Origin of the sequence: Actinomadura kijaniata, assembly GCF_014138665.1 — a bacterium.
Lineage (GTDB): Bacteria > Actinomycetota > Actinomycetes > Streptosporangiales > Streptosporangiaceae > Spirillospora > Spirillospora kijaniata.
The window spans coordinates 1-56,665 of record NZ_JACJIA010000015.1 but is presented as its reverse complement, the minus strand read 5'-3'; the positions used below and the strand labels follow the sequence as shown (position 1 = coordinate 56,665).

Sequence of the window (56,665 nt, the reverse complement as noted above, 5' to 3'; positions counted from 1 at the left end):
CCTGCGCGGCCTGGAGCTGTCGCTGACCGAGCAGGCCGAACGCCGCGCCCGCCCGATCTCCGACGCGATCCTGCTGCGCGTGGTGCTGGCCGGGGCGCTCGGCCTGCTGGCGGTGGTCGCGACCGTCGCGCTGGCGGTGTGGGTGGCCCGCTCGGTCATCCGCGACCTGGCCGGGCTGCGCCGCGAGGCCCAGGACCTGGCCGACCGCCGCCTGCCCGGCGTGATCTCCCGGCTGCGCCGCGGCGAGCAGGTGGACGTGGCCGCCGAGGCCCCGCCGCTGTCGTTCCCCACCGGCGAGATCGACGAGGTCGGGCAGGCGTTCAACGCCGCCCGCCGCACCGCCATCCAGGGCGCGGTCGAGGAGGCGGCGCTGCGCCGCGGCATCAGCGAGGTGTTCGTCAACCTGGCCCGCCGCAGCCAGACGCTGCTGCACCGGCAGCTCAAGCTGCTGGACTCCATGGAACGCCGCATCTCCGACCCCGACGACCTGGAGGACCTGTTCCGCGTCGACCACCTGGCCACCCGCATGCGGCGGCACGCCGAGGGCCTGATCATCCTGTCCGGGCAGCCGCCCGGCCGGGGATGGCGCAACCCGGTGAAGGTGATCGACGTGACCCGCGCCGCCGCCTCGGAGGTGGAGGACTACACGCGGGTGTCGGTCGCGCCGATGCCCGAGGCCGCGATCGCCGGGGTGGCGGTCACCGACGTGGTGCACCTGCTGGCCGAGCTGGTCGAGAACGCCACCGCGTTCTCCCCGCCGCACACCACCGTGCAGGTCACCGGGGAGCTGGTCGGCCACGGGTTCAGCATCGAGATCGAGGACCGGGGCCTTGGCATGGACGAGGCGGCGCTGGCCGCCGCCAACGCCCGGCTCGCCGCGCCGCCGGAGTTCGACCTGTCCGACAGCGCCCAGCTCGGCCTGTTCGTGGTCGGGCGGCTGGCGCAGCGCCACAACATCCGGGTGACGCTGCGGACCTCGCCGTTCGGCGGGACCACCGCGATCGTGCTGCTGCCGGACGAGCTGGTCGTGCTGTCGGAGCGGCCCGGCGCGGACCGCACGCCGTTCGCGCTGACCCGGCGCGGCGCCGACGCCCTGATCCCCGCCGGGGTGGTGCGCGGGCGCCGGCACGCGCCCGAGCTGCCCGCCGCGCCCCCGGAGCGGTACGTCACCGCGTTCTCCGAGCCCGCCGGACTCCCCGAACCGGCCGGACTCCCCGAACCGGCCGCGTATCCCGAGAGCACCGGATACCCCGAACCGCCCGGGTACCGCGAACCGGCCGGACACCCCGAGCCCGCCGCGTACCACGAGCCCGCCGCGTACCCCGAGAACACCGGGTTCTCCGGACCCGGGGAGACCCCCGGTCAGCCCGAGCGCTCCGAGCCGCACGAGCCGCCCGAGATCTCCACACCGTCCCGGCCCACCCGCCGCAACCGGCCCCCGGCCGTCACCCGGCGCGACGACGCCCCCCGTCCCGACCTGCCCCGGCGCGTCCGGCGCGCCAGCATGGCGCCGCAGCTGCGCCGGGAGGCCGAACCACCGCCCGCCCCCGACCGGCCGCAGCCCCCGCGGGTCCAGCGGTCGCCCGAGGAACTGCGGTCCATGATGTCGGCGATCCAGCGCGGCACCCGGCGGGGCCGCGCCGAGTCCGTGGAGTCCCCGGGATCCCCGGGGGTCCCGGGAACCCCGGGGTTCGCCGAGCACGCCGGACCCGACGAGGAGACGTGATCGGCCATGACCGGTCCGGGCAGCGAATGGCTCGACGAGGAGGCGGGACCCCTGGTGCGCGCGTACGCGCTGACCGGGGGCCGCGCCCGGCCCGCCACCCGCGGCGAGGACCTCGAAATGATCACTGTGGTGGTGACCGTGGGACGGCCCGCCCCCAGCCCCGAGATCGGCCCCGAGCACCTGGCGATCCTCGACCTGTGCCGGACCGCGCAGTCGGTCGCCGAGATCTCGGCGCGGCTCGGGCTGCCGCTGGTCGTGGTGCGGGTGCTGCTGGGCGACCTGCTCACCCGGGGCCACATCGCCGTGCGACGGCCCGAGGAACGCGCCCCGGACGTCACCCAGAAGCTGCTGAGGGAGGTGCTCCATGGACTCGAAAGGCTCTGACCCGGGCTCCGACGCCACGCTGATGCCGCTGGCCGTCAAGATCCTGGTGGCGGGCGGGTTCGGGGTCGGCAAGACCACGTTCGTCGGCGCGGTGAGCGAGATCCGCCCGCTGCGCACCGAGGAGGTGCTGACCGAACGCGGCGTCGGCGTGGACGACACCTCCGGCGTGGACCGCAAGACCACCACCACCGTCGCGATGGACTTCGGCCGCATCACCATCCGCGAGGGCCTGGTCCTGTACCTGTTCGGCACCCCCGGCCAGGACCGGTTCTGGTTCATGTGGGACGAGCTGGCGCACGGCGCGCTCGGGGCGGTCGTGCTGGCCGACACCCGGCGGCTGACCGACTGCTTCCCGGCGGTGGACTACTTCGAGAGCCGCGAGGTGCCGTTCCTGGTCGCGGTCAACCGCTTCGACGACGGCTACGACTACACCGAGCGGGAGGTCGCCGAGGCGCTGGACCTGGGCCCGCAGACGCCGGTGCTGATGTGCGACGCGCGCGACCGCGACTCGGCCAAACGCGTGCTGACCGCCCTGGTCCGGCATCTGATCGCGCTCGGCGAGCGCCAGCCGGTGTGACCCGGCCGGAACGCGAGAGGGCCGGTCCCCCCGGAGGGGACCGGCCCTTTTCCGCGTCACGCGCCCGGGATCACGCCCCGGCGGCGTCCTCCTCCGGGACGAAGTCCACCCCGGCCTCCGCGCGCTGCTGCTCGGTGATCGGCGTCGGCGCGGCGGTCAGCGGGTCGTAGCCGGACGCGGCCTTCGGGAAGGCGATCACGTCGCGGATCGACTCGCCGCCCGCCAGCAGCATGGCGGTCCGGTCCCAGCCGAACGCGATGCCGCCGTGCGGCGGCGGGCCGTACTTGAACGCCTCCAGCAGGAAACCGAACTTGGACTCGGCCTCCTGCTTGCTCAGTCCCAGCACGTCGAACACGCGCTGCTGCATCTCGGCGCGGTGGATACGGATCGAGCCGCCGCCGATCTCGTTGCCGTTGCAGACGATGTCGTAGGCGTTGGCCAACGCCGAGCCCGGGTCGTTCACGAACGTGTCGGCGAACTCCGGCTTGGGCGCGGTGAACGGGTGGTGCACCGCCGTCCAGCCGATCCGCTCGCCCTTCTCGTCCTCCACCGGCTCGAACACCGGGGCGTCCACGACCCAGCAGAACGCCCAGGCGCTCTCGTCGATCAGGCCGCAGCGGTGGCCGATCTCCAGCCGCGCCGCGCCCAGCAGCTCGCGGGTCGCGTGCGGCCGGCCGGCGCCGAAGAAGATCGCGTCGCCGGGCGCGGCGCCGACCTTCGCGGCCAGGCCGGCCTTCTCCGCGTCCGACAGGTTCTTGGCGACCGGGCCGCCCAGCGAGCCGTCCTCCTGCACCAGCACGTAGGCCAGGCCGCGAGCGCCGCGCGCCTTGGCCCAGTCCTGCCAGCCGTCCAGCTCCTTGCGGGTCTGCGACGCGCCGCCCGGCATGACCACCGCGCCCACGTAGGGGGCCTGGAACACCCGGAACGAGGTGTCGGCGAAGTACCCGGTCATGTCGGTCAGCTCGTTGCCGAACCGCAGGTCCGGCTTGTCCGAGCCGTACCGCGCCAGGGCGTCGGCGTAGGTGATGTGCGGGATCTCCCCGATCTCGTGGCCGAGGATCTCCTTCCACAGCGCCCGCACGATGTCCTCGCCGACCCTGATGACGTCGTCCTGCTCGGCGAACGACATCTCGATGTCGATCTGGGTGAACTCCGGCTGCCGGTCGGCGCGGAAGTCCTCGTCGCGGTAGCAGCGGGCGATCTGGTAGTACCGCTCCAGCCCGCCGACCATCAGCAGCTGCTTGAACAGCTGCGGCGACTGCGGCAGCGCGTACCAGTGGCCCGGCTTCAGCCGCACCGGTACCAGGAAGTCGCGCGCGCCCTCGGGGGTGGAGCGGGTCAGGGTAGGGGTCTCGACGTTGACGAAGCCCTGCTCGCCCAGTACCCGGTTGACGATCTGCGCGCCCTGGGAGCGGATGCGCAGCGCCCGGGAGACCTGCTCGCGGCGCATGTCGAGGTACCGGTACTTGAGCCGGACCTCCTCGTTGACGTTGGCGTCGCCCTCGATCGGGAACGGCAGCGGCGCGGCCTCCGACAGCACCTCGATCTCGGCGGCGGCGACCTCGATCTCCCCGGTGGGGATCTCGGGGTTCTCGTTGCCCGCGGGCCGGACCCGCACCTCGCCGGTGATCTTCACGCAGAACTCCGCGCGCAGGTCGTGGGCGGTGTCCTCCTCGCGGAAGACGACCTGGGCGACCCCGGAGGCGTCGCGCAGGTCGATGAAGGTGACACCCCCGTGGTCACGGCGGCGCGCCACCCAGCCGGCCAGCGTCACCTGCTGCCCGGCGTGCTCCCTGCGGAGGGTCCCCGCCTCGTGCGAGCGGATCATCGTGAAAGCCTTTCCTTCAAGACCGATGCGACATTGTTCAGAGACACGGCGCTCTGCTCGCCGCTGCCCAGCTCCTTGACCTGGGCGACGCCGTCGGCGAGGTCCCGCTCGCCCAGGATGATCGCGAACCGGGCCCCCGACCGGTCGGCGTCCTTCATCGCGCCCTTGAGCTTCTTCCCGCCGAACGCCATGTCCGCCGCGACCCCGGCCCGGCGCAGCTCGGCGACCAGACCGAACAGCCGGCGCTCGGCGGTCTCGCCGAGCGCGACCCCGAACACCTCGCAGCGAGGCTTGGGCGCGAACTCCGCGCCCTCGGCCTCCAGCGCCAGGATGGTGCGGTCGAGGCCCAGCCCGAAGCCGATGCCCGGCAGCGCGGGGCCGCCGATGTCCTCCGACAGGCCGTCGTAGCGCCCGCCGCCGCCGATGCCGGACTGCGCGCCCAGCAGCGGGTGGTCGAACTCGTAGGTGGTGCGGGTGTAGTAGTCCAGGCCCCGCACCAGCCGCGGCGTGTCCTCCCACTCGACGCCGAGGTCGGCCAGCAGCTCGCGTACCCGGTCGTGGTGGGCCTTGCAGGCGGCGCACAGGTGGTCGGCCATCAGCGGCGCGTCGGCGAGCTGCTCCTGCACCCGCGGGCGCTTGTCGTCCAGCACCCGCAACGGGTTGATCTCGATGCGGGCGCGGGTGGCCTCGTCCAGGTCCAGGCCGCGCAGGAACTCCTGCAACCGGGCCCGGTAGGCGGGGCGGCACTCCCTGCAGCCCAGCGAGTTCAGCAGCAGCCGCACCCGCGTCAGGCCGAGACTGCGGTACCAGCCGGCGGCGATGGCGATCGTCTCGGCGTCGACCTGCGGGTCCTCGCTGCCGATCGCCTCCAGGTCGAGCTGGTAGAACTGCCGGTAGCGGCCCTTCTGCGGGCGTTCGGCGCGGAACGCCGGGCCGGTCGTCCAGACCTTGACCGGCAGGGCGCCCTCCTTGTGCAGGCCGTTCTCCAGCACCGCGCGCAGCACCGAGGCGGTGAACTCCGGCCGCAGCGTCAGCGACCGGCCGCCGCGGTCCTCGAAGGTGTACATCTCCTTGGACACCACGTCGGTGGACTCGCCGACGCCGCGCCGGAACAGGTTGGTGTCCTCGAAGACCGCCAGCTCCAGATAGCCGTAACCGGCCAGCCGGGCCTGCTCGGCGAACGCCTCGCGGATGGCGTAGAACAGGTCCGCGCGCGGCGGGACGTACTCGCTGACCCCCTTGGGGGCCTGAAAGCTCGAACTCATGATCTCTAGGCTCAGAATCCCTGGTTGGGCCCGTGCTCGGGCGTGAGGTCCGACAGGAACGGGTTGGTCGCGCGTTCCCGCCCGATGGTCGTCTGCTGGCCGTGGCCGGGCAGCACGACGGTCTCGTCCGGCATCGTCAGGCACACCCGCGACAGGCTGCGCAGGATCTCCTCGTACGATCCGCCCGGCAGGTCGGTGCGGCCGATCGACCCGGCGAACAGCAGGTCCCCGGTGAACATCACGTCGGGGACGTCGGCGCTCGGGGGCGTCCGGAAGGTCACCGACCCGGGGGTGTGGCCCGGGGCGTGGTCGACGGTGAAGGACATCCCGGCCAGCTCGACCGCCTGCCCGTCCGACAGCTCCCGCACGTCGTCCGGCTCGCTCAGCGTGATGCCGCCGAACAGCTGCTGCCCCACGTTCAGCGACAGCCCCTTGGCCGGATCGGTGAGCAGGTCGCGGTCGCCGGGATGGATGTAGGCGGGCACGTCCCTGGCGCCGCAGACCGGGGCCACCGACCACACGTGGTCGATATGGCCGTGCGTGAGCAGCACCGCCACCGGCCGCAGCCGGTGCTCGCGCAGCAGCTCCTCGATCCCGGCCTCGGCGTCCTGGCCCGGATCGATGATCACGCACTCCTCACCCGCGGCGGGCGCCACGACATAGCAGTTCGCGGCGAACGATCCGGCGGGGAACCCGGCGACGAGCACGGTCGTCCTTCCTTGTGGCGAGCAGATGGGGACCTCGCGCCCTGGGCCCGGGACCCGGCGCCCCGTCGGGCCCCGTCGCGCCCGGCCGCGCGCGGTGTCCACCGAGCGTACCGGCGCCGCCCTGGCCACCGCGAACGAGATAGGCCGATCGCCGTGTCGACGCCGCCGGCCGGGGCGCCCCGGCCCGCGGCGTCCCCGGATCGGTAACGCGCCGGACCTCGCGGCGCGCGGAACGTCCGGTACCGCTACTATGCGCTGCACGTTCACCTGATCACAGCGGAGGGCAGGCACCGTGGCGGCCAAGGACCGCAAGAAGGAACTCGCACGGCAGCGCTACGAGCGCCAGCAGGCGCGACGGCAGGCCGAGGCCGCGCGCGCCCGCCGGGTGAAGATCGTCGGCGCGGGCGTGGCGGTCGCGGTGATCGCCGTCGGCGGCGGCGTCGCCTACGCGATGACCAGGAGCGACGACAAGAAGGACAAGAAGGACACCACCGCGGCCGCGGGCGCCTGCACCTACACCAGGGCGGAGGAGAAGGGCGCCCCCAAGAACCTCGGCACCCCGCCCGCCAAGCCCGTCCACACCGGACCGGTGCAGGCCACGATCAAGACGGCCCAGGGCGACGTGGGGCTGGAGCTGGACGGGGCCAAGGCGCCGTGCGCGACCAACTCGTTCGCGTTCCTGGCCGAGAAGGGCTTCTGGAAGAACACCTTCTGCCACCGCCTGTCCACCGGCGAGGGGCTGAAGATGCTCCAGTGCGGCGACCCGACCGGCACCGGCCAGGGCGGGCCCGGGTACCAGTTCGGCAACGAGAACACCGAGGGCGCCACCTACAAGAAGGGCACCCTCGCCATGGCCAATGCCGGCCCCGGCACCAACGGCAGCCAGTTCTTCCTCGTGTACGGGGACTCGCAGCTGTCGCCCGACTACACGGTGTTCGGCAAGATCACCAAGGGTATGGACGTACTGGAGAAGGTCGCCGCCGGCGGGATCGACAAGCCCGGCCCGGACGGAACCGGCGCTCCGAAGAAGAAGGTCACGATCCAGGACGTCTCGATCGTCGGGAAATAGGCGAACGGGATACTAAGGTGTGGAGGGTCCGATGGATGTGAGCACGATCTCCAACACGATCGGACCTGCGATACAGGAGGCAAGCGTGTCCAGCGCGACCGATCCCTGGGGCCGGGTGGACGAGGACGGCACCGTCTACGTGAAGACGTCGGACGGCGAGCGCGTCGTGGGGTCCTGGCAGGCCGGCGCTCCGGAGGAGGCCCTGGCCTACTTCAAGCGCAAGTACGACTCGCTGGCCACCGAGATCGGGCTGCTGGAACAGCGGGTCAAGACCACCGACCTCCAGCCCCAGCAGGCCCAGCACAGCATCGACCGGCTGCGCGAGCAGGTCTCCGACGCGCACGCGGTCGGCGACCTGGAGTCCCTGGCCCGGCGGCTGGACGCGCTGACCGCGCTGGTCGACCGCCGCCGCGAGGAGGTGCGGGCCCAGCGCGAGCACGCCCGGCACGAGGCGCGCGAGGTCAAGGAGCGCATCGTCGCCGAGGCCGAGCGCATCGCGGCCGAGGAGACGCACTGGAAGAACGGCGGCGAGCGGCTGCGCCAGCTGGTGGAGGAGTGGAAGGCCGCCGACCGCATCGACCGGCCGACCGAGACCGCGCTGTGGAAGCGGCTGTCGGCCGCGCGCAACGCGTTCACCAAGCGCCGCAAGGCCTACTTCGCCACCCTGGACGACCAGCGCGACCAGGCCCGCAAGGAGAAGGAGCGCCTGGTCGCCGAGGCCGAGGCGATGAGCGGCTCCACCGACTGGGGCGAGACCGCCGCCGCCTACCGCGAGCTGATGCGCCGCTGGAAGACCGCCGGCCGCGCCGCGCGGGACGTGGAGGAGGAGCTGTGGGCCCGGTTCAAGGGCGCGCAGGACACCTTCTTCGCCGCCCGGTCGGCCGCGTTCGCCGAGCGCGACGCCGAGTTCCAGGGCAACGCCGAGGTCAAGGAGCAGCTGCTGGCCGAGGCCGAGAAGCTGCTGCCGGTCACCGACGTGCGCGCCGCCCGCGCCGCGCTGCGCGGCATCCACGAGCGCTGGGAGGCCGCCGGGATGGTGCCGCGCGACCAGCGCGACCGCCTGGAGGGCCGGCTGCGCAAGATCGAGGAGGCCGTGCGCACCGCCGAGGAGAACGAGTGGCGGCGCACCAACCCCGAGGCCCGCGCCCGCGCCGAGGCCACCGTCAACCAGCTGCGCAGCTCCATCGAGCAGCTGGAGAAGCGGCTGGCCAAGGCCCGCGAGGCCGGACGCGACAAGGACGTGCGGGACGCCGAGGAGGCGCTGACCGCCCGTCGTGCCTGGCTGGAGGAGGCCGAGCGCACGCTCGCCGAGTTCTCCTGATCCGCTCTCCCGGGCCCGGCCGCCCGCCCCCTCAGGCGCTCCGCCCGAGGAAGGCGAGCAGCCGGGTCTGCTCGTCGGCGCCGGGCGGCGCGGGCAGCGCCGGACCCAGCCGGCCGGCCGCCCGCAGCGGCGCGGCGACCACGTGCGCGGTCGCGAACGCGTGGTGCACCAGGTCGGGGTCCAGCCGGGTCGGCTGCCCGGTGGCGCGCGCCAGGTCCCAGGCGTGCACCAGCGGCTCCAGGATGTAGGCGCCCAGGTAGTCGCCGAGCGGCAGCTCCCCCAGGGAGCCGACCGGGACGGGCCGGCGCAGCGCCTCGGGCGTCAGCGCCGCCGCGCACTCCTTGCGGGCGGTCCGCCAGGCCATGAGCGCGTCCCCGGCCACATGGCGGCGCGGGTCGTCGGCCGGACCGGGCGGCGGCGCCCCGAGCGCCAGCGCCCTGATCCGGTACTGCCCCGCGATGACGTGCCCCGCCACGTCCAGCGCCGTCCACCCCTCGCAGGGCGAGGGGGCGTCCCAGCCGTCCCGGGGCACGCCGCACACCACCCCTTCGAACAGATCCAGCGCCCTCCGGTAACCGCCTGGTTCCTGACCCATGGCGCCCAGTGACCCGCGACCGGCCCCTCCTGTCAAGCGCAATGGGCAAGCCGGTCACGGGTCACCGAAACCCTCAGGCGCCGTTCACCCCGCGTTCGCGCAGCATCGCGGTCATCAGGTCGATCTCGGAGCGCTGGCCGTCCACCATGCTCCGGGCCAGCCGCCGCACGCGCTCGTGGCCGGTGCGGTCGAGCACGGCGCGCGCCATGTCCACCCCGGCCCGGTGGTGGACGACCATCAGGCGCAGGAAGCGGATCTCGGCGTCCCGGCCGGAGGCCCGCTCCAGCCCGTCGAGCTGCTCGCGGGTGGCCATCCCCGGCATGGCGGCCGGTGCCGCGGCCGGGGCGGCCGGGTGCCCGGAGTGGCCCCGCATCCAGCGCATCGGCCCGGCCGGGTCGGTCTTGGGCAGCCCCCACTCGTCCAGCCAGGCCGTCATCATGCCGATCTGCGCCTGCTGGGTGGTGGCGATGTCGTAGGCCAGGGTCCGCAGACCAGGGTCGCGGGTCTTGTCGCGGACCGTGAACGCCATCCGCACCGCCTGGGCGTGGTGGGCGCTCATGTCGCGCGCGAACCCGGCCTCCGGACCGTCGGCCGCCGGCCCCCCGGATCGCAACGCCGCCATCCCGGCGAACACGGCCGCCGCCACCAGGACGACGACGGCCACGATCACGTTGGCCCGCCGCCTCACGCCGTGCTTCCCGCTCGCCTCCGGAACGCCGGGTGGGCGCCGCCTTCCCTCGTCGCTCCGGTCGCTCGGCTCCCACCCGGCCCGCTGTGCTCGCGGGTCGGTCCGGACGGCGCCGCGTCCCCGCGGCCCGCTCACGCCTGGTCCTTGGCGCCGGTGCAGGCCGCGCCCGGTTCGGGGGTCTGCGGGCCCTTGACGTAGGCCTTCAGGAACGCGTCCACGCGCGGGTCGGCGGCGTCCTGGACCTTGACCTGCCTGCCCCACGCCGACAGCGCGATCGGCGCGTCCAGGCCCGGGTAGGGGCTCATCAGCGTGTAGTCGGTGGTCCGCACCTTCGTGGCCAGCCGCTCGACCTGGTCGGCGGCGAGGCCGGGCCGGTAGGTGATCCACACCGCGCCGTGCTCCAGGGAGTGGACGGCGTTCTCGTTGCGCAGCGGCCGGTCGTAGACGCGGGCGTCGCAGTTCTGCCACATGGGGTCGTGCGCGCCGCCCATCGGCGGGGCGGTGTCGTAGGTGACGGCGTTCTGGGTGTGGTCGCGGCTCAGGTCGCCCTTCTCGACCAGCCCGGCGATCGAGCCGCCGGAGGAGGGCCGCGACTGCAGGAACGCGAAGGTGATCGCCACGGCGGCGACCAGGCCGATCACGGTGAAGAAGGCGATGCCGCCCCAGGGCACGTGCCGCTGGTTCAGGGCGTTCTTGGCCGGGCGGCCGTTGCGGTTGGCCGGGCGCTTGCTCCCGGCCGACCCGGTGTTCTTGGCCGACCCGGTGTTCTTGGACGGCTTGGCGTTCTTGGACGGCTTGTTGTTCTTGGACAGCTTGGCGTTGGACATGGTGATCCCCTCATGGGTGCTCGTTCGGACGGGACGGGGCGCCGTGCGGCGCGGCCCGTCACAGCCGGAGCACCTGGAGGGAACTGAGGGACGGCGGGAGCGGGGCGCCCCGCGCCGGGGGAGCCGCCCGCGGGCCGGCGAGGGCCGGGAGCCGGGACCGGATCCGGCGGGGGAGCGCCGCCATCCCGATCACCATGATCGACAGCAGCACCGCCAGGCACAGGCAGGCGTCCACGGGGTCGGCGGGCACCGGGACCGGCGGCTCGTGCAGCGTCGGGAGACCGGCCGCCGCGACCGCCCCGAGCGCCGGTCCGGCCCCCTCCGCCCGGTGGCCGGAGGGGGCGTCGGCCCCGAACGGGGCGTCCAGCGAGTGCGCGGTGCACCAGCGGATCGTCGGGGCGTGCTCCAGGCCGTAGCTGAAGACCAGCCCGCCCACGACGAACAGCGCCACGAGCAGTCCCGCCAGCCCGTGGCGCCGGCTGTGCCGCAGCCGAGACGCCGGTCCCGTCACGTCCTGTGATCACCTCTGGTCGAAGGGTTCCGCGCGGTTTCAACGCCGCGCCCCGCCGGGAGGTTCCCGGCGATCGGAACGAAGAGGAGATTACCGGCAGTGTCGGTGCGGCGAGATAGTGTCGGACCGTGACCGGCACGCTCTTCGACGACCCGACCGGGGACGGCGACCGGGAGGCGCCGCCCGCCCCGGACGCGCCCTCCGGCCGGCCCGCCCCCGAGCGGCAGCCCCTGGCGGTGCGGATGCGGCCCCGTTCCCTGGACGAGGTCGTCGGCCAGGCGCACCTGCTCGGCCCCGGCACCCCCATCCGCCAGCTGGTGGACCGCGACGCGCCGATGTCGCTGGTGCTGTGGGGCCCGCCCGGCACCGGCAAGACCACCCTGGCGACCGTGGTGAGCCAGGTCACCAGCCGCCGCTTCGTGGAGATCTCCGCCGTCAGCGACGGCGTCAAGCGGGTCCGCGCCGAGATCGACCTGGCCCGCCGCGAGCTGGGCGTGGCCGGGCGGCAGACGGTGCTGTTCGTCGACGAGATCCACCGGTTCAGCAAGGCCCAGCAGGACGCGCTGCTGCCCGCCGTGGAGAACCGCTGGGTCTCCTTCATCGGCGCGACCACCGAGAACCCGTTCTTCTCGGTGATCAGCCCGCTGCTGTCCCGGTCGCTGCTGCTCACCCTGGAGCCGCTGGACGAGGACGACCTGCGCGAGGTGGTCCGCCGCGCGCTGGCCGACGAGCGCGGGCTGAACGGCGCGGCCACCCTCGACCCGGCCGCCGAGGACCACCTGATCCGGCTGGCCGGGGGCGACGCCCGCCGCGCGCTCACCTACCTGGAGGCCGCCGCCCTGGTCGTCCCCGACGGCGGCGTGATCGACGCGGACGTGCTGGAGCGGGCCGTGGACCGGGCCGCCGTCCGCTACGACCGCGAGGGCGACCAGCACTACGACGTCATCAGCGCGTTCATCAAGAGCATCCGGGGCAGCGACGTGGACGCCGCGCTGCACTACCTGGCCCGCATGATCGAGGCGGGGGAGGACCCCCGGTTCATCGCCCGGCGGCTGATCGTGCACGCCAGCGAGGACGTCGGCATGGCCGACCCCACCGCGCTGCAGACCGCCGTGGCCGCCGCCCAGGCCGTGGAGTTCGTCGGGCTGCCCGAGGCCCGCATCAACCTGGCCCAGGCCGTGATCCACCTGGCGCTGGCCCCCAAGTCCAACGCGGTGATCATGGCGGTGGACGGGGCGCTGGGCGACGTCCGCAAGGGCCTGGCCGGGCCCGTGCCGGGCCACCTGCGTGACGCGCATTACAAGGGGGCGGCGCGCGTCGGGCACGGCGAGGGGTACAAGTACCCCCACGACCACCCCGGTGGCGTGGTCCGCCAGCGGTACGCGCCCGACGCGGTGCACGGACGCGAGTACTACCGCCCCACCCGGCACGGCGCGGAGTCCCGTTTCACCGAGGTCCTGGCCCGCATCCGGTCGGTGCTGCGCGGAGCGCGGAGCGCGGAGCCCGGCGGGAAAAAGGGCTGAGCGCGGTCCCGCCATCGGGGACCATGGACCGATAACCTTCCCCACGCCGGTCCGAGCCCGGCACGGTCCCGACCGTCGCCCACGGTAAGGTCGTTCCCCACGGAACGGACCGACCGGACCGGCCCGGCCGGACTCGACACAGCGAACGGAAAAGCCCTGATGCTTACTGGTGGACAACTGGCAGGCCTCATCGTGGCCGTGTTCTGGGCCGTGCTCGTGTCCTTCGTCGCCTACACCCTGCTGCGCCTGGCCCGGCTGCTCGGCGAGGCCAGCGAGGTGGTCCGCGACATCGGCGAGCAGGCCGGGCCGCTGCTGGACGACATGAACCGCACGGTGCGGCGCGCCAACGAGCAGCTCGGCCGCACCGACGTGATCACCAAGCAGGTCGCCGGCGTCACCCAGAACGTCTCGGCCGTCACCACCGTGATGACCTCGGTCGTCGGCGGGCCCCTGGTGAAGGCCGCCGCCTTCTCCTACGGCGTGCGCAGGGCGCTGGGCAACACCAGGGACGGCGGCCACTCGGGCCGTCCCGAGCTCACCGGCCGGCAGAACGGGAAGGGGCGCAGGTGAAGCGGCTGTTCTGGCTGTCGGTCGGCGCCGGCGCCGGCGTCTACGCCACCCACCGCGTGAAGAAGAAGGTGGAACGCGTGGTGGAGGCCTGGTCCCCCGAGGGCGTCGCCGCCCGCGCGGTCACCGCCGGGCAGACGACCGGGCAGCGGTTGAAACTTTTCGCCACGGACGTCCGTACCGAGATGCGGGCGCGGGAACAGGAACTGCGCGAGGCCGTCCAGATGGACCAGGCCCCGCCCGAGCCGCCCGACGGACCCCGGCCGCGCCGGGTCCTGAAGGCGCGATACACGATCATCGACGACGACAAGGATGGCCACTGATCATGGAGTCGGCAGAGGTCGCCCGCCGCTTCCTCAAGTTCTTCGAAGAGAACGGGCACACCGTGATGCCCTCGGCCAGCCTGGTCGCCGAGGACCCGACCCTGCTGCTGGTTCCGGCCGGGATGGTGCCGTTCAAGCCGTACTTCCTGGGCCAGCGCACCCCGCCCGCCCCGCGCATGACCAGCGCGCAGAAGTGCGTGCGGACCCCGGACATCGACGAGGTCGGCAAGACCACGCGGCACGCCACGTTCTTCCAGATGCTGGGGAACTTCTCCATCGGCGACTACTTCAAGGAGGGCGCGATCCCGTTCGCCTGGGAGCTGCTGACGCGGCCCCAGGCCGAGGGCGGGTTCGGCTTCCCCGAGGAGAAGCTGTGGGTCACCGTCCTGCAGGACGGCGACAAGGTCGACGACGAGGCCATCGACATCTGGCACAACAAGGTCGGCGTGCCGCTGGAGCGCATCCAGCGCCGCGGCCTGGCCGACAACTACTGGCACATGGGCGTGCCCGGCCCCGGCGGCCCCTGCTCGGAGATCTACTACGACCGGGGCCCTGAGTTCGGCCGCGAGGGCGGCCCCGAGGCCGACGAGGACCGGTACCTGGAGGTCTGGAACCTGGTCTTCATGCAGGAGATGCTGAGCGAGGTCCGCTCCAAGGTCGACTTCGACGTCGAGGCGCCGCTGCCGGCCAAGAACATCGACACCGGCATGGGCCTGGAGCGCATGGCGGCGATCCTGCAGGGCGTCGACAACATCTACGAGACCGACACCCTGCGCCGCATCCTCGACCGCGCCGCCGAGCTGACCGGCACCCGCTACGGCTCCGACGGGCGCGCCGACGTGTCGCTGCGCGTCATCGCCGACCACGTCCGCGCGGGCACCATGCTGGTCTCCGACGGCGTGCGCCCCGGCAACGAGGGCCGCGGCTACGTGCTGCGCCGCCTGCTGCGCCGCTCGATCCGCAACCTGCGGCTGCTGGGCGGCCAGGACGCCGGGCTGATGCACGAGCTCACCGACGTCGCCATCAAGGCGATGGGCGAGCAGTACACCGACCTGATCCGCACCGCCGCCAACATCCACACCGTCATCGACGCCGAGGAGGAGGCCTTCCTCCAGACGCTGCGCACCGGCACCACGATCTTCGACACGGCCGTCGAGGAGACCCGGCGGACCGGCGGGAAGGTGCTGGCGGGCGACCAGGCGTTCAAGCTGCACGACACCTACGGCTTCCCCATCGACCTGACCCTGGAGATGGCCGCCGAGCAGGGCCTGAAGGTCGACGAGGACGGCTTCCGCCGCCTCATGACCGAGCAGCGGGAACGCGCCAAGAAGGACGCCCGCGAGAAGAAGACCGGCAACCTGGACGTCTCGGTCCTGGACGAGCTGCTCACCTCGGCGGGCGGCAAGGTCGACTTCATCGGCTACAACAGCGTGCACGGCGAGGCCCGCCTGGTCGGCGTGCTGGTCAACGGCGCCAACGTCCCCGCCGCCGGGGAGGGCGCCGACGTCGAGATCGTGCTGGACCGCACCCCGTTCTACGCCGAGGGCGGCGGCCAGCTCGCCGACCACGGCCGGATCCGGTTCGGCAACGGCGCGGTCGTCGACGTCCACGACGTGCAGTCCCCGCTGACCGGGCTGATCGTGCACCGCGGCCGGGTCCGCGTCGGCGAGGTCCAGGTCGGCGACCAGGCCCAGGCCGAGATCGACATCGAGCGCCGGCACGCGATCTCCCGCTCCCACTCGGCGACCCACATGGTGCACGCCGGGTTCCGGCGGGCCCTCGGCGAGTCGGCCGCGCAGGCCGGTTCGGAGAACTCGCCCGGCCGCTTCCGGTTCGACTTCACCGCCTCCGGCGCGGTCCCGGCCAGCGTGCTGCGCGACGTCGAGGACGAGGTCAACGCGGTCCTGATCAACGACCTGGACGTGCGGGCGTTCCACACCTCCATCGACGAGGCCCGCTCGATGGGCGCGCTCGCCCTGTTCGGCGAGAAGTACGGCGACGAGGTCCGCGTCGTGGAGATCGGCGACTACTCGCTGGAGCTGTGCGGCGGCACCCACGTCGCCAAGTCCGGCCAGCTCGGCCTGGTCAAGGTGCTGGGCGAGTCGTCGATCGGCGCGGGCGTGCGCCGGGTCGAGGCGCTGGTCGGCATCGACGCCTTCCGCTTCCTGGCCAAGGAGAACGTGCTGGTCAGCCAGCTGGCCGAGCAGCTGAAGACCCGCAAGGAGGAGCTGCCCGAGCGGGTCAGCGGCCTGGTCACGCGGCTGCGCGACGCCGAGCGGGAGCTGGAGAAGCTGCGCTCCCAGCAGGTCCTGGCCGTCGCCGGGTCCCTGGCCGAGGGCGCCGCGGACGTGAACGGCGTCGCGTTCGTGGGGCACCGCGCCCCCGACGGCACCGGCGCCGACGACCTGCGCAAGCTGGCCGTGGACGTGCGCGGCCGCCTGCGGGGCCGCCCCGCCGTCGTGATGGTGGCGGGCGCGCCCAAGGACCGTCCCGTCGTGGTGATCGCCGTCAGCGAGGGCGCCCGCGAGCGCGGCCTGAAGGCCGGCGCGCTGGTCGGCCTGGCCGCCAAGACCCTCGGCGGCGGCGGTGGCGGCAAGGACGACCTCGCCCAGGGCGGAGGCGCCGACACCGGGAAGATCGGTGAGGCGCTGGCCGCCGTCGAACGAGCCGTAGGGGCCGCGTGAGCGACGGGCCCGCCGAGAGCGGCGCGGGAACGATGAGGCACGGCGCCCGGCTCGGGGTCGATGTGGGCAGCGTCCGGATCGGCGTGGCCCGCAGCGACCCCGGCGGGATCCTCGCCTCCCCCCTGGAGACCGTGAAGAGCGGCCGGGGGGACGTCGACCGCCTGGTGGCGCTCGTCGCCGAGAACGAGGCCATCGAGGTGGTCGTGGGACTGCCGACGTCGCTGTCGGGCCGCGAGGGCCCGGCGGCGGCGTCCGCCCGCAGGTTCGCCCGCATGCTGGCCGACCGCCTTCCCCCGGGGATGGTGCGGCTGTACGACGAAAGACTCACCACCGTCACGGCCGAGAGCGGCCTGCGTGCCGGGGGGGTCCACGGCCAGGCCCGTCGCAGGGTCGTCGATCAGGCCGCCGCGGCGGTCCTGCTCCAGGCGGCGCTGGACGGGGAACGGTTGACGGGACGACCCCCAGGCGAGATCGTCCGGGGGAAGACATGAACGACTTGGACCTTTTCTCAGAGCCCGACCGCAACCGGCAGTGGGCCGACGACGGACAGCAGTGGTCCGACGAGCGGCCCCCGCCCCGCCGCGCCCAGCGGCAGGCGCGCCGCCAGCAGCGCCGCAAGAAGCGCAACAGCCGCGCGGCGCTGCTGTTCTCGCTGGCGTTCCTGGTCGCCGTCGTGGGCACCGGCGGCGTGTTCGGCGTCGCCTGGCTGGACCACCGGATGAACCCGCCCGACTACGAGGGCGAGGGCGCCGGGAGCGTCACGGTCCAGATCAAGGAGGGCGACGGCGGCTCGACGATCGCGGCGACGCTGCAACGCCACGACGTCGTCAAGAGCGTGCGCGGCTTCCTGAAGGTCTACGCGGAGGAGAAGAGGGCCGGGGCCATCCAGCCCGGCTACTACGCGATGCGGTTGCGCATGTCGTCCAAGGCGGCCATGGCGCGGCTGCTGGACCCCAAGTCCAGGGCGGGCAACCAGATCATCATCAGCGAGGGCAAGCGCGCCATCGAGATCTTCCAGGACCTGTCGAAGAAGACCGGCATCCCGGTGAACGACTTCGTGAAGGCCTCGCGCGACCCGCGGGCGCTCGGCGCGCCCTCGTGGGCCAGACCGCCCTCCTCGGCGCTCAACCGGATCGAGGGCTACCTGTACCCCGGCCGCTACGACGTCAACCCCAAGGACGGCGCGGCGAAGATCCTCAAGCAGATGGTCACCCGGTTCAACCAGGTGGCGCGGGAGATCGACCTGGAGGGCGAGGCGAGGAAGGCCGGCCTGAAGCCCGAAACGGTGATCACGCTGGCGAGCCTGATCCAGGGCGAGGGCGGGACCGACAGCGACCTGCCCAAGGTCTCGCGGGTGATCCGCAACCGCCTCAAGATCAACATGCATCTGCGGTTCGACAGCACGGTCGTGTACTTCCTCAACAAGCGCACCCTGAACGTGACGGAAAGCGACTACAGCACGCCGCACCCGTACAACACCTACAAGAACCAGGGCCTGCCCCCGGGGCCGATCGGCAACCCCGGTGTGAAGGCGATCCAGGCGGCGCTGCGTCCCGAGCCCGGCGAGTGGCTGTTCTTCGTGACGACCGATCCCACCAACAACGTCACCAAGTTCACCCACTCCGAGGCCGAGTTCAACAAGTTCGTCGAAGAGTTCCGGGCATGGCAGAGGAACAACCCCGGCAACTGATCCGGGGACCGGCACGACGGCGAGGGCGGCGCGGCGGGGACACCCGCCGCGCCGTCCGGCGTTCCGGAGCCGGTTCACCCGTTCCGGAGGGTGACGCAGCGCGCCGCGAGGTAGCCGACGCGGTCGGCGGGCCCGCCCGGCGGGCCCCAGTACACCGCCGCCCACCGGTCCCCGGCGCCGCCGCAGTCCCGGTACCGCCCGCCCCTGACCGGGGCCGCGCTCCTGCAGGGGTGCGCCTCGCCCTCGGCCAGCTGCCGCACCGGCGTCGCCGTCACCCGGGGCGCCTCGCGCAGCCGGGTGGTGGTCCGGGCCGCCCAGTGGCACGGCCGGACCGCCTGCCGCCCCGCCTCGCGCGGCCGGTCGGCCGCCAGGGACCGCCCGGCGGGCGGGGGCTGGGCCGCCGACGGGGCCAGCAGCGCGACGGCCAGCCCCACCGCCGGGACGGAGGCGGCGGTGAGGGCGGCGAGCCGGGGGCGTGTCATCATGTCTCCTTCGCGGGGGGTACACGTGCGGGGCCACGGCGCGAACAGCGATCCTAGGCCCCGTGCAGGCGTAACTACAATGGGTGACCGGGTGAATACACGATGACCTCACGGGCGGCGGTGCTCGGCTCGCCGATCGCGCACTCGCTGTCGCCGGTGCTGCACCGGGCGGCGTACGCGGCGATGGGCCTGGACGGGTGGAGCTACGACGCGTTCGAGTGCGGCGAGGACGGGCTGGCGGGCTTCCTGGACGGCCTGGGCCCCGAGTGGGCGGGGCTGTCGCTGACGATGCCGCTCAAGCGGGTCGCGCTGAAGCTGGCCGACACGGTGACGGACCTGGCGGCGGGCGTCGGCGGGGCCAACACGCTGGTGCTGCGCGACGGGCGGCGGCACGCCGACAACACCGACGTGTACGGGATCGAGGCCGCGCTGACCGAGGCGGGCGTGGCCGCGCCCGCCTCGGCGCTGGTGCTGGGCGGGGGCGCGACCGCCGCCTCCGCGCTGGCGGCGCTGGCCCGGATGGGCCTGACCGGGGCGACCCTGGCGGTGCGCAGCCCCGAACGCACCGCCGACACGGCCGCGGTGGGGGAGCGGTTCGGGCTGGCGGTGCGGGTGGAGACCCTGGACCGGGTGCCGGAGCTGCCGCCGTCCGCGCTGGTGGTCAACACGCTGCCGGGCGCCGCCGCCGACGCGTTCGCCGAGCCGGTCGCCGCCTCCGGCGCGGCCCTGTTCGACGTGGTGTACGCGCCGTGGCCGACACCGCTGGCCGAGGCCGCCACGGCGGCGGGCGCGACGGTCGTCGGCGGGTTCGCGATGCTGCTGCACCAGGCCGTGCGGCAGGTGACGCTGATGACCGGCCGCGACGACGTCCCGGTGGCGGCGATGCGCGCCGCCGGCGAGGCCGAGCTCGCCCGCCGGGCGGGCGGCTAGCGCACCGCGGGCGGCGGCCGCTGCTGCGTCCGGCGGCGTTTCATCGCCTCCTGCATGACCGTCAGCATGATCGGCAGGATGACGCTGAGCCAGAAGTCGCGCCAGTTCCACAGGTCGACGGCCACCCCGACCAGGCTGCCCAGCGCGACCAGCGCCAGCGCCAGCGCCGCCCAGTGCCGTCGCAGCAGCCGCAGGACGTGCCGGTGGGCGCGGCCCGGCAGCACGCTGCTCAGCGGCCGCCCCCGGGCGTGGGCGTGCTGGACCACCGTCGCGTCCGGCAGCCAGTACACCAGGTCCCCGTCGCGCAGCAGCGGCGGCCGCGACAGCGCGTTGAGCGCCTCCAGCCGCCACCACAGCGTCCACAGCGACGACAGGCCGTCCCCACCGAGGCCGCCGAGGCGCGGATCGACGACCTCCTCGCGCATCAGCGTCCGGAACGCCCGCCCCACCAGCGGCCCCGGCACGCCGCGCGGGTCCTGCAACAGAGCGGCCAGCGCCAGCGGAAGCCCGTAGTGCCACAGCGCCAGCCGCCACACCGGCTTGGCGGCGGGCCCGTGCGGGGCGACGTCGTAGGTCTCGATCCACACGTCGCTGTCGGCGGGGTCCAGGTGCTCGCGCAGCCAGTCGTAGGCGGCCAGCACCCGCTCGTCGCGCCGGTCCGGGGCCGCCTCGACCAGCGTCAGCAGCGTGAACGCGGTGTGCGTGACCGTCGGCGCGGCGGTCGGCGTCGGCCCCCAGGCGGGCCGGTGCAGGGTGCGGTCGGCGGTCAGCCACTCCACGCCGTGCGTGACGGCGGGCTCGAACGGGTCCAGGCGCACCAGCGCCCGCAGCGCCAGGCAGGTCAGCCAGGTCCGCGACGGGCAGCCGTGCATCGAGCCCCAGCCGCCGTCGGCGTTCTGGTTGCGCAGCAGCCAGCGGTGGGCGCGCCGCAGGTCGGGCGCGCCCGGCCGCAGGTCGCAGCGGGCCGACGCCAGGAACCGCGCGATCCACGCGGTGGCCTCCACCACCGGCATGCCCAGGCTGGTCTTGGTGGCCCAGCCGCCGTCGCGCAGCGGCTCGGTGGACACCGACTGCCGCGCCGCCAGGAACGCCAGGCCCTCGTCGAAGTGCTCGAACGGCCGTCTGGCCTCGACGAACGCCAGCAGTCCCAGCGCGGTGGCGGTCGCGCCCGGCTCGGGCCGGGTCAGCTCGTGGTACCAGCCGCCGCCCGTGCCCTGCGCGCTGGCGTAGGTGTCGCGCAGCACGTCGAACGACTCGTCCAGACGGGCGGACAGCACGGCCGTGTCGAGCACGGCGACACCGGGCGCGGGATCGGCGACGGGCGGCGCCGGTCGGATCGCCGGGGGGATGAGAGGGGGAGTGTTCACGGGGCCTGCCTTCCAAGGGATTTGTTCCCGTCAGGCCACTTTTCGCAACCTCGGGGTCCCGGTGGTCTGACCCCGGCCGCACAGATCGCCGCCGGTTCTGGGGGGACACGTTCGGTAACCGATCGCGAGGAGGCCGCCGTCATGGAGGTCAGGGACAACGACGGCCGGGCGGGCGCGGACTGCGTGCTGTGCCCGCCGCTGCGCTTCCGGCTCAACGCCATGGTCGACCTGCCCGGCGCGGACGGGGTGCTCGCCGCCGACGACCGGCTGTTCCTGATGCCGGACCTGGCGCCGCTGGCCGAGGGGCACCTGCTGCTGGTCACCGCCGAGCACCACGCGTGCGCGGGCACGTTCGACCCCGGGCTGTGGGCCCGCGCCCGGCGCTGGCGCGACCATGTGGCGGGGCTGTACCTGGCCGCCTACGGCAGTGCCGACCTGGTGCTGTTCGAGCACGGCCCGGGAAGCCCGCAGGGCGGTGGCGCCTGCATCGACCACGCGCACTGGCACCTGGTGCCCGGCACCGCCGGGGTCCGCGCCGTGCTGGAGGGCCGGGGCCTGCGCGGCGAGACCGGATCGCACGACGCGCTCCGCGAACGCCACCGGGCGGGCCGCTCCTACCTGCTGGTGGAGGAGGACGACACCGCCACCGTCCACCCCGGCGACGGCGTGCCGGGCCAGTTCCTGCGCTGGGCGGTGACGACCGCGCTGTACGGCCCCGGGACGTGGCGCTGGCAGGAGACGTTCGGGCTGCCCGAGAGCCGCGCCCGCTTCCGCCGCACCCTGGAGACGCTGCGCCCGCTGTGCGCCGGCCGGCCCGAACCCGTCGCTCGGCCCGAACTCGTCGGTCAGCCCGAGCGCGCCGACAGCCACCAGTAGAGCTCCCCGGCCGTCAGCCGGTCGCCGAACCCGGCGCGCTCCACGCCCTCCCCGTACCCGGTGGCGTACTCCAGCTCCAGCCGGCCGCGCTGGTGGGCCAGCACCCGTTCCAGGCAGCCGGGCCCGAACCGCAGCAGCCACAGCGGCCGCCCCGGGACCAGCGCGTCCAGCGCGGGCAGCAGCTCCCGGACCTCCCCGCCCTCCACCGGCGCCGGCCGCCCCAGCAGCCGCGCCACCGTCGCCGCCTCGGTGATCACGATGTCGGCCAGCTCCAGCACCGGCGTCACCTCGGCGGCGGGCAGCCGCGCGTCCACGTCGTGCGGGACCACGTCGAAGGCCACCAGCGTCCCGGCCCGCCGCGCGATCGCCGCCGCCCGCCGCAGCGCCGCCGCCGAGATCGGCGACAGCAGCGAGTACCCGTCGGTGAACAGCACGTCGGCCCGGCGGATCTCCCCGGCGGCGCGCCGCACGTCGGCCTCGGTCAGCCGCCGCGACGGCGCGTGCTCCTCGGCCACCAGCAGCCGCACCCCCGGCCCGTCCGCGGTGGCGCGGTCGCGCAGCATCACCGACACGGCGTTGGCGGCCCCCGGCTCGGCCCGCAGCAGGTCCCGCACGCCCAGCCGCCGCAGCTCGCGCCGGATCAACGGCGTGAAGTCGTCGTCGCCGATCTTCCCGGTGACCGCGATCCGCCGGAAGTAGCCGGTGGCCCGCCGCGCCAGGTTGACCGCCGTCCCGGCCACCATGATCCGCGCGGGCGCGTAGGTGAGGCGGTCGGCGGTCAGCTCGGTGAACCGCACCTCCGGCAGCGCGGCGCGCACCTCGATCCGCACGTCGCCCATCACCACCAGGCCGAACCGCCGTTCCACGACGCCGTCGAGCCCGGGGCGGTCCACCGGCGTCCCCGCGGGACGGACGAGGTCCACTCAGCCTCCCGCGTGCAGTCGCAGGAACGCCCGCACCACCGGCCGCAGGTCCGGGATCAGGTCGTAGCCCCACACCTCGTCCAGCGGCACCCAGGAGGGGTCGGCGAGGTGGTCGGTGGGGGTCTGGTTCCGCACGGTCGGCTCCAGCGAGCGGGGGCGGCACACCCGTGCGGCGGCCACCACCCGCACCCGGTCCCCGGAGCGCTCGTCGGGCATGAACCACTGCCACAGGTGGAACGGCGGGCCCGGATCGACCTTCAGCCCGACCTCCTCCCACACCTCGCGCCGGATGTGGTCGTCCAGCCCCAGGTCACCGGCCGGTTCCAGCCGCCCGCCGGGCACCTCCCAGCGCCCGGGATGGCGGGGGTCGGCGGCGGTCTTGCGGACCATCAGCAGTCGGCCGCCGTCGACGATGAACGCCTTCTGCGCGAACTCCAGCCGGAGCGGCGGCACGGTCCTGGGAAAGGGCATCGCTGGCGCCTCCGGTAGGCGGTCCTGACCTCAACGTAACCCGCGCGCCCGCCCCCGGAACGCTCCCCGCGGGCACAAGACCGTCACCCCGCCCGCCCGGCGCGGACCGGCCGGTCGGGAGGCCCGGCGGGGGCCTCGGACGGGCCGGGCGCGGGCGCCACGGACGCCGTTCGCCGCACCGGCGACGAGGTGATAGTCTTGGTGGTCGACCGGCCTGGAAGGACCGTCCTCACCGACGGACCGCCCCAGGCGCTCAAGCGGAGGCCACCTCCCACCTAGCCGGCCGTACAGGTTGGCGGGTCTCGGTCCGGCGTCGCCCTCGTCGGCGACGTTCCGTTCGCGTCGCCTCCGGCGTCGCGGCGACCGAAGGTGGCCCCGTATGCGAGTCGTACGGGGCTTTTCGCATGGACTGCCCGGGGTACGACCGGTCCCACAGCGCAACGCTCCAAGTCATGGCCCCAGGGAGGTCCCATCAGCGCCGAACCGCGTATCAACGACCGCATTCGCGTGCCAGAGGTCCGGCTCGTCGGCCCGAACGGCGAACAGGTGGGCATCGTGCCCATCGCCAAGGCCCTTGAACTCGCGCGTGAGTCGGACCTCGACCTCGTCGAGGTGGCGCCCACCGCGCGCCCGCCCGTCGCGAAGCTCATGGACTACGGCAAGTTCAAGTACGAGTCCGCGATGAAGGCGCGTGAGGCGCGGAAGAACCAGGCGCACACGATCATCAAGGAGATCAAGCTCCGGCCGAAGATCGACCCGCACGACTACGAGACCAAGAAGGGTCACGTGGTGCGGTTCCTGAAGGCCGGGGACAAGGTCAAGGTGACGATCATGTTCCGCGGTCGTGAGCAGTCGCGACCCGAACTGGGCTTCCGCCTGCTGAACCGGCTCGCCGAGGACGTCCAGGAGCTGGGCTTCGTGGAGTCCCGTCCCAAGCAGGACGGCCGGAACATGATCATGGTGATCGGCCCGCACAAGAAGAAGGCCGAGGCCAAGGCCGAGGCCAAGGCCGAGCGCGACAGCCGCGCTCAGCAGCAGTCGGACGCCGGGACCGCCTGAGCGGTCCCGCCGGGCCACCGGAGACGGCCCGCCGGACGCCGCGACACGGTCGCGACGTCGACCGGGGGCCGCCTCCGTTCCCGACGGCCCCGCCCCGAGCGGGTCCGAGACGCACGTACATTGAGCCTGTCCAGGCGCGGTGCCGCGTGACATGTAGCAGCGCGTCCGTTCAGGCGCGCCTCCGTGCCGCCGCGCGGAGGCCAGGAGTAGAGGAGACGACGGCGACCATGCCGAAGACCAAGACCCACAGCGGTGCCAAGAAGCGCTTCAAGCTGACCGGCTCCGGCAAGGTGATGCGCCGCCGCGCCAACAAGAACCACCTGCTCGAGCACAAGCCGACCAAGCGCACCCGTCGCCTGGACGGCCCGGCGGTCGTGGCCCCGGCCGACGCCAAGAACATCAAGAAGCTGCTGCGCAAGTAAGTAGCTCTCCGACCAGCAATCCGTACGACCGGCCGGTGCCCGAGTCACCGGCCCCCACGAAGGAGTCCAACACGTGGCACGCGTGAAGCGGGCGGTCAACTCCGCCAAGAAGCGTCGGGTCGTCCTGGAGCGGTCGAGCGGCTACCGCGGCCAGCGGTCGCGCCTGTACCGCAAGGCCAAGGAGCAGCAGCTCCACTCCATGACCTACGCCTTCCGGGACCGCAAGGACCGCAAGGGCCAGTTCCGTCGGCTGTGGATCCAGCGGATCAACGCCGCCGCCCGCGCCAACGGCATGACCTACAACCGCCTCATCCAGGGCCTGCGCCTGGCCGAGGTCGAGGTCGACCGTCGCATGCTGGCCGAGATGGCCGTCAACGACGCCGCGGCGTTCGCCGCCCTGGTCCAGGTCGCCAAGGACGCGCTGCCCGCCGAGGGCAGCGAGGCCGCCTGAACCCGGCCTCTCCGACAGCGAGACAGATAGCGAGTAACAACGTATGGCGGGCCGCGAGCTGACCTCTGTCCGATCACCCCGGGTGAAGGCGGCTCGACGGCTCGCCAAACGCGCTTTCCGCCGCCGGGAGCGCCGGTTCCTGGCCGAGGGGCCGCAGGCGGTGCGGGAGGCGCTGGCGATCCCCGGCGGGCTGGCCGAGCTGTTCACCACCGCCGAGGCCGAGACCCGCCACGCCGACCTGGTGGCGGCCGCCGAGCGCGCCGAGGTCCCGGTGCTGCGGGTCAGCGGCGAGGTCATGGCCGAGCTCGCCCAGACCGTCACCCCGCAGGGGCTGCTGGCGGTCTGCGAGTTCCTCGACGTCTCCCTGGACGCCGCGCTGGCGACCACGCCCCGGCTGGTCACGGTGCTGGCGCACGTGCGCGACCCGGGCAACGCCGGAACGGTCCTGCGCACCGCCGACGCCGCCGGGTCCGACTCGGTGGTGTTCACCGACGCCTCGGTGGACCCCTACAACGGCAAGTGCGTGCGCGCCTCGGCGGGCAGCCTGTTCCACCTGCCGGTGGTGACCGGGCCCCGGTTCGACACGCTCATCCCCGAGCTGCGGCGCACCGGCCTGACGGTGCTGGCGGCCGACGGCGCGGGCAAGCGCACCCTGGACGACTCCATCGACGACGGGCTGCTGGCCCGGCCCACCGCCTGGGTGTTCGGCAACGAGGCGTGGGGGCTGCCCGAGGAGATCCTCGACAACGTCGACGAGGTCGTCCGCGTTCCCATCTACGGCCGCGCCGAGAGCCTGAACCTGGCGACCGCCGCCGCCGTCTGCCTGTACGCCTCGGCCCGCGCCCAGCGTTCCTGAGCGGCGCGCGGGGGGCGTGCGCGGGAACGCCGCAGGGACGTTACGTGTCCATCTGACCACAAGCGGTCGCGACGGACCTCCTTTTCTGGCATGTGACCTGGAAGGATGGTTCGCGCGCGGTGGCGGGACCGCGCCGGAACGGCCGCGGGACCCCGGAGACGCCAAGTCCCGGTAAAGCCCGTTCCAAAGCTCGTACCAAAGTAGGAGCGCAGACCAACCCGCTGGCGGATCCGAGTGTCACACGGGTTGCCTACGGTGTTGGTGAAGGCGGCGAACACGCCGTGCGAAGTGGGGGCTGACGTGATGACCGACGACAACGGGGCGGCCGGACGGCCGGGCCGACGGAGCCCGGGAGTGCGCTGCCGGCCGCACCCGGCCCAGCGGCAGGCGCCGCGACCGGCGCAGTGGTCGTCGACGCAGTGGCCGTCGGCGCACCTGCGGGCGCGCGCCGCGCTCCCGGTGCGCGACGCGCGGGAGCTGGGCGAGCCCGGCGACCTGCGGGTCGTGCTGGCCCGCGCGCAGGGCGACACGGCCGTGGCCGCGGTCTCGGGGGAGATCGACCTGCGCACCGCCGACACGCTGCGCACCCGCCTGACCGAGCTGCACGCCGCCGGCTTCCGCCGCCTGGTCGTGGACTTCGCCGAGGTGTCGTTCTGCGACGCGACCGGGCTGGGAGCCCTGGTCGCGGTGCACAACCTGGTGCGGGAGCAGGACGGCGAGGTCCGGCTCGTCCGGGTGCGGCCCGCCCAGCTCAAGCTGCTGCGCGTCACCGGACTGCACCGGCTGTTCGTCACCGACCGGCACGACGCGGCCGACGCACCCGCCTCCTCCCCGCGTCCGTGACCGCGCCCGTGAGCGCGTCCGTGGCGGCGTCCGTGAGTGCGCCGTGAGTGCACTCGTGGCCGCGCCTGTGAGTGCGGCCGTGGTCCGGCGCCGGTGACGGCGGGGAGTACGGGGACCGTGGGGGCGCCGCGGCGGGGACGGGACGACGCGGAGGTCACAAAAGGCTTCCCGGTAGGGGTTCGTCGGGTCCCGTAACGCCGCCGACTCCGGATAGAGTCTGTTGTCGACAGGCGGCGTGTTGCACCGGTGTTCGGGAGGCCGTTGTGGGCGGAGAGGAATCCCCCGACGTGCCGCCGCGCGCGCCCGCCGGTGGTCCCCCGGTGCCGGATGACGAGATGCCGGGCGGCGAGGTGGGGATCGACGACCTGCCCGACGGCCTGGTGGTCGCCGACGACGGCGCGCGGGTCGTGGCGTTCAACGCCGCCGCCGCCCGGATGACCGGTGTCGACCCGGCCGACGCGCTGGGCCGCGACTTCCGCGACGTGCTGCCGCTGCACGACGCCGAGGGCCGCGACTGGTGGAAGTGCCTGGCCCCCTACGAGGGCCTGGCCACCCGCACCCGCCACCCCGAACGCTCCCTGTTCCTGCCCGGCGGCACCGAGCTGCTGGTCACCGCCCGCTACCGGCGCGGCGCGGGGGGCCGCGTGGAGCGGTTCACGATCGCGCTGCGGGACGCCGCGCACCGCGCCCGCCAGGAACGCGACCGCGCCGACCTGGTCTCCACCGTCGCGCACGAGCTGCGCTCGCCGCTGACCAGCGTCAAGGGCTTCACCGCCACGCTGCTGGCCAAGTGGCACCGCTTCAACGACGACCAGAAGCGCGTGATGCTGGAGACCGTCAACGCCGACGCCGACCGCGTCACCCGCCTGATCACCGAGCTGCTCGACGTGTCCCGCATCGAGGCGGGGCGGCTGGAGATGCACCGGCAGGTGGTGGACCTGGCCGAGGAGGTCCGCAAGGTCATCGCGGGCCGGGTCGCGGCCGGGGACCCCGAGGACCGCTTCCACTTCGAGACGCGCGGCGAGCTGCCGGAGATGTGGCTGGACCCCGACAAGGTCGACCAGATCCTCTCCAACCTGGTCGAAAACGCGGTGCGGCACGGCGCTGGTACTGTCACCATTGTGGTGGAGCCGGACGCGCATAAGGAGGGGGCCGCCGTGTCGGTGCGCGACGAGGGCGAGGGCATTCCGCCCGAGGCCGCCCAGCGCGTCTTCCGGCAGTTCTGGCGCGGTCCCGGCGGCAACCGCCGCGGCGGCACCGGCCTGGGCCTGTACATCGTGAAGGGCCTGGTCGAGGCGCACGGCGGCACCATCACCGTGCAGCGCGCCCCCGGGGGCGGCGCCGAGTTCCGATTTACCCTGCCCGCAGGGGCCCCCGACTACGTGACGAGCTAGCCGAGCCAGTCCACACGACTGCTCCACCCTCGTCGCCGGGCCCCGGGCGGGCGGCGCGTACCGCGCACGCTTTCCGGATCCTCACCGTCCGAGCACTAGACTGCGGACGTCCCACGCCGACCGGAGTTCTCACACCACCATGTCTGCACCCAACAAGTCCTACGACCCCGTCGAGGTGTCCGCGTTGCAGCCCGAAGCGCTCGAACGCGCCCGCGACGAGGCCCTGGCGGCGATCGCCGCCGCGGGCGACCTCGACGAGCTGAAGCAGGTCCGCCTCGCCCACGCGGGGGACCGCTCCCCGCTGGCGCTGGCCAACCGCGAGATCGGCGCGCTGCCCCCGCAGGCCCGCGCCGAGGCGGGCAAGCGCATCGGCGCGTCCCGCGGCGCGGTCGCCCAGGCCCTCAAGAAGCGCCAGGCCGAGCTGGAGGAGGAGCGCGACCAGCGCGTCCTGGTCGAGGAGACCGTCGACGTCACCCTGCCCTGGGACCGCGCCCCGCGCGGCGCCCGGCACCCGCTGACCACCCTCCAGGACCGCATGGCCGACGTGTTCGTGTCCATGGGCTTCGAGGTCGCCGAGGGCCCGGAGGTCGAGGCGGGCTGGTTCAACTTCGACGCCCTGAACTTCAAGCCCGACCACCCGGCCCGCTCCATGCAGGACACGTTCTTCGTGGAGTCGGAGGACACCGACGTGGTGCTGCGCACGCACACCTCGCCGGTGCAGGTCCGCGCGATGCTGTCGCGGGAGCTGCCGGTCTACGTGATCGCGCCGGGCCGCACGTTCCGCACCGACGAGCTGGACGCCACCCACACGCCGGTGTTCCACCAGCTGGAGGGCCTGGCCGTCGACGAGGGCCTGACGATGGCCGACCTGCGCGGCGCGATCGACGCGTTCGTCAACGGCATGTTCGGCGAGGGCCTGAAGACCCGGATGCGGCCGTCGTACTTCCCGTTCACCGAGCCGTCGGCCGAGGTCGACATGTTGTGCTTCGTGTGCCACGGGCGGTCGGTGGAGGTGGGCGCGCCCGCCTGCCGGACCTGCTCCTCGGAGGGCTGGATCGAGCTGGGCGGCTGCGGCATGGTCAACCCGCGGGTGCTGGCGGCCTGCGGCATCGACCCCGAGCGGTACAGCGGCTGGGCGTTCGGCCTGGGCGTGGAGCGGACGCTGATGTTCCGCCACGGTGTTGAGGACATGCACGACATGGTGGAGGGCGACGTGCGGTTCACCCTCCCGTTCGGGACGGAGATCTGATGCGGGCCCCGCTTTCCTGGCTGCGCGAGTACGTCGAGCTGCCCGAGGGAGTCACCGGCCGCGAGCTGGCGGCCAAGCTCATCGACGCGGGTCTGGAGGTCGAGACGGTCGAGCGGGCCGGGATCGACATCACCGGCCCGATCGTGGTCGGCCGGGTGCTGACCGTCGAGGAGCTGACCGGTTTCAAGAAGCCGATCCGGTTCTGCACCGTGGACGTGGGCGCGGCCAACGGCACCGGCGAGCCGCAGAACATCGTGTGCGGCGCGACCAACTTCGCCGTCGGCGACCTGGTCGTGGTGATCCTGCCGGGCGGCGAGCTGCCCGGCGGGTTCAAGATCGGCGCGCGCAAGACCTACGGCCGCATGTCCGAGGGCATGATCTGCTCGGTGACCGAGCTGGGCATCGGCGACGACCACTCCGGCATCCTGGTGCTGCCGGAGGGCACCGCCGAGCCCGGCACCGACGCGATCGGGCTGCTCGGGCTGCGCGAGGACGTGCTGGACATCGCCGTCACCCCGGACCGCGGCTACGCGCTGTCGATCCGCGGCCTGGCGCGCGAGGCGGCCATCGCGTACGGGGTGCCGTTCCGGGACCCGGCCGACGTGGAGCTGCCGACCGGCGAGGGCGGGTCGTACCCGGCGTCGATCGCCGACCCGACCGCCTGCGACCGGTTCGTGCTGCGCGAGGTCCGCGGCTTCGACCCGAACGCCACGACCCCGCTGTGGATGCGGGTCCGCCTGTTCCGCGCGGGCGTGCGCCCGGTGTCGCTGGCGGTGGACGTCACCAACTACCTGATGCTGGAGCTGGGGCAGCCGCTGCACGCGTTCGACCGGACCAAGCTGACCGGCCCGATCGTGGTGCGGCGCGCCGAGCCGGGCGAGAGGCTGGAGACCCTCGACCACGTCAAGCGCGCCCTCGACCCCGAGGACGTCCTGATCACCGACGGATCGGGCGCGATCTCCCTGGCGGGCACGATGGGCGGGCTGGCCACCGAGATCGACGACGCCTCGACCGACATGGTCGTCGAGGCGGCGCACTTCGACGAGGTCGGCGTCGCCCGCATGGCGCGGCGGCACAAGCTGCACAGCGAGGCGTCCTACCGGTTCGAGCGCGGCGTGGACCGCGAGCTGCCGCTGTACGCGTCCTACCGGGCGGCGCGGATGCTGGCCGAGCTGGGCGGCGCGGAGATCGTTCCGGGGGTCACGCACGCCGAGGCCCCGGTGGAGACCCGCACGGTCACGATGGCCGCCGCCCACCCGGCGAAGGTCGCGGGCGTGGACTACGACCGCGCCACGGTCGTGCGCCGCCTGGAGCAGGTCGGCTGCCGGGTCGAGGGGGAGGAGACGCTGACGGTGACGCCGCCGTCGTGGCGTCCCGACCTGAACGACCCCAACGACCTGGCCGAAGAGGTCATCCGGCTGGAGGGCTACCGCAACATCCCGTCCCGCGCGCCGCGCCCGGCCGCCGGTCGCGGGCTGACCGCCGGCCAGCGGCTGCGCCGCCGCGTCGGCCGCGCCCTGGCCGGGGCGGGCTATGTCGAGGTGCTGAACTACCCGTTCGCCTCCGAGAAGGACTGGGACGCGCTCCAGCTTCCGGCGGGCGACGCGCGCCGCGACGCCCTGCGGCTGGCGAACCCGCTGTCGGAGGACGAGCCGCTGCTGCGCACCACGCTGCTGCCGGGGCTGCTGAAGACCCTGACCCGCAACGTGGGCCGCGGCTTCGGCGATCTGGCGCTGTTCGAGCTGGGCGTGGTGTTCCGGCCCCGCCCGGACGCGCCGAAGGCCGCGCCGCGGCTGCCGGTGGACCGCGGCCCGTCCGTCGAGGAGATCGCCTCGGTGGACGCCGCGCTGCCGGACCAGCCGCGCCGGGTGGCGGTCGTGCTGGCGGGCGAGCGCGAGCCGTCCGGCTGGTGGGGCAGGGGCCGTCCCGCGAACTGGGCCGACGCGGTGGAGGCCGCCCGCGTGGTGGCCGCCGAGGCGGGCGTGGAGCTGACGGTGCGGGCCGACCGGCACGAGCCGTGGCACCCGGGCCGCTGCGCGGCGCTGTACGCGGGCGACACCCTGGTTGGGCACGCCGGCGAGCTGCACCCGCGCGTGGTCAAGGCGTACGGCCTGCCGCCGCGCACCTGCGCGATGGAGCTGGAGCTGCGCGGTCTGGGCGAACCCCGCGACGTGGCGGCCCGGCCGGTGTCGACCTATCCGGTCGCCACCCAGGACGTGGCGCTGGTGGTGGACGCCTCCGTCGCGGCCGCCGAGGTGGAGGCGGCGCTGCGCGAGGGCGCGGGCGAGCTGCTGGAGTCGGTCCGGCTGTTCGACGTCTACACCGGCGAGCAGGTGGGCGAGGGCCGCAAGTCCCTGGCCTACGCGCTGCGCTTCCGCGCCTCCGACCGCACCCTGACGGCCGAGGAGGCGACGCAGGCCCGTGACACGGCGGTCGTGACGGCCGCCGAGCGCACCGGGGCGGTCCTGCGCGGCGCGTAGCGACGCGACACGCCGAGGCGGCCCGCATCCCCTTCCCGGGGGTGCGGGCCGCTTCGTCGTCTCAGGAGGGGTCAGGCAGCCCCAGGGAGCGGACGAGGTCGAGCATCTCGGCGCGGTGCAGCGCGGCCGGGTCGTTGGCGAGCGACAGGTGGCCGTACAGCTCCAGCGCCACGAGCCCGTGCATGCGCCCCCACACCCGCAGGGTCAGGGCGAGGGCGGCGGGCGGCAGGCCGGGGAAGGCCGCCTGCGTCTCGGCGACCAGGTCGGGGGAGAAGTCGTCCCAGCTGTGATCGCCGTCCTGGCGCTCCCGGGCGTGCGGCCAGGCGGCGGCGACGAGCCCGGTGAGCCCGGCGCAGGCGCGGTGGTGCGCCTCGCGCGCCGGTCCGCCCTCGGGCGGGCGGTACCCGGCGACCGGGTCGCCGTAGATGAGGCGGAACCCCTCGGGGTTGGCCAGCGCCCATTCGCGCACGGTCCGGCCCCAGGCCGTGATGCGGCCGCCGGGGTCGTCGGGCGGGACGGCGTCGCGCGCGGCCTCGGCGGCGTCCACCAGCGAGGTGTAGACGTCGCTGATCAGCGTGGTGATCAGGTCGTCGCGGGTGGCGTAGTAGCTGTAGATCGCCCCGGCCGTCATGCCCATCTCGCGGGCGATGGCGCGCAGCGAGATCGCGTCGGTGCCGCCCGCCGCCATGAGGTCCAGCGCGATCTTCTTGATCTCGGCGCTGGTCTCGGCGCGCAGCCGGTCGCGGCGGCTCATCTTCGGCTCGTTCACCCTTGACAGTTTACAGCGTTGCGCTACTGTTCGGCGTGGCAACTCTGAACGCCGTGTAGTAATTGTCTGCCGTACAGGAGATTTTCGCTGTGCAATCCCCCTCCGGACGCGCCGGGCCGAGGCTGGCCCTGCTGGCGTTCACGCAGCTCATCGTGGCTTTGGACTACAACATCGTGTACGTGGCGCTGCCCGATCTCGGGTCGGCGCTCGGCTTCAGCGCCCAGTCGGTGCAGTGGGTGGTCAGCGCCTACGCCGTCGGCCTCGGCGGGCTGCTGCTGTTCGGCGGCCGGGCCGTGGACCGGCTCGGCGCGCGCCGGATGTTCGTGCTCGGCCTGGCCCTCTACGGCGTCGCCTCGCTGGCGGGCGGCCTGGCCACCTCGCCCGGCCCGCTGGTGGCGGCCCGCGCCGTGCAGGGCGTCGGCGGCGCGCTGCTCACCCCGGCGACGCTGGCGCTGATCTACCGGGGCTTCGCCGAGGGCCCGCAGCGCAACCGGGCCATGGGCGCCTGGGGCATGGCGGGCAGCGCGGGCCTGGCCGCCGGATCGCTGCTGGGCGGCGTGCTCACCGGCTACCTCGGCTGGCAGTGGGTGTTCTTCGTCAACGTCCCGCTGGCCCTGCTCGCCGTGCTGGCCGCGCCGCGCCTGCTGCCCGCCGACCCGACCCGCCCGGCGGGCGGCGCCTCCTTCGACCTGCCCGGCGCGCTGCTGGCCACCGCGGGCGCGACGCTCCTGGTGTTCGGGCTGGTCAGCGGCCCGGAGGCCGGATGGGGGTCGGCGCGCGCGGCCGGGGCGCTGACCGCCGGGGCGCTGCTGCTGGCGGCGCTGGCGGTCGTGGAGACGCGGACCCGGGACCCGCTGGTGCCGCCGCGCCTGCTGCGCGACCGGGGGCTCGTCACGACCATGGTGGTGATCGCGGTGTTCATGGGAACGCTCGGCGGCGGCTACTACGTGCTGACCAACCACCTCCAGCCGGTCCTCGGCTACGGCGCGCTGAAGGCCGGTCTGGCGTTCCTGCCGCTGACCCTGGTGTGCATGGTGGCGGCGCTGTGGGTCGCCCCCGCGATGGTCGGCCGGTGGGGGCACCGCGCCACGCTGGCGGCGGGCATGCTCGGCACGGCCGCCGGGCTCGCCGCGCTCACCGCCGGGATGTCGGCCGACGGCCCGTTCTGGGCGCTGCTGCCCGGCAGCGTCGTGTGGGGCGTGTCCGGCGGCGTCGCGTTCGTCGCGCTGTTCGTGGCGGCGGGCTCCGGCATCGCCCCGGCCGAGCAGGGCGTCGCCTCCGGCCTGGCGACCACCGCCAAGGAGATCGGTGGCGCGCTGTTCCTGGCCCTGTTCGTGGCGGTCGCCAACGCGGGCCTGGCCGTGGACGCGGGCGCGTCGCGTCCGGTCGCCGACGTCCTGGACGGGCTGCGCGCCGCGGGCTGGGCCGCCGCCGCCCTCACCGCCGCCGGAGCGCTGGTGGCCCTGCTGCTGCCCCGCCCCGGCGACCCCGCACCCGAACCCCTTCCGTCCACTCCGTCCACCTCCGTTCCCGAGGAGATCGCGTCATGACCGTCACCACCGAGACCACCGCCGTCGTCCGTCGCTACATCGAGATCTGGAACGAGCGGGACGCCGCCCGCCGCGCCGCCGCGATGGAGGCCGCCCTCACCGGGGACTCCGTCTACAGCGACCCCGACTACGAGGGCCTGCAAGGCCACGCCGCGCTGTCGGAGGCGATCGACCGGGCGCAGGAGCGGTTCGGTGACCTGCGCTTCGAGCTGGGCGAGGTGCTCGGCGCGCACCACGGCCACGTGCTGTTCACCTGGCGGCTCGGCGCGCCCGGCGCGGAACCGGCCGCCACCGGCTACGACGCCGCCGAGATCGCGGCGGACGGGCGGCTGCGCCGCGTCGTCGGCTTCTTCTAGAACACCCGGCACGTGCCCCCGCGCCGCCGCGCGCGGGGGCACCCCCGTGAAAACCGGAGAACTTCCGGCGTGACCGTGCCTGGCGCGGCGGGCATGTCCCCACCCTCCCGCGCCCGCACGGCCCTGGAACGGGCCTGGCCCGAGGCCACCGTGAACGAGGTCGTCCCCCGCACCGGAGGGCGGTTGAGCGCGGTGTTCGAGGCGCGCTGCGACGGACCCCCGCACGCGGTGATCGTGAAGGTGTGCGCGGATCGGTGGGCACGCCGACGGGTGCGAGCGGCTGCGCCTCTACCGGCTCTACCGCACCCTGGAGCTGTGGGACTGGTTCGCGTCGACCGGCGAGTCCGCCCCGCCACCCCGCGTCGCCGTCGGCATCCGCGACCTGGCCCGCTAATCGCTCCTTGCGTTGCGTTAGCGGCCGGAGGTAGAGTGGCCGGGTCACATCGCCGCCCGGTAGGGGAGTCCCTTGGAGATCTGAGGTCGAGACACCGCGCCGTAGCCGCTTTCGGCTCGCGCATCCTCGAACCTCAGTGGACTCTCGTTCACCGGGCTTTCCCATGCCTTCCGGACGCGCTACGCGTTCCGCGGTGTCTCCATGTGTTCCCGCAAGTCCCGAACCATCATGGAGGCCGCCCATGTCTTTCGCCGTCGTCTGTTCCGACCTCACCTTCGGCTGGCCGGACGGCACGCTCGTGCTGGAGGGGCTGAACGCCGCGTTCGGCACCGGCCGCACCGGCCTGGTCGGTGCCAACGGGGCGGGCAAGTCCACGCTCCTGAAGCTGATCGCGGGGGAGCTGAGTCCCGCGTCGGGCTCGGTCGACGTCGCCGGGAGCGTCGGCCACCTGCCGCAGGACCTCCCGCTCGGCACCGCCCGCACCGTCGCCGACCTGCTCGGCATCAGCGAGGCCCGCGCCGCGCTGCACGCCATCGAACGCGGTGAGGCCACCGAGGAGAACTTCACCGCCGTCGGCGACGACTGGGACGTGGAGGAGCGCGCCCGCGCCGGGCTCGACCGCCTCGGCCTGCGCCACCTGGACCTGGACCGCACCGTGGCGACGCTGTCGGGCGGCGAGACCACCATGGTCGGGCTGGCCGCGCTGCTGCTGGCCCGCCCCGACGTGCTGCTGCTGGACGAGCCGACCAACAACCTGGACCTGGACGCGCGCCGCCGCCTGTACGAGGCGGTCGACTCCTGGACCGGGGTGCTGGTCGTCGTCAGCCACGACCGGGAGCTGCTGGACCGCGTGGACGAGATCGCCGACCTGCGCGAGGGCGGCGTCCGCGTGTTCGGCGGCAACCTGTCGGCCTACCGGGAGCTGCTGGAGGTGGAGCGGCGGGCCGCCGAGCAGGCCGTCCGCACCGCCGGAGCCGACCTGCGCAAGCAGAAGCGCGAGCTGGAGGAGGCCCGGGCGAAGCTGGCCCGGCGGGCCCGCTACGGCGACAAGGTGGGCGAGAGCGGAAGCCTGCCGAAGATCCTCGTCGGCGCCCGCAAGCGCGCCGCGCAGGTCTCGGCGGGCAAGCACCGCCTCCTGCACGAGGAACGGCTCGCCGGCGCCCGTGAACGCCTGACCGAGGCCGAGGAGGCGGTCCGCGAGGACGCCGCGATCCGGATCGAGCTGCCCGCCACCGAGGTCCCGGCGGGCCGCACCGTCCTCACCGTCACCGGGCTGACCGCGCCCGAGCCCGAGCCCGGCACCCTGGCGGAGCTGGTCGTCCGGGGGCCGGAACGGATCGCGCTGGTCGGGCCGAACGGCGCGGGCAAGACCACGCTGCTGCGCGCGTTCGCGGGGCCGGCCGCGCCCGAGGGGGTGGCGGTGAGGCGGGGCGTGGACGGAGTCCGCTACCTGCCCCAGCGCCTCGACGTGCTCGACGACGCCCGCAGCGTCGTGGACAACGTGCGCGCCCAGGCCCCGGCGGCGTCGGTGAACGCGGTCCGCGCCGGGCTGGCCCGCTTCCTGTTCCGGGGCGACCGCGCCGACCGGCCCGCCGGGACGCTGTCGGGAGGGGAGCGGTTCCGCGCGGTGCTGGCGTCGCTGCTGCTGGCCGAGCCCGCCCCGCGGCTGCTGATGCTGGACGAGCCGACCAACAACCTCGACATGGCCAGCGTCCGGCAGCTGTCCCAGGCGCTGGACGCCTACCGGGGGGCGCTGGTCGTGGTCAGCCACGACCTGCCGTTCCTGCGCACCCTGGGGATCACCCGCTGGCTGCGCGTCGACCGGCGGACCGGGCTGACGGAGGTGGAACCGATGTGACCGGCGCCGTGGCGGCTAGCGCAGGGAGCGGAACCATCGCAGGGCGTCGGGCAGGCCGCGGAACGCGGTCCCGAAGTGGTCGGTCGCCCGGCCGTAGTCCACGACGGCCGGCTCGGCGCCCCGTTTCCGCAGGTCCCGCGCGCAGGAGCCGGTGTTGCCGAACGGGACCTGCTCGTCCCCGGACGCGCCGATCAGCCGCACCGGCACGCGCGGCCGCCACGAGCAGGTCCCGTCGGTGGCCCGCATCGCCGTCAGCAGCACCCCGCCGGGTTCGCGCAGCCTGGCCAGGTAGCCGGGCGTGAGCAGGTCCGCCGGCCGGGCGGGCAGGTGCGGGGCGATCTCCTCGAAGTCCCCGCGTCCGTCGAACAGCCCTTCCACGGTCCGGTCGTAGGGGGCCCGGAACACCTCCGACGGCGACCGGTACAGCCGGTACATCCGTTTCCAGGTCACCGTGAGGTAGGCGGTGTAGAAGGCGGACGCCCGCCCGTTCAGCCGCGTGTCCTCCCGGAGCGCCTCGGGGATCTGCACGCGCCGCAGGTCGAACGGCCCGCTGATCGGGGCCAGCGCGCTCAGCCGCAGGTACGGGTCGGTCCCGCGCTGGAGTTCCCGGCCCAGCGCCATCGCGGCGTGCCCGCCCTGCGAGAACCCGGTGACCAGCACCCGCCGGTCCAGCGTCCGCCCGCGTGCGGCGGCCACCGCGCGTGCGGCCCGCAGCATGTCCAGCGACGCGCTCGCCTCCGACGCCGCGTGCCCGTAGGGATGGAACCCCGGTCCCCGGCCGAGCCCCAGGTAGTCGGACGCGACGCCCGCGTACCCGGCCCCGGCGAAGTAGACGGCCGCTACCCGGCCCTGCCCGTCCTCGGCGACGGACCCGGCGATGTGGCGGGCGGCGTGGGTGCCGTGCCCGTAGCTGACGGGCCGGACCCCGCCGCGCCCGGCGGGCAGCGCGACCACCCCGCTGGCGGTCGTGGGCCGCCCCCGGTGGTCGACGGTGCGGTGGACGACGCGGTGGACGTCCACCGCGTGGCGGGGGAGCGGGGAGGCGAAGGCGGGGTGGGCGCGCGCGAGGTAGGCGCGTACCTGGTCGGCGTTCATGCGCGCGACCCGTTCGGAGGACACCACCGCGCCGCGCGCGGGGGACGCGGCGGCGGGCGGCGCGGCGGCGGGCGGCGCGGAGGCCGGGGAGGGCGCGAAGGGCAGGAGGAGACCCGCGCCCAGGAGCGCGGCCGGTGTGGAGGGCTTCATGCCCTCGACGCTAGGAACCGGCCGCGCTCGCTCCCATGGGCCTGGACACCGCCCACGGGGTGGGCCTGGCGACACCCCGTCAGGTGAGGACCCGCTTGGTGAACGTCCGCGTCGCCCACCAGACCACCACGGCCGTGCCCAGCACCAGCACCGATCCGTACGCCCAGAACGGCATGTGCTCGACCTGCGGGGTCAGCGCCGCGCGCAGCCCCTCGCTCAGGTACACCATCGGGTTGGCGAGGGTGGCGATCTGGAGCCAGCGGATGCCGTCCATGGCGGCCCACGGGTAGTAGACGCACCCGAGCATCGTCATCGGCAGCAGGACGACCGTGAACAGCACCTGCGACTTCTGCGGGTCGATGAGCGTGCCGAGCAGCAGCCCGCCCGCCCCCGACAGCAGCGAGCCGGTGACCATCATCAGCAGGAACAGCGGCCAGTTGTCGATGTGCACGCTCGGTCCCTGGCCCTCGGCGTGGATGAACAGCACCGCCGGGAACACCAGCAGCCCGGCGACGAACGCCTGGGTCGCCGCCGCGATGATCTTCTGCACGCCCAGCAGCGGGACCGGCACCGGGGCCAGCGCCCGGTCGGTGATGGAGCGCTGCCAGGTCAGCTCCATCATCAGCGGGAAGATCGCCGCCATGATGCCCTGCATGACGATCGAGGAGGCGACCATGCCGGGCACCAGGATGGTGGAGAACGTCGGCCCGCCCCCCTGCTGGGCGAACATCGCGCCACCGGTGCCGATCTTCGGCAGCACGTAGGCGAACACGAACACGAACAGCAGCGGCTGGGCGATGACGCGGGTGAAGGTGGACACGAAGTTCTTGCGCATCACCCGCACCTCGCGGGCCATCATCGCCCAGAACGTGCGGGCCAGCGTCGGCCGCGCGGGCGGCGCGGCCAGGGCGGAGGTGTCGGTGGGGGAAACGGCGCTCATTCGCGGTACTCCCGTCCGGTGAGGGTGAGGAAGACGGTCTCCAGGCTGGGCCGGAGCTGGGAGGCGTCGGTGACGCCGATCCCGGCGGCCGACCCGGCGGCGACCAGCTCGCCGAGCAGCCCGTCGGGGGAGTGGGCGAACACCCGCACCTGCGCGCCGTTGACCTCGACCTTCCCGACGCCGTCACGGTCGCGCAGCGTCCTGACGGCGGCGGGGACCGGGCCGTCGTAGACGACGGTGATGACGGTGTCGGCCCCGGCGGTCTCGGTCAGGCCCGCGACGGTGCCCTCGGCGAGGACCTCGCCGTGGTCGACGACCGCGACCCGGTCGCACAGGGCCTCGGCCTCCTCCATGTAGTGGGTGGTGAGCAGGATCGTCTGCCCCTCGCGTTGCAGGCCGCGCAGCACCTCCCACAGGTTGACGCGGGTCTGCGGGTCGAGCCCGGCGGTGGGCTCGTCCAGGAACAGCACCTCGGGCCGGTGCACCAGCGCCCGGCAGATCATCAGGCGTTTGGCCTGGCCGCCCGACATCTCCAGCGGCTTGCCCTTGCGGCGGTCGGTGAGATTGAACATCTCCAGCAGCTGGTCGGCGCGCCGCCGCGCGTCCCTGGCCGACAGGCCGAAGTAGCGCCCGCGGAACTCCAGGTTCTCGAACGCGCTGAGGTCGTTGTCGAGGGTGTTGTTCTGCGACACCATGCCGATGCGCCGCTTGACCTCGACGGGCCGCCGCACGACGTCGAAGCCGCACACCTCGGCGGTCCCGCCGGTCGGGACGACCAGCGTGGTGAGCATGCCGATGGTCGTGGACTTGCCCGCGCCGTTGGGGCCGAGCAGCCCGAAGAACTCGCCGGGGGCGACCTCGAGGTCGACGCCGCGGACGGCGCGCACGTCGCCGCGCGGGCTGGAGTAGGTCTTGCGCAGGCCCACCGTGCGGATGGCGGGCCCGGGGGAGGGTGGCGTCATGCGCCGGCTCCTTCCGGAGGGAGACCGGATCGGGGGGAGCCGCCGTCCCGGCGGGAGGCGGCCTCGGTCGGCGGACCGTCGCGGCCGGCCGCGAGGCGGGGGTCTTCGGAGTATGGACGCGGCCGTCGCACGATCACCATGCCCACCTTCTTAACCCCCTGATTTTTAGGTGTCAAATCTTTAGAGGCCTAAATAGCGGACGGTAGGGAGGCTTGTCCGTATGGTGAGAGTGACGGGCGCCCGTATTGCATGTTCATGCAGTGTCGTGCATACTCTTGCTCACCTCCAGAAAGGGCGGGCAGAGCATGGGAATCCGGGTCGCCGTGGCCGGCGCCAGCGGGTACGCGGGCGGCGAGGTGCTGCGCATCCTCGCCGGCCATCCAGAGTTCGAGATCGGGACGCTGACGGCGGGCTCCAACGCGGGCACCGAGCTGGGAACGCACCAACCGCACCTGCGATCCCTGGCCGACCGCGTGCTGGAGGAGACCACCCCCGACACCCTCGCCGGCCACGACGCGGTCTTCCTGGCCCTGCCGCACGGGCAGTCCGGCCCGATCGCCGAGCAACTCGGCGACGACGTGCTGGTCGTGGACTGCGGCGCGGACTTCCGGCTGCGGAACGCCGCCGACTGGGAGCGGTTCTACGGCTCCCCGCACGCCGGGACCTGGCCCTACGGCCTGCCCGAGCTGCCGGGCCAGCGCGAGGCGCTCGCCGGAGCCGGGAGGATCGCCGTCCCCGGCTGCTACCCGACCGCCGTGACGCTCGCGCTGTTCCCCGCGTTCGCCGCCGGGATCGTCGGCAGCGACGTCGTCGTGGTCGCCGCCTCCGGCACCTCCGGCGCGGGCCGCGCCCTCAAGCCGCACCTGCTGGGCAGCGAGGTCATGGGCTCGGTCAGCGCCTACGGCGTCGGCGGCGTCCACCGCCACACCCCCGAGATGATCCAGAACCTCAGCGCCGTCGCCGGAGAGCCGGTCACCGTCTCGTTCACCCCGACGCTCGCGCCGATGAGCCGCGGCATCCTGGCCACCTGCACCGCCAAGGCCGCGCCGGGCCTGACCGCCGCCGCGCTGCGCGACGCCTACACCGCCGCCTACGACGGCGAGCCGTTCGTGGGCCTGCTGCCCGAGGGACGGTGGCCCGCCACCTCCATGACCCTCGGCGCGAACACCGCGCTCGTCCAGGTCGCCCTGGACGAGGACGCCGGACGCGTCGTCGCCGTCATCGCCATCGACAACCTCACCAAGGGCACCGGGGGCGGCGCGGTGCAGAGCGCCAACCTCGCCCTCGGCCTGCCCGAACAGCTCGGCCTCACCACGATCGGAGTTGCCCCGTGAGCGTCACCGCCCCCCAGGGGTTCCGTGCCGCCGGCGTCGTCGCCGGACTGAAGGACAGCGGAGCCCGCGACCTGGCCCTGGTCGTCAACGACGGGCCCTCCCGCGCGGCCGCCGGGGTCTTCACCACCAACCGCGTGAAGGCCGCGCCGGTGCTGTGGTCGCAGCAGGTCCTCACGGGCGGCCGCCTGCACGCCGTCGTGCTGAACTCCGGCGGCGCGAACGCCTGCACCGGGCCCGCCGGGTTCCAGGACACCCACGCCACCGCCGAGCGGGTCGCCGCGGTCCTGGACACCTCCGCCGGGGAGGTCGCGGTGTGCTCCACCGGCCTGATCGGCGAACGGCTGCCGATGGACCGGCTGCTGCCCGGCGTCGACGCCGCCGCGAACGAGCTCACCCGCGGCGACGGGGGCCTGGCCGCCGCCGACGCGATCCGCACCACCGACACCGTCGCCAAGATCGCGTTCCGGCAGAGCGAGCACGGCTACATGATCGGCGGCATGGCCAAGGGCGCGGGCATGCTCGCCCCGTCCCTGGCGACCATGCTCTGCGTCCTCACCACCGACGCCGACCTGCCCGCGCAGGCCCTGGACCGGGCGCTGCGCGCCGCCACCGGCGTGTCGTTCGACCGCCTGGACGCCGACGGCTGCCTGTCCACCAACGACACCGTCCTGCTGCTGGCCTCGGGCGCGACTGGCATCACCCCCGAGGAGGAGGAGTTCACCCGGCTGCTCACCGAGGTCTGCCACGACCTCACCCGCCAGCTGCTGGTGGACGCCGAGGGCGCGTCCAAGGCCATCGCCATCGAGGTGATCGGCGCCGCCAGCGAACGCGACGCCGTCGTGGTCGGCCGCGAGATCGCCCGCAACAGCCTGCTCAAGTGCGCCATCCACGGCGAGGACCCCAACTGGGGCCGGGTGCTGTCGGCGGTCGGCACCACCGACGCGGTCTTCGAACCCGACCAGATCAACGTCGCCATCAACGGCGTGTGGGTGTGCCGCGACGGCTCGTTCGGCGACGACCGCGACAAGGTGGACCTGCGCCCGCGCGACGTGTCCATCACCGTCGACCTGTCGGCGGGCCCCCACAGCGCGACCGTCTGGACCACCGACCTGACCGCGGACTACGTCCACGAGAACTCGGCGTACAGCACATGAGCGAGACCATCTCGAACGCCCGGATGCGCAAGAACCGCGCCGGGGTGATGGACAAGGCCGAGACCCTCATCAAGGCGCTGCCCTGGCTGGAGCGCTTCCACGGCACGACCGTCGTCATCAAGTACGGCGGCCACGCCATGGCCGACCCGGAACTGCGCGCCCAGTTCGCCGAGGACGTGGTGTTCCTGCGCTACGCCGGGCTGAAGCCGGTGATCGTGCACGGCGGCGGCCCGCAGATCAACGCCGCGCTCGACCGGGCCGGGATCGAGTCCAGCTTCACCGCCGGGCTGCGCGTCACCACGCCCGAGGCGATGGAGGTCGTGCGGATGGTGCTGGTCGGCCAGGTCCAGCGGGACGTGGTCGGCCTCATCAACCGGCACGGGCCGTTCGCGGTCGGCATGTCCGGCGAGGACGCCAACCTGTTCACCGCCGAGCGCAAGCCCGCCATCGTCGACGGCGCCCCCGTCGACATCGGCCAGGTCGGCGAGATCGTCGAGGTGCAGGTCGGCGCGGTCCGCGCGCTGCTGGACGACGGCCGCATCCCCGTGGTGTCGTCGGTGGCGCGCGGCGACGACGGCGAGGTCTACAACGTCAACGCCGACACCGCCGCCGCCGCCCTCGCCGTCGCGCTGGACGCCCAGAAGCTGGTGGTCCTCACCGACGTGGAGGGCCTGTACGCCGACTGGCCCGACAGCGACGACGTCATCGACCACCTCACCACCGACGAGCTGGCCGCGCTGCTGCCGGACCTGACGTCGGGCATGGTCCCCAAGATGGAGGCCTGCCTGCACGCGGTCCGCGGCGGCGTCCCGCAGGCGCACGTGCTGGACGGCCGCGTCCCGCACTCCCTGCTGCTGGAGATCTTCACTGACGAGGGCATCGGAACGATGGTCCTGCCCGCCCCCGCTGGAGCGCCCCACTCATGAGCCGAAACGACGAACTCCGGGCGCGGTACCAGGCCGCGTTCATGCCCAACTACGGCGTCCCGCCGCTGGCCCTGGCCCGGGGGGAGGGGGTGAAGGTCTGGGACGCCGACGGCAACGCCTACCTCGACCTGATCGCGGGCATCGCCGTCTCCTCCCTCGGCCACGGCCACCCCGCCCTGGTGGAGGCCGTGTCGGCCCAGGCCGCCGCCCTCGCCCACACCTCCAACCTGTTCCTGCACGAACCGGAGATCCGGCTCGCCGAGAGGCTGCTGGACCTGGCGGGCGGCGACGGCAAGGCGTTCCTCACCAGCAGCGGCACCGAGGCCAACGAGTGCGCCCTCAAGCTGGCCATCAAGTACGGCAGGCGGACCGGCCGCTCCTACTTCGTGGCCACCCGCAACGGCTTCCACGGCCGCAGCATGGGCGCGCTGTCGCTCACCGGCAAGGAGTCGATCCGCGAGCCGTTCGGGCCGTTCGCCCTCGACGTGCGGTTCGTGCCCTACGGCGACGCCGACGCGCTGGAGAAGGCCGTCACCGGCGACTGCGTCGCGGTGTTCCTGGAACCCACCCAGGGCGAGGCCGGCGTGGTCCCGCCCCCGGAGGGCTACTTCGCCGCCGCCCGCCGGATCTGCGACGCCACCGGCGCGCTGCTGGTCGGCGACGAGATCCAGTCGGGCATCGGCCGGACCGGCGCCTGGTTCGCCTTCCAGCACGAGGGCGCCCGCCCCGACGTCCTCACCCTCGCCAAGGGCCTGGGCGGCGGGCTGCCGGTCGGCGCGTGCCTGGCGTTCGGCGAGCACGCCGACACCTTCGCCAAGGGCGACCACGGCAGCACCTTCGGCGGCAACCCGATCGCCGCCGCCGCCGCGCTCGCCGTGCTGACCACCGTCGAGAAGGACGACCTGCTCGCCAACGCCCAGTCCGTCGGCGAGATCCTCGCCAACGGCGTCGCCGCCATCGACCACCCGCTCCTGAAGGGCATCCGGGGCCGAGGCCTGTGGCGCGCCCTGGTCCTGACCGCCGAGAGGTCGGCCGCCGTCGAGAGCGCCGCCCGCGCCGCCGGGTTCCTCGTCAACGCCGTCCAGCCCGACGCGATCCGGATCGCCCCGCCGCTGATCCTCACCGCCGGACAGGCCCGCCTGTTCGTCGACGCCCTGCCCGGCGTCCTCGACGCCGCCCAGAAGGAGAACCGCAGCTGATGGTCCGGCACTTCCTCCGCGACGACGACCTCACCCCCGCCGAGCAGGCCGAGGTCCTGGACCTGGCCGCCGCCATGAAGGCCGACCGGTTCGCCCGCCGCCCCCTGGACGGCCCGAGGACGGTCGCGGTGCTGTTCGACAAGCCCTCCACCCGCACCCGGATCTCGTTCGCCGTCGGCATCGCCGAACTCGGCGGCCACGCCCTGGTCCTGGACTCCGGCACCAGCCAGCTCGGCCGCGGCGAGACCGTCGCCGACACCGCGCGCGTCCTGGAACGCCAGGTCAGCGCCATCGTGTGGCGCACCACCGGGCAGGAGCGCATCGAGGAGATGGCGGAGGGCACCGCCGTCCCGGTCGTCAACGCCCTCACCGACCGGTTCCACCCCTGCCAGATCCTCGCCGACCTGCAGACCGTCAGGGAGCACCGCGGCGACCTGGCCGGCGCCACCCTCGCCTACTTCGGCGACGGCGCCAACAACATGGCCCACTCCTACCTGCTGGGCTGCGCCACCGCCGGGATGCACGTCCGCGTCGCCGCCCCCGAGTCCCTGCCGCCCGACCCGGCCGTCGTCGCCCGCGCCACCGAGATCGCCGCCGCCACCGGCGGGTCGGTCCTGGTCACCGCCGACGCCAAGCACGCCGCCGCCGGAGCCGACGTCCTCGCCACCGACACGTGGGTGTCGATGGGGCAGGAGGGCAAGGACACCTCGCTCTACGAGCCCTACGCTGTGGACGAGGCGCTGCTCGCGCTGGCCGCCCCCGACGCGATCGTCCTGCACTGCCTGCCCGCCTACCGGGGCAAGGAGATCGCCGCGAACGTCCTGGACGGCCCGCGCAGCCGCGTCTGGGACGAGGCGGAGAACCGCCTGCACGCCCAGAAGGCCCTGCTCACCTGGCTGTTGGAGAACCCGGCATGACCTGCTCGTTCGCTCGCAAGCTCCCGATCTTGACGCTCCTCGGTCCAGACCGGGCGGCGCCATGACCCTGCCCATTGCCGCGCCTCCGCGCGGCCGGCCCTGGCGCTTTGACGCCGGGTCTTCCCTCGTCGCTTACAAGATCGCTCGCGAGCTCCCGATCTTGACGCTCCTCAGTCCAGACCAGGCGGCGCCATGACCACTCCGATGACCAAGGCGGCCCGGCAGGCCCGGGTGATCGAGCTGCTGACCCGGCACCCCGTCCACTCCCAGGGCGAGCTGGCCAAGCTCCTGCTGGACGAGGGCGTCGAGGTCACCCAGGCCACCCTGTCCCGGGACCTGGTGGAGATCGGCGCGGTGAAGCTGCGCGCCGACGACGGCAGCCTGATCTACGCCGTGCCCGGTGAGGGCGGCGAACGCATCAGGCGCGCCCGCACCGGCGCCGCCGAGACCTTCGACGGCCGCCTCACCCGGCTGGCCGCCGAACTGCTGGTCTCGGCGGAGGCGTCGGCCAACCTGGTCATCGTGCGCACCCCGCCCGGGGCCGCGCAGTACCTCGCCTCGGCCATCGACCACGCCGAGTGGCCCACCATCCTCGGCACCGTCGCCGGCGACGACTCGATCCTGGTCATCTCCCGCGACCCGCGGGGCGGGGAGGAGGTGGCCCAGGCGCTGCTGCGCCTGACCACCGGCCGCGAACGGCGAAGCCAGTGACCGGCGATCCGGCCGGTCCCTGACACGCGATCCCGCCACGCGGTTTGGCGGACCCGCCGCACGGGGTGTATCCGTGCGGGGTAAGAACGTACTCACAACGCGGTGGAAAGAAGAGGATTCCTGTGACCAAGGCACCGACGCGGCTGTGGGGCGGCCGGTTCGAAGGCGGCCCGTCGGACGCGCTCGCGCGGCTGTCGGTGAGCGTCCAGTTCGACTGGCGGCTCGCCCCCTACGACCTGATGGGCTCGCGCGCGCACGCCCGCGTCCTCAACCGCGCCGGGCTGCTCACCGACGACGAGCTCGACCGCATGATCGGCGCCCTCGACGACCTGGAGGAGGCGTGCCGGTCCGGCGAGTTCCGCCCGGCCGTCGCCGACGAGGACGTCCACACCGCCCTGGAACGCGGCCTGCTGGAGCGCCTGGGCGCGCTCGGCGGCAAGCTCCGCGCCGGCCGCAGCCGCAACGACCAGGTCGCCACCGACCTGCGCCTGTACCTGCGCGACCACGCCCGCCAGATCGTGTCGCGGCTGGTGGAGCTGGAGACCGCCCTCATCGCGCAGGCCGAGCACAACATGGGCGTCGCCGCGCCCGGCATGACCCACCTCCAGCACGCCCAGCCGGTGCTGTTCTCCCACCAGCTGCTCGCGCACGTCCAGCCGCTCACCCGCGACATCGCCCGCCTGCGCGACTGGGACCGGCGCGCCGCCGTCTCGCCGCTGGGCTCGGGCGCCCTCGCCGGGTCGTCGCTGCCGCTGGACCCCCAGGCCACCGCCGCCGAGCTCGGCTTCGACTCCGCCGCGCCCAACTCCATGGACGCCGTCGCCGACCGCGACTTCGTCGCCGAGTTCCTGTTCGCCGCCGCCCTGATCGGCGTCCACCTCTCCCGCCTGGGCGAGGAGGTCATCCTGTGGGCGTCGCAGGAGTTCAACTGGATCGAGATGGACGACACCTACGCCACGGGGTCGTCGATCATGCCGCAGAAGAAGAACCCCGACGTCGCCGAGCTGGCGCGCGGCAAGGCCGGCCGCCTCATCGGCCACCTGGTCGGCCTGCTCACCACCCTCAAGGGCCTGCCGCTCACCTACAACCGCGACCTCCAGGAGGACAAGGAGGGCGCGTTCGACGCCGTCGACACCCTCCTGCTCGTCCTGCCCGCCATGTCCGGCCTGATCGCCACCATGCGCGTCAACCGCGAGCGCATGGAGGAGCTGGCCCCGCAGGGCTTCGCCCTGGCCACCGACCTGGCCGAGCTGCTGGTGCGGCGCGGCGTGGCGTTCCGCGACGCCCACGAGATCGTCGGCCACCTCGTCGTGTGGTGCCAGGTCAACGACAAGGACTTCGACGACCTCACCGACGACGAGCTGGCCAAGGTGTCCCCGCACCTGACCCCCGACGTCCGCGAGATCCTGAACGTCCCCGGCGCGCTGGCCTCCCGCAAGGCGTTCGGCGGCACCGCCCCCGACCGCGTCCGCGAGCAGATCGAGACGCTGCGCGCCCAGGTCAACGAGCACGCCGCCTGGGCGGCCGGGAACGGCCACTGACGCGCGTCCCCGGCCGGACCGGTACCGTGTGACCGGTCCGGCCGGGAACGACCCACCAACGAGGCGATGACCGACACACCCCTGCTGCCCCGCGACTTCTTCGACGCGCCCGTGGAGGAGGTCGCCCCCGCCCTCCTCGGCCACGTCCTCCTCCACGCCACCCCCGACGGCGAGGTCGCCGTCCGCCTGACCGAGGTGGAGGCCTACGCCGGCCCCCTCGACCCGGCCTCCCACTCCTACCGTGGCCGCACCGCCCGCAACGACGTCATGTGGGGCCCGCCCGGCCACGCCTACGTGTACTTCACCTACGGCATGCACTACTGCATGAACCTGGTCTGCGGCCCCGACGGCACCGCCTCGGCCGTCCTGCTGCGCGCCGGGGAGATCATCGAGGGGGAGGGGCTGGCGCGGGAACGCCGCCCCCGCTCCACCGTCCGCGACCTGGCCCGCGGCCCGGCCCGCCTGTGCCAGTCCCTCGGCGTCGCCCGCGACCAGAACGGCCTGGACGTCTGCGTCCCGGACTCGTCCCTGCGCGTCCACCGGGGCGCCCCCGCCGACCCGGCCGCCATCCGCACCGGCCCCCGCACCGGCGTCAACGCCGCCAAGGACACCCCCTGGCGCTTCTGGATCGACGGCGACCCCACCGTCTCCCCCTACCGGCTCCACGTCCCCCGCAAGCGCGCCGCCAAGGCCGATGGCTGACCACCGGCCCCTCTTCCTGGCCGCCGGGCTCGCGGTCGGGGCCCTGGGCGCGTTCACCCTGGTCGGCGTGGACGGGCAGCTCCGCCGCACCGGCGTGGTCAGCACGGCCTACCAGCCCGCGCCGACCTACCCCGGCAGGGCCCGCTACAGCGCCTCGGTCGTCCGCGTCGAGACCTGGCTGCTGCGCCGCGACCGCCCCTACGAACTGTGGATCGCCCGCGGCCCCGAGCCCACCTACGGGCACAGCATCACGATCGGCGGGCTCGGCCACGGCGAGCGGCCCCGCATCGCCTCCGCCGACTGGCGGCACGACGGCGTCCGGGTCCGCTTCACCACCGGGCACGAGGTGCGCGTCCCCGCCGGGAAGTTCCTCGGCGGCAGGTGACCCGCCGCGAAACCGCTCCCTGACCAGCGCCCCGCCCCCGAAACCCGTTACCGTGATCGGTGGTCCATCGGGCACCCTGGTGGACGTACCGCAGAGCAAGCCGGAGACGAGGGAGAACGTGACCGACATCCTGGATGATCTCGCGTGGCGCGACCAGATCGCGCAGTCCACTGACCTGGACGAACTGCGGGCGTTGCTCGCCGCGGGGCCGGTCACCCTCTATTGCGGCTTCGACCCGACGGCGCCGTCCCTGCACCTGGGCAACCTGATCCAGATCTTCACCCTGCGCCGCTTCCAGCAGGCGGGCCACCGCCCGCTCGGCCTGGTCGGCGGGGCCACCGGCCTGATCGGCGACCCCAGCGGCAAGAGCGCCGAGCGCGTGCTGAACTCCGAGGAGACCGTCGCGGGCTGGGTGGAGCGCATCCGCGGCCAGGTGTCGAGGTTCCTGGACTTCAACGACGGCCCGACCGGCGCGACCATGGTCAGCAACCTCGACTGGACCGGCCCCATGACGGCCATCGAGTTCCTGCGCGACATCGGCAAGCACTTCCCGGTCAACAGGATGCTGGCCCGCGACACCGTCAGGAACCGGCTCGACACGACCGGGATGAGCTACACCGAGTTCAGCTACGTGCTGCTCCAGTCCATGGACTACCTGGAGCTGTACCGCCGCCACGGCTGCCGCCTCCAGACCGGCGGCAGCGACCAGTGGGGCAACCTGACCGCCGGGGTGGACCTGATCCGCCGCGTCGAGGGCGCCGCGGCGCACGCGCTGACCACGCCGCTGCTCACCAAGGCCGACGGCACCAAGTTCGGCAAGACCGCCGGTGGCGAGACCTACTGGCTCGACCCCGAGATGACCTCGCCGTACGCGTTCTTCCAGTTCTGGATCAACGCGGACGACCGGGACGTGGAGAAGCTGCTGAAGGTCTTCTCCTTCCGTCCCCGCGAGGAGATCGAGGACCTGCTCAAGCAGGGCCAGGAACGCCCCGCCGCCCGCGTCGCCCAGCGCGCGCTGGCCGAGGAGGTCACCACCCTGGTGCACGGCGCCGACGAGACCGCCCGCGCCATCGCGGCCTCCAAGGCCCTGTTCGGCCAGGGCGAGCTGCGCGACCTCGACGAGCGCACCCTCCAGGCGGCGCTCGCCGAGGTCCCGCGCGCGAAGGTCGCCCCCGGCGAGCTGCCGCCGGTGGCGGACCTGCTGGCCGCGTCGGGCCTGTGCAAGAGCAAGTCCGAGGCCCGCCGCACCATCCAGCAGGGCGGCGCGTACGTCAACAACGCCAAGGTCGAGTCCGAGGACGCCGTCCCGGCGGCCGGGGACCTGCTGCACGGCCGCTTCCTGGTGCTGCGCCGCGGCAAGCGCAACATCGGGGGCGTGGAGGTCACCCGCCCCTGACCCCGCAGACCCCGAGGACGCCCGCCCGGACCGCTCCGGGCGGGCGTCCTCGCGTCCGGGGCGCCCTCCTCACCGGACCCGACCGGAACGATCATCTGCCGCGCCGAGTCGAAACCCCCAGGACCCGCCGCCCCGACCATCTGGAGGACCGACCGCGATGGCGCAGCCCCTTCCCTCCCGCGTCAAGGACGCTCCCGGCAGCGCCCTGCCCTCCCCGCTGGTGAACCCGCCGTGGACCTGGCCCGACACCGAGCCGGTCGTCCTCGGGCTCGCGGCGCCCCGGGAACCCGTCACCCTCGTCTGGGCACCGGGCGAGCAGGAGAAGTGGCTGAAGGAGCCCTACGGCTGGAAGCGGGTCGAGCCCCTGCCGGACGACACCGACTGGGACGAGGTGGCCGAGACCTTCGCCAGTGGCGAGGCACTGTCGCTGGAGGGGGATCGTCTCCTGGAACGGGCCGCGGGCCTGCTCATGCAGGCGCCGCCCGAGTACGGGGAGCGGCTGCTGGCGGACGAGCGTTACTGGAAGGCACTGAGCACATTCGCCGGTCAGCACGTCCTGCGGGGCGCGGTGGCCCGGCACGGGCAAGCGGCCGGTCCGGTGGCGCTGCGCCTCATGGAGCGCACCGCCCCCGACCTGTCGCCGCCCTTCCTCGGCCCCGAGGTCGCCCAGATCATGATCGACAGAATCGCCGACCGGGCCATGCGGGAGGAGGCCCCGGCGAAGGCATGGTTCCGCAGGCACGGGCGGGAGGCCGCCCGGCTGGCCGTGCCGCACGCCCTGGGCGAGCCCGGTCCCCGGCGCCGGCACGCCGAGGAGGCCCTGCGTTTCGTCATCAGGGTGCACGGCGAGGAGACGGTCGTCGAGGCCGCCCGGCCCTACGGCGAGGAGGCGGTGGCGGCGATCGGCGCGCTGAACCCCCACTCCGGTCCGCCGCCCGAGGTCCCCGCGTGGGCGGACACGGAGCTGCTGCCACAGGTCCTGCTGCGCGGGGGACGGCTCGCGCTTCCCGCGACGGCGACCCGGAACCTCGTGGCGATGGTGTGCGCCTCCAGCGTCAGGGAACCGTACCCGGGCCTGCGACAGGTGGAGGAACTCCTCGACCCCGCCTCGCTCGCCGAGCTGGCCTGGGCGCTCTACACCGCCGAACGGGGCGCCAGGCACTGGGCCTCCGACGGGGTGCGGTACGCGCTGCTCTCCTGGGGCGACGACCGGACCGCCGACCGGCTCGCCCCGGTCGTGGCGGCCTGGAACAAGTCGTACGTCGGGGACCGGGACGGGACGACCGCCCTGGAACTGTTCGCCCGGCTCGGGACCGACGGCGCGCTTCGGCATCTGCACCGGCTCTCCACCACGGCACGGGACCGGGAGCGGACCCGATGGCACGCGAGGTACCTGCTGGGCCGCATCGCCGGCGAGCGCGGGCTGACCGTCGAGCAGCTCATCGACCGGCTCGTTCCCGGTCTCGGACTGGACGCCGGCGGGACCACGGTCCTCGACTACGGACCGCGCCGGTTCACGGTGGGCTTCGACGAGCGGCTCATGCCCTTCGTGATCGACGAGTCCGGCAAGCGCCGCAAGACCCTGCCCAAGCCCGGCGTCAGGGACGACGCCACGCTGGCCCCGGCCGCCCACCGGCGGTTCGCCGAGCTCAGGAAGGAGGTCAGGACCGCCACCACCGAACAGCTCACACGGCTGGAGGACGCCATGATCACCGGGCGGACCTGGACCGCCGGGGAGTTCCGTGACGTCTTCGTCGCCCACCCGCTGCTGTGGCACATCGTCCGCCGTCTGGTCTGGAGCGCCACCACGGACGAGCGGACCACCACCTTCCGCGTCGCCGAGGACCGCACCCTCGCCGGCGTCGACGACGCGGCGCTCACCCTTCCCGACGACGCCACCGTCTGCCTGCCGCACCCGATCACCCTCGGCGAGGAGGCCCTCCGACCCTGGAGGCAGATCTTCGCCGACTACGAGATCCAGCAGCCGTTCCTCCAGCTCGCCCGCCCGACGCACACGCTCGCCGAGGAGGAGCACGGCCTGGCGGAGCTGGCGAGGTTCGAGGGGCGCGCCACGGACTTCGGCCGGGTCCTCGCCCTCACGCGGCGCGGCTGGGAACTCCGCGGCAAGGAGTACAGCGGCTTCCGGCGCCAGGTGACGCGGACGGCCGGCCCCCACGGCCGGCACGTGATGGTCTTCCTCGACCCCGGCATCCGGGTCTCCGCCCCCGGCGAGCACGCCGAGCAGCGGACCGTCCGGGTGACCCTGTGGACGGGCCTGGGCTCCGGCGTGCTGCATCCGTTCAGCGAACTCGACCCCGCCGTCCTCTCCGAGATCCTCACCGACCTCACCAGCCTCATCGAGCCCGCGGCCGGCCCACAGGCCGCCCCCTGACCACCTTCCGGCGTTCGCCTCCGTGACCTGGGTCACAGGGAACCCGGCGGGGCCGCCGGACAGGGCGGGATGTGGAGTTGTCAGCGCGAGCCCGGATACGGGCAGGTGACCCCGCCGCGTTCGGGGACCTTTTCGATGAGCACGCACGGGTGGTGTACCGCTACGCGGTCCGGGTCACCGGGGACTGGGCGACGGCCGAGGACATCGTGTCGCTCACCTTCCTGGAGGCGTGGCGCCTGCGGGCGAGGATCCGGCCGGAGGGCGAGTCGCTGCGGCCCTGGCTGCTGGGTATCGCGACCAACGTCCTGCGCAACGCGGCCCGGTCCGCGCGGCGGCACGAGGCGGCACGAGGCGGCACGAGGCGGCGATGAAGCGGATGCCCGGCCGGGACATGGTGCCGGACTTCTCCGACGAACTCGTGGGCCGTCTCGCCGACGCCGAGGAGCTGGCCGCCGCGCGCGTCGCGCTCGGCCGGCTGCGCAAGGCCGAACGCGAGGTGTTCACGCTCTGCGTGTGGGCGGGCCTGAACTACGCCGAGGCCGCCGAGGCGCTCGGCGTTCCGGAAGGCACCGTGCGCTCGCGGTTGTCGCGAGCCCGCACCCGGCTGCGCAAACTCACCGCCGCCGAACGGGAACCCCCGTCCGGCGGCGGACAGCTCGTTGGTGACGACCGCGCGAACGCGGTCCGGTCGAAGCAGGAGAGGCACTCATGAACGGCACCCCACGGCGCGGACCCGAACCCGGCGAGCTCGCCGAGCTCGTGCGGCTCCTGCCGCCCCCGGGCGACCCTGAGCTCTCCGCCGGCCGGCACCATCTCCTCAAGGAGCACCTGATGCTGCAGATCCAAGAGCCCGCGACCGCCCCGCCCCGCCCGAAGCGCCGCCGGTTCGCGCTGCTGGCGGTCCCGCTGGCCGCTGCGGCGGTGGCGGCGGGCCTGTTCGCCGTCCCGCGCGGCGGTGACATCCCGTCCCCGCCCGCGGCCAAGCCCGGCGACCAGAACAGCGCCGCCGTGCTGCTGGACCGCATCTCGCTGGCCGCCGGGCACCAGCCCGCCCTGCCCGTGCGCAAGGACCAGTTCGTCTACATCAAGAGCAAGGTCGCGTGGACCACCCAGACGGACGACGGGCCGCGGGTTCCGCAGCGACTGCGGGAGCGGGAGATCTGGCTGCCGCAGAGCCCCGGGAGGCGCGGCCTGCTCCGGGAGGCGGGCGGGAAGGGCAAGGCGGTGGTGCTGGTCGGCAGGGAGCAGGATCTGACCTACCGCAAGCTCGCCGCCCTGCCGACCGAGCCGGGCGCCCTGCTGGCCGGTATCTACGCGAAGATCCCCAAGTCCGGCAAGACCGCCACCCCGGCCGCCCGGAACGCCGCGGCCTTCCAAGAGCTCGGCGAGCTCCTGACCGAGCAGATCCTGCCGCCCAAGCTCGCCGCCGCCATCTACCGTGCCGCCGCCAAGATCCCCGGCGTGCGCGTGGTGCCCGACTCGGTCGACGCGGCGGGCCGGCACGGCGTGGCCGTCGCGCTGGTCGCCCACGGCGAGCGCAGCGAATGGATCTTCGACAGGAGGACACTGACCTACCTGGGCGAACGCGGCTACATGGTGCAGGACACCGAGTCGGCCAGAAAGGGAATGACCACCGCTACCACCGCGGTCCTCCAACGCGGCGTGGTGAACAAGGCCGGTGAACTCCCCGGCAAGCCGTAACACGCCACCCCGGGAGCAGCCCGACCGCGGCCGGGCTGCTCCCGCCGGTCCACGAAGACCCCAGGGAGCGTGAAGCAGCCGGAACGGGCCGCGTCGTGCCCGGAGGGACGCCGCCTCTTGATCGGATCCAGCGGATCAGGACTCGCAGTAGCGAGGCCGGCCCCCGCTGACCGCCGCACCATCCGGCAGGGCGGCGCGTACGTCGGCGACGCCAATCGTGGCATCGAGGACGCGGAGGTCGCGCGCCCCTGATCCCGGAGACCGAGGACCCCGAAGACCGCTCATCCCCGGACGAGCCGTTCGGCGTGCCCGGCCTCACCGGCGCGGACGGCGCTGGGCCGGGCGCTCAGCAGCCGCCAGCGCGTGGTCACCCCGTCCGGTCCGGTGAGACCGGGCCCGGACAGGGCCTGCTCGATGCGGGCGCGGACACCGGCCTCGGCCTCGGGTTCGCTGGCGAACAGCACCCGTAGCCGCACCCGGGCTCCGGAACGCCGCGCGTCGGTGTGGTGCGGGGCCAGCGGGCAGGGCGGCCGGTGCTCCCAGTGCCCGCACAACGCGACCGTGACGGCCGCGCCCGGCGCCCGGATGTCCTCGCCGGGATCCATGGCGACGACCGCCTCGTGGGCGAACGCTCTGCGCATGGGTTCAGTCCCGGTGGGGCGTGACGGCGACGACGTTGTAGGGGGTGGTCGGCGTGGGAGTCGTGGTGAAGCGCGCGTTGGGCAGGTAGAGGCGGCCCTTGTACGCGGCCACCGTGGTGGGCACGTCGAACCGGGGGTCGATGATGCGGCGGACGACACGGGCGGAGGTACCCGCGTCGTTCACCTTCAGCACGGCCACCGCGTTGGTGCGGTTCTGCACGACGTAGAGCGTGTTGCCCTGGAGGAGCATGCCGTCACCGTTGGGCAGCGCCTCCCCGCCGAGATCCACCGTGCGGGTCACCCCCGTCCGGGGATCGACGCGGAAGAGCTTGCCGCTGTTGCTCTGCACGATGAGCAGGCCCCTGCGGTCGGGCGTCTGGACGATGCCGTTGGCGTTCGGCCCGTTGGGGTTGTAGACCAGGTCACCCTTGAGGGGCAGCCGCCGCGCGGCGGCGGGCGGCCTGCCATGACGCCCCAGACGCAGCCGGTAGAGGACCGGCTGCGGAGCGGCGGAGTCGGTGAACCAGGCCGCGTCCCGGGTGAGCACCACGTCGTTGACGAACGTGGTCCCGGTGGCCAGCCGGTAGGTCGCGACGATCCGCCCGGTACGGGTGTCGATCACACGGGCGTCACCACCGCTGCCCCCGGCGGCGAACAGGCGTCCGGCCCGGTCCACCTTGATCCCCACCGTCGGGGTGCCCGGCCCTTGGCTGATCACGGAACCGCGCCCGGTGCGCAGATCGGCGCGGTAGACGTCACCGTCGGCGAGCGAGCCGACATAGGCGTAAGGAGCCCGGCCGATGGCGATGCCCTCCGGGCGGAACCCGTTCGGCAAGGGGATGGTCGTGGGAAAGGCCCGCGGCTTCGAGGCGACGGCGGGGGCCGCCTGCGCGGGCGGCGCACCCGCGGCGAGCATGAGGACGGCGAGCGGGGCGACGAGTCCGATTCGGGGCACGACGGTGGTCCTTTCTCTCGTACCTCCCAAGATCCCAAGAGCCGGAACGCCGGGGAAGACCGTGACCGGGTCCCGCCAGACGGCCGGACACCGATGCGAAGCGCCGTCGACGGGCGATCGACGGGAAAGTTTCGGTAGATCCACGTCACAGTGAAGACACACAGCGGCCCCAGAAGCCCAGCGCAGAGTGCAAAAGAGGGCTCTGACCTGCGATGATGTCGTCCACAGTGCCGATTTGACGGTCCTGCGGAAGCGACCTAGTGTTCTTCCTGCCCCACGAGGGAGCGGGACGCCGATCGGCGGCCGACCTCAGGGGAACCTCCACAGACCCGAACGAGACGGCATCGTCACGTCCCGGAGCTGCGCGGGGGCCGAATCGCCCGGAAGTTGACAAACCGGACGAAACGGATAAGCTTGAAGGGTTGCCCCGGGGCGAGAGACGCGTAAGCGGATCGAGCGCGGTGGGTGTCCGTTTCTTGAGAACTCAACAGCGTGTTAAAAGCCAGTGCCTTTATCGATCAGGCAAGGTCCTGATCGCCCCGTCCGGCT

General features: G+C 73.7%; 55 protein-coding genes (1 of these 55 cut by a window edge). 38 read left to right on the top strand and 17 right to left on the bottom strand.

The genetic code is table 11. The features are described 5' to 3' along the window. The 3 genes in view from HNR61_RS39235 to HNR61_RS39225 are tightly spaced (at most 6 nt apart) and all read left to right on the top strand, a layout consistent with a single transcriptional unit that may run on beyond the window. A protein-coding gene (locus HNR61_RS39235; protein ID WP_182848220.1) for a sensor histidine kinase crosses the window boundary here: on the top strand, positions 1-1,726 show its 3' portion. Its footprint begins 890 nt before the window's first position; 1,726 of the gene's 2,616 nt are visible here — the last part of the coding sequence; the start codon falls outside the window, past its left edge; its stop codon occupies positions 1,724-1,726. Positions 1,727-1,732: 6 nt separating this feature from the next. Next, positions 1,733-2,110: a DUF742 domain-containing protein gene (locus tag HNR61_RS39230; protein ID WP_067815526.1), complete on the top strand. Its 378-nt coding sequence runs from the start codon at positions 1,733-1,735 to the stop codon at positions 2,108-2,110. Continuing rightward, positions 2,091-2,687 carry a GTP-binding protein gene (locus HNR61_RS39225; RefSeq protein ID WP_067815527.1) on the top strand — a complete coding sequence of 199 codons (597 nt, stop codon included), beginning with the start codon at positions 2,091-2,093 and terminating at the stop codon, positions 2,685-2,687. Before HNR61_RS39230 ends, HNR61_RS39225 begins: the two co-directional genes overlap by 20 nt. 70 nt (positions 2,688-2,757) lie before the next feature. Here HNR61_RS39225 and aspS read toward each other — a convergent pair whose 3' ends face one another. The 3 genes from aspS to HNR61_RS39210 are packed head-to-tail and all read right to left on the bottom strand — an operon-like array spanning position 2,758 to position 6,487. Then, positions 2,758-4,515: an aspartate--tRNA ligase gene (aspS, locus tag HNR61_RS39220; protein ID WP_182848219.1), complete on the bottom strand. Its 1,758-nt coding sequence runs from the start codon at positions 4,513-4,515 to the stop codon at positions 2,758-2,760. Further along, a complete protein-coding gene (gene hisS / locus HNR61_RS39215) occupies positions 4,512-5,780 on the bottom strand; it encodes a histidine--tRNA ligase (protein ID WP_182848218.1) in 1,269 nt (422 codons plus the stop codon). The genes aspS and hisS overlap by 4 nt, the downstream gene beginning before the upstream one ends. Before the next feature lie 11 nt (positions 5,781-5,791). Then, a complete protein-coding gene (locus HNR61_RS39210; protein WP_182848217.1) occupies positions 5,792-6,487 on the bottom strand; it encodes an MBL fold metallo-hydrolase in 696 nt (231 codons plus the stop codon). A 292-nt stretch (positions 6,488-6,779) separates the two neighbouring features. On the opposite strand from HNR61_RS39210, the gene HNR61_RS39205 reads away from it, so the two are divergent. Then, positions 6,780-7,556, top strand: coding sequence for a peptidylprolyl isomerase (locus tag HNR61_RS39205; protein ID WP_182848216.1), 777 nt, complete (start codon positions 6,780-6,782; stop codon positions 7,554-7,556). An 85-nt stretch (positions 7,557-7,641) separates the two neighbouring features. Then, on the top strand, positions 7,642-8,877 hold the full coding sequence (locus HNR61_RS39200) for a DUF349 domain-containing protein (protein WP_312898314.1): 1,236 nt from the start codon (positions 7,642-7,644) through the stop codon (positions 8,875-8,877). Positions 8,878-8,908: 31 nt separating this feature from the next. On the opposite strand, the gene HNR61_RS39195 is transcribed toward HNR61_RS39200, so the two are convergent. The 4 genes from HNR61_RS39195 to HNR61_RS39180 all read right to left on the bottom strand — a co-directional run bounded on the left by HNR61_RS39195 (position 8,909) and on the right by HNR61_RS39180 (position 11,498). Further along, a complete protein-coding gene (locus HNR61_RS39195) occupies positions 8,909-9,472 on the bottom strand; it encodes a TIGR03086 family metal-binding protein (RefSeq protein ID WP_182848214.1) in 564 nt (187 codons plus the stop codon). A gap of 73 nt (positions 9,473-9,545) precedes the next feature. Further along, the gene (locus HNR61_RS39190) at positions 9,546-10,160 is read right to left on the bottom strand and encodes a DUF305 domain-containing protein (protein WP_312898313.1); all 615 of its coding nucleotides are present in this window, start codon (positions 10,158-10,160) and stop codon (positions 9,546-9,548) included. 131 nt (positions 10,161-10,291) lie between these two features. After that, positions 10,292-10,987, bottom strand: coding sequence for a thioredoxin-like domain-containing protein (locus tag HNR61_RS39185; protein WP_182848213.1), 696 nt, complete (start codon positions 10,985-10,987; stop codon positions 10,292-10,294). Positions 10,988-11,045: 58 nt separating this feature from the next. Beyond that, positions 11,046-11,498, bottom strand: a complete 453-nt coding sequence (locus tag HNR61_RS39180) for a hypothetical protein (protein ID WP_182848212.1) — start codon at positions 11,496-11,498, stop codon at positions 11,046-11,048. 242 nt (positions 11,499-11,740) lie between these two features. Between HNR61_RS39180 and HNR61_RS39175 the strand changes: the two genes are divergently transcribed. The 6 genes from HNR61_RS39175 (at position 11,741) to mltG (ending at position 18,285) form a co-directional block, all read left to right on the top strand. Further along, entirely contained in the window at positions 11,741-13,021 is a 1,281-nt protein-coding gene (locus HNR61_RS39175) for a replication-associated recombination protein A (protein ID WP_246444806.1), read from the top strand. Between the two features lie 192 nt (positions 13,022-13,213). Then, on the top strand, positions 13,214-13,591 hold the full coding sequence (locus HNR61_RS39170) for a DUF948 domain-containing protein (protein WP_376770302.1): 378 nt from the start codon (positions 13,214-13,216) through the stop codon (positions 13,589-13,591). Beyond that, positions 13,588-13,911 (top strand): hypothetical protein, encoded by a 324-nt coding sequence (locus HNR61_RS39165; protein ID WP_067815551.1) that lies wholly within the window; start codon positions 13,588-13,590, stop codon positions 13,909-13,911. The genes HNR61_RS39170 and HNR61_RS39165 overlap by 4 nt, the downstream gene beginning before the upstream one ends. 2 nt (positions 13,912-13,913) lie before the next feature. Further along, entirely contained in the window at positions 13,914-16,595 is a 2,682-nt protein-coding gene (alaS, locus tag HNR61_RS39160) for an alanine--tRNA ligase (protein ID WP_182848210.1), read from the top strand. Between the two features lie 32 nt (positions 16,596-16,627). Next, positions 16,628-17,086, top strand: coding sequence for a Holliday junction resolvase RuvX (gene ruvX / locus HNR61_RS39155; protein ID WP_182848371.1), 459 nt, complete (start codon positions 16,628-16,630; stop codon positions 17,084-17,086). Beyond that, positions 17,083-18,285, top strand: a complete 1,203-nt coding sequence (gene mltG / locus HNR61_RS39150) for an endolytic transglycosylase MltG (protein ID WP_182848209.1) — start codon at positions 17,083-17,085, stop codon at positions 18,283-18,285. Before ruvX ends, mltG begins: the two co-directional genes overlap by 4 nt. Before the next feature lie 74 nt (positions 18,286-18,359). Here mltG and HNR61_RS39145 read toward each other — a convergent pair whose 3' ends face one another. After that, entirely contained in the window at positions 18,360-18,767 is a 408-nt protein-coding gene (locus HNR61_RS39145) for a hypothetical protein (RefSeq protein WP_220510344.1), read from the bottom strand. Positions 18,768-18,869: 102 nt separating this feature from the next. Here HNR61_RS39145 and HNR61_RS39140 point away from each other — a divergent pair, with 102 nt between their 5' ends. Next, on the top strand, positions 18,870-19,697 hold the full coding sequence (locus HNR61_RS39140) for a shikimate dehydrogenase (protein ID WP_182848207.1): 828 nt from the start codon (positions 18,870-18,872) through the stop codon (positions 19,695-19,697). On the opposite strand, the gene HNR61_RS39135 is transcribed toward HNR61_RS39140, so the two are convergent. After that, on the bottom strand, positions 19,694-21,064 hold the full coding sequence (locus HNR61_RS39135; RefSeq protein ID WP_182848206.1) for a prenyltransferase/squalene oxidase repeat-containing protein: 1,371 nt from the start codon (positions 21,062-21,064) through the stop codon (positions 19,694-19,696). The two genes, HNR61_RS39140 and HNR61_RS39135, sit on opposite strands and share 4 nt — an antisense overlap. A 141-nt stretch (positions 21,065-21,205) precedes the next feature. On the opposite strand from HNR61_RS39135, the gene HNR61_RS39130 reads away from it, so the two are divergent. Continuing rightward, positions 21,206-21,940, top strand: coding sequence for an HIT family protein (locus HNR61_RS39130; protein ID WP_182848205.1), 735 nt, complete (start codon positions 21,206-21,208; stop codon positions 21,938-21,940). Here HNR61_RS39130 and HNR61_RS39125 read toward each other — a convergent pair. After that, positions 21,910-22,863 (bottom strand): PfkB family carbohydrate kinase, encoded by a 954-nt coding sequence (locus HNR61_RS39125; protein ID WP_182848204.1) that lies wholly within the window; start codon positions 22,861-22,863, stop codon positions 21,910-21,912. The two genes, HNR61_RS39130 and HNR61_RS39125, sit on opposite strands and share 31 nt — an antisense overlap. Beyond that, positions 22,864-23,334 (bottom strand): NUDIX domain-containing protein, encoded by a 471-nt coding sequence (locus HNR61_RS39120; RefSeq protein ID WP_182848203.1) that lies wholly within the window; start codon positions 23,332-23,334, stop codon positions 22,864-22,866. 471 nt (positions 23,335-23,805) lie between these two features. Here HNR61_RS39120 and infC point away from each other — a divergent pair, with 471 nt between their 5' ends. The 8 genes from infC (at position 23,806) to pheT (ending at position 32,088) form a co-directional block, all read left to right on the top strand. Next, positions 23,806-24,393 (top strand): translation initiation factor IF-3, encoded by a 588-nt coding sequence (infC, locus tag HNR61_RS39115; protein WP_312898325.1) that lies wholly within the window; start codon positions 23,806-23,808, stop codon positions 24,391-24,393. Positions 24,394-24,620: 227 nt separating this feature from the next. Next, on the top strand, positions 24,621-24,815 hold the full coding sequence (rpmI, locus tag HNR61_RS39110) for a 50S ribosomal protein L35 (RefSeq protein WP_067488686.1): 195 nt from the start codon (positions 24,621-24,623) through the stop codon (positions 24,813-24,815). Positions 24,816-24,888: 73 nt separating this feature from the next. Next, positions 24,889-25,266: a 50S ribosomal protein L20 gene (rplT, locus tag HNR61_RS39105; RefSeq protein WP_067827701.1), complete on the top strand. Its 378-nt coding sequence runs from the start codon at positions 24,889-24,891 to the stop codon at positions 25,264-25,266. 43 nt (positions 25,267-25,309) lie between these two features. After that, complete coding sequence (locus HNR61_RS39100) at positions 25,310-26,122, top strand: TrmH family RNA methyltransferase (protein WP_182848201.1); 813 nt, start codon at positions 25,310-25,312, stop codon at positions 26,120-26,122. A gap of 354 nt (positions 26,123-26,476) precedes the next feature. Beyond that, complete coding sequence (locus HNR61_RS39095; protein WP_312898312.1) at positions 26,477-26,965, top strand: STAS domain-containing protein; 489 nt, start codon at positions 26,477-26,479, stop codon at positions 26,963-26,965. Positions 26,966-27,228: 263 nt separating this feature from the next. Next, a complete protein-coding gene (locus HNR61_RS39090; protein WP_376770301.1) occupies positions 27,229-28,359 on the top strand; it encodes a sensor histidine kinase in 1,131 nt (376 codons plus the stop codon). Positions 28,360-28,498: 139 nt separating this feature from the next. After that, positions 28,499-29,608 (top strand): phenylalanine--tRNA ligase subunit alpha, encoded by a 1,110-nt coding sequence (gene pheS / locus HNR61_RS39085; RefSeq protein ID WP_182848199.1) that lies wholly within the window; start codon positions 28,499-28,501, stop codon positions 29,606-29,608. Beyond that, entirely contained in the window at positions 29,608-32,088 is a 2,481-nt protein-coding gene (gene pheT / locus HNR61_RS39080) for a phenylalanine--tRNA ligase subunit beta (RefSeq protein ID WP_182848198.1), read from the top strand. The genes pheS and pheT overlap by 1 nt, the downstream gene beginning before the upstream one ends. A 61-nt stretch (positions 32,089-32,149) precedes the next feature. Here the strand turns inward: pheT and HNR61_RS39075 are convergent, their stop codons facing one another. Continuing rightward, complete coding sequence (locus HNR61_RS39075) at positions 32,150-32,857, bottom strand: TetR/AcrR family transcriptional regulator (protein WP_312898311.1); 708 nt, start codon at positions 32,855-32,857, stop codon at positions 32,150-32,152. 89 nt (positions 32,858-32,946) lie between these two features. Between HNR61_RS39075 and HNR61_RS39070 the strand changes: the two genes are divergently transcribed. From HNR61_RS39070 to HNR61_RS39060, 3 genes are all read left to right on the top strand, one after another. After that, positions 32,947-34,407, top strand: a complete 1,461-nt coding sequence (locus HNR61_RS39070; protein ID WP_182848197.1) for an MFS transporter — start codon at positions 32,947-32,949, stop codon at positions 34,405-34,407. Then, positions 34,404-34,763: a nuclear transport factor 2 family protein gene (locus HNR61_RS39065; RefSeq protein ID WP_182848196.1), complete on the top strand. Its 360-nt coding sequence runs from the start codon at positions 34,404-34,406 to the stop codon at positions 34,761-34,763. The genes HNR61_RS39070 and HNR61_RS39065 overlap by 4 nt, the downstream gene beginning before the upstream one ends. Positions 34,764-35,398: 635 nt before the next feature. Beyond that, the gene (locus HNR61_RS39060) at positions 35,399-37,015 is read left to right on the top strand and encodes an ABC-F family ATP-binding cassette domain-containing protein (protein ID WP_182848195.1); all 1,617 of its coding nucleotides are present in this window, start codon (positions 35,399-35,401) and stop codon (positions 37,013-37,015) included. 15 nt (positions 37,016-37,030) lie between these two features. Here the strand turns inward: HNR61_RS39060 and HNR61_RS39055 are convergent, their stop codons facing one another. The 3 genes from HNR61_RS39055 to HNR61_RS39045 form a co-directional block, all read right to left on the bottom strand. Beyond that, complete coding sequence (locus HNR61_RS39055; RefSeq protein WP_182848194.1) at positions 37,031-38,260, bottom strand: alpha/beta hydrolase; 1,230 nt, start codon at positions 38,258-38,260, stop codon at positions 37,031-37,033. 79 nt (positions 38,261-38,339) lie between these two features. Continuing rightward, on the bottom strand, positions 38,340-39,200 hold the full coding sequence (locus HNR61_RS39050) for an ABC transporter permease (protein ID WP_182848193.1): 861 nt from the start codon (positions 39,198-39,200) through the stop codon (positions 38,340-38,342). Beyond that, complete coding sequence (locus tag HNR61_RS39045) at positions 39,197-40,162, bottom strand: ABC transporter ATP-binding protein (RefSeq protein WP_182848192.1); 966 nt, start codon at positions 40,160-40,162, stop codon at positions 39,197-39,199. Before HNR61_RS39045 ends, HNR61_RS39050 begins: the two co-directional genes overlap by 4 nt. Positions 40,163-40,467: 305 nt before the next feature. Between HNR61_RS39045 and argC the strand changes: the two genes are divergently transcribed. The 14 genes from argC to HNR61_RS38980 all read left to right on the top strand — a co-directional run bounded on the left by argC (position 40,468) and on the right by HNR61_RS38980 (position 54,520). Further along, positions 40,468-41,496, top strand: a complete 1,029-nt coding sequence (argC, locus tag HNR61_RS39040; protein ID WP_182848191.1) for an N-acetyl-gamma-glutamyl-phosphate reductase — start codon at positions 40,468-40,470, stop codon at positions 41,494-41,496. After that, positions 41,493-42,650, top strand: coding sequence for a bifunctional glutamate N-acetyltransferase/amino-acid acetyltransferase ArgJ (gene argJ, locus HNR61_RS39035; protein WP_182848190.1), 1,158 nt, complete (start codon positions 41,493-41,495; stop codon positions 42,648-42,650). Before argC ends, argJ begins: the two co-directional genes overlap by 4 nt. A gap of 23 nt (positions 42,651-42,673) precedes the next feature. Beyond that, positions 42,674-43,576, top strand: a complete 903-nt coding sequence (gene argB, locus HNR61_RS39030) for an acetylglutamate kinase (RefSeq protein ID WP_182848368.1) — start codon at positions 42,674-42,676, stop codon at positions 43,574-43,576. Further along, entirely contained in the window at positions 43,573-44,775 is a 1,203-nt protein-coding gene (locus tag HNR61_RS39025) for an acetylornithine transaminase (RefSeq protein WP_182848189.1), read from the top strand. The genes argB and HNR61_RS39025 overlap by 4 nt, the downstream gene beginning before the upstream one ends. Further along, on the top strand, positions 44,775-45,692 hold the full coding sequence (gene argF / locus HNR61_RS39020) for an ornithine carbamoyltransferase (protein ID WP_182848188.1): 918 nt from the start codon (positions 44,775-44,777) through the stop codon (positions 45,690-45,692). Before HNR61_RS39025 ends, argF begins: the two co-directional genes overlap by 1 nt. Positions 45,693-45,884: 192 nt before the next feature. After that, a complete protein-coding gene (locus tag HNR61_RS39015; protein ID WP_067827749.1) occupies positions 45,885-46,403 on the top strand; it encodes an arginine repressor in 519 nt (172 codons plus the stop codon). 122 nt (positions 46,404-46,525) lie between these two features. Then, complete coding sequence (gene argH / locus HNR61_RS39010; RefSeq protein ID WP_182848187.1) at positions 46,526-47,944, top strand: argininosuccinate lyase; 1,419 nt, start codon at positions 46,526-46,528, stop codon at positions 47,942-47,944. Positions 47,945-48,010: 66 nt separating this feature from the next. Beyond that, positions 48,011-48,646 carry a DNA-3-methyladenine glycosylase gene (locus HNR61_RS39005; protein ID WP_182848186.1) on the top strand — a complete coding sequence of 212 codons (636 nt, stop codon included), beginning with the start codon at positions 48,011-48,013 and terminating at the stop codon, positions 48,644-48,646. Continuing rightward, positions 48,639-49,031 (top strand): hypothetical protein, encoded by a 393-nt coding sequence (locus HNR61_RS39000; protein ID WP_182848185.1) that lies wholly within the window; start codon positions 48,639-48,641, stop codon positions 49,029-49,031. Before HNR61_RS39005 ends, HNR61_RS39000 begins: the two co-directional genes overlap by 8 nt. A 118-nt stretch (positions 49,032-49,149) precedes the next feature. Then, entirely contained in the window at positions 49,150-50,427 is a 1,278-nt protein-coding gene (gene tyrS / locus HNR61_RS38995) for a tyrosine--tRNA ligase (protein WP_182848184.1), read from the top strand. A gap of 157 nt (positions 50,428-50,584) precedes the next feature. After that, the gene (locus tag HNR61_RS38990; protein ID WP_182848183.1) at positions 50,585-52,819 is read left to right on the top strand and encodes a DUF4132 domain-containing protein; all 2,235 of its coding nucleotides are present in this window, start codon (positions 50,585-50,587) and stop codon (positions 52,817-52,819) included. A 149-nt stretch (positions 52,820-52,968) separates the two neighbouring features. Next, positions 52,969-53,190 (top strand): RNA polymerase sigma factor, encoded by a 222-nt coding sequence (locus HNR61_RS47055; protein WP_220510342.1) that lies wholly within the window; start codon positions 52,969-52,971, stop codon positions 53,188-53,190. Then, a complete protein-coding gene (locus HNR61_RS47050) occupies positions 53,187-53,531 on the top strand; it encodes an RNA polymerase sigma factor (RefSeq protein WP_220510341.1) in 345 nt (114 codons plus the stop codon). The genes HNR61_RS47055 and HNR61_RS47050 overlap by 4 nt, the downstream gene beginning before the upstream one ends. After that, positions 53,528-54,520, top strand: coding sequence for a CU044_5270 family protein (locus HNR61_RS38980; protein ID WP_182848182.1), 993 nt, complete (start codon positions 53,528-53,530; stop codon positions 54,518-54,520). Before HNR61_RS47050 ends, HNR61_RS38980 begins: the two co-directional genes overlap by 4 nt. A 281-nt stretch (positions 54,521-54,801) precedes the next feature. On the opposite strand, the gene HNR61_RS38975 is transcribed toward HNR61_RS38980, so the two are convergent. Continuing rightward, on the bottom strand, positions 54,802-55,161 hold the full coding sequence (locus HNR61_RS38975; RefSeq protein WP_182848181.1) for a hypothetical protein: 360 nt from the start codon (positions 55,159-55,161) through the stop codon (positions 54,802-54,804). Between the two features lie 4 nt (positions 55,162-55,165). After that, on the bottom strand, positions 55,166-56,116 hold the full coding sequence (locus HNR61_RS38970; protein WP_312898310.1) for an SMP-30/gluconolactonase/LRE family protein: 951 nt from the start codon (positions 56,114-56,116) through the stop codon (positions 55,166-55,168). Between the last annotated feature and the right edge of the window lie 549 nt (positions 56,117-56,665).

Bases quoted from the DNA above. Each gene is read 5' to 3' on its own strand.
- rpmI (WP_067488686.1), top strand. From the start codon at position 24,621: ATGCCGAAGACCAAGACCCACAGCGGTGCCAAGAAGCGCTTCAAGCTG.
- aspS (WP_182848219.1), bottom strand. From the start codon at position 4,515: ATGATCCGCTCGCACGAGGCGGGGACCCTCCGCAGGGAGCACGCCGGG.
- HNR61_RS39050 (WP_182848193.1), bottom strand. From the start codon at position 39,200: ATGAGCGCCGTTTCCCCCACCGACACCTCCGCCCTGGCCGCGCCGCCC.
- HNR61_RS39025 (WP_182848189.1), top strand. From the start codon at position 43,573: ATGAGCCGAAACGACGAACTCCGGGCGCGGTACCAGGCCGCGTTCATG.
- HNR61_RS38980 (WP_182848182.1), top strand. From the start codon at position 53,528: ATGAACGGCACCCCACGGCGCGGACCCGAACCCGGCGAGCTCGCCGAG.
- HNR61_RS39145 (WP_220510344.1), bottom strand. From the start codon at position 18,767: ATGACACGCCCCCGGCTCGCCGCCCTCACCGCCGCCTCCGTCCCGGCG.
- HNR61_RS39225 (WP_067815527.1), top strand. From the start codon at position 2,091: ATGGACTCGAAAGGCTCTGACCCGGGCTCCGACGCCACGCTGATGCCG.
- pheS (WP_182848199.1), top strand. From the start codon at position 28,499: ATGTCTGCACCCAACAAGTCCTACGACCCCGTCGAGGTGTCCGCGTTG.
- argC (WP_182848191.1), top strand. From the start codon at position 40,468: ATGGGAATCCGGGTCGCCGTGGCCGGCGCCAGCGGGTACGCGGGCGGC.
- pheT (WP_182848198.1), top strand. From the start codon at position 29,608: ATGCGGGCCCCGCTTTCCTGGCTGCGCGAGTACGTCGAGCTGCCCGAG.
- HNR61_RS39100 (WP_182848201.1), top strand. From the start codon at position 25,310: ATGGCGGGCCGCGAGCTGACCTCTGTCCGATCACCCCGGGTGAAGGCG.
- HNR61_RS38990 (WP_182848183.1), top strand. From the start codon at position 50,585: ATGGCGCAGCCCCTTCCCTCCCGCGTCAAGGACGCTCCCGGCAGCGCC.
- HNR61_RS39065 (WP_182848196.1), top strand. From the start codon at position 34,404: ATGACCGTCACCACCGAGACCACCGCCGTCGTCCGTCGCTACATCGAG.
- HNR61_RS39140 (WP_182848207.1), top strand. From the start codon at position 18,870: ATGACCTCACGGGCGGCGGTGCTCGGCTCGCCGATCGCGCACTCGCTG.
- HNR61_RS39130 (WP_182848205.1), top strand. From the start codon at position 21,206: ATGGAGGTCAGGGACAACGACGGCCGGGCGGGCGCGGACTGCGTGCTG.
- HNR61_RS39175 (WP_246444806.1), top strand. From the start codon at position 11,741: ATGCGGCCCCGTTCCCTGGACGAGGTCGTCGGCCAGGCGCACCTGCTC.
- HNR61_RS39045 (WP_182848192.1), bottom strand. From the start codon at position 40,162: ATGACGCCACCCTCCCCCGGGCCCGCCATCCGCACGGTGGGCCTGCGC.
- HNR61_RS39005 (WP_182848186.1), top strand. From the start codon at position 48,011: ATGACCGACACACCCCTGCTGCCCCGCGACTTCTTCGACGCGCCCGTG.
- argF (WP_182848188.1), top strand. From the start codon at position 44,775: ATGGTCCGGCACTTCCTCCGCGACGACGACCTCACCCCCGCCGAGCAG.
- HNR61_RS39230 (WP_067815526.1), top strand. From the start codon at position 1,733: ATGACCGGTCCGGGCAGCGAATGGCTCGACGAGGAGGCGGGACCCCTG.
- HNR61_RS39015 (WP_067827749.1), top strand. From the start codon at position 45,885: ATGACCACTCCGATGACCAAGGCGGCCCGGCAGGCCCGGGTGATCGAG.
- mltG (WP_182848209.1), top strand. From the start codon at position 17,083: ATGAACGACTTGGACCTTTTCTCAGAGCCCGACCGCAACCGGCAGTGG.
- HNR61_RS39055 (WP_182848194.1), bottom strand. From the start codon at position 38,260: ATGAAGCCCTCCACACCGGCCGCGCTCCTGGGCGCGGGTCTCCTCCTG.
- HNR61_RS39120 (WP_182848203.1), bottom strand. From the start codon at position 23,334: ATGCCCTTTCCCAGGACCGTGCCGCCGCTCCGGCTGGAGTTCGCGCAG.
- alaS (WP_182848210.1), top strand. From the start codon at position 13,914: ATGGAGTCGGCAGAGGTCGCCCGCCGCTTCCTCAAGTTCTTCGAAGAG.
- HNR61_RS47050 (WP_220510341.1), top strand. From the start codon at position 53,187: ATGAAGCGGATGCCCGGCCGGGACATGGTGCCGGACTTCTCCGACGAA.
- ruvX (WP_182848371.1), top strand. From the start codon at position 16,628: ATGAGGCACGGCGCCCGGCTCGGGGTCGATGTGGGCAGCGTCCGGATC.
- HNR61_RS39060 (WP_182848195.1), top strand. From the start codon at position 35,399: ATGTCTTTCGCCGTCGTCTGTTCCGACCTCACCTTCGGCTGGCCGGAC.
- HNR61_RS38975 (WP_182848181.1), bottom strand. From the start codon at position 55,161: ATGCGCAGAGCGTTCGCCCACGAGGCGGTCGTCGCCATGGATCCCGGC.
- hisS (WP_182848218.1), bottom strand. From the start codon at position 5,780: ATGAGTTCGAGCTTTCAGGCCCCCAAGGGGGTCAGCGAGTACGTCCCG.
- HNR61_RS39195 (WP_182848214.1), bottom strand. From the start codon at position 9,472: ATGGGTCAGGAACCAGGCGGTTACCGGAGGGCGCTGGATCTGTTCGAA.
- HNR61_RS39185 (WP_182848213.1), bottom strand. From the start codon at position 10,987: ATGTCCAACGCCAAGCTGTCCAAGAACAACAAGCCGTCCAAGAACGCC.
- HNR61_RS39000 (WP_182848185.1), top strand. From the start codon at position 48,639: ATGGCTGACCACCGGCCCCTCTTCCTGGCCGCCGGGCTCGCGGTCGGG.
- argB (WP_182848368.1), top strand. From the start codon at position 42,674: ATGCGCAAGAACCGCGCCGGGGTGATGGACAAGGCCGAGACCCTCATC.